Raw genomic sequence first — 44,866 nt, forward strand, 5'->3', positions numbered from 1 at the left:
AATAAACGTCCAATTCCCGAACCCGACGCGCAATCAGCTGGGTATATTGTGATCCGTAATCAATGATTAAGATTTTACTTTGTTTGATGTCCATGCTGCTCTCTTAATTTCTGGCGCCGTAGTTGGGAGATTCTTTGGTAATGTGCACATCATGCACATGTGATTCCTGCACCCCAGAACTTGTAATACGAACCATTTTAGGTTTACTTTGCATATCAGAAATATTATGACACCCCACATAGCCCATACTGGCGCGCAGACCACCCATTAACTGATGCACAACCGGCGCCAAAGGGCCTTTGAAGGGGACTCGACCTTCAATGCCTTCGGGGACTAATTTCTCAGTATCTACTTCATCTTGAAAATAGCGATCCTTAGAGCCTTTATCCATGGCGCCCAAAGAACCCATACCGCGATAAGATTTAAAGGTACGTCCCTGGTATAACTCCACCTCACCAGGCGCTTCTTCAGTACCGGCAAACATACCGCCCATCATTACCGTGGAAGCACCAGCCACAATGGCTTTAGCCAAATCGCCTGAGTACCTAACGCCACCGTCGGCAATTAATGGGATTCCGGTACCACGCAAAGCTTTGGCGACGTCATCAATGGCAGATATCTGAGGCACACCCACACCGGCAATAATACGTGTTGTGCATATAGAACCAGGACCAACACCCACTTTGACAGCGTCTGCACCGGCTTCAACCAAAGCCTTAGCTGCTTCACCGGTGGTGATGTTACCAGCGATGATGTCAACCGATGGATATTGTTGTTTTATATGTCTAACCCGATCAATCACACCTTTTGAATGACCATGGGCAGTATCTACAACGATGACATCAACCCCGGCTTCGACCAGTGCCGCGACCCGTTGCTCAGTGTCACCACCGGCTCCCACCGCAGCGGCCACACGCAGCTGCTCCTCCTTATCCTTAACAGCATAGGGAAAATCTTGTGATTTTTGAATGTCTTTAACCGTGATGAGACCTTTCAATTCAAACTGATCATTAACCACCAGTACCTTTTCAATGCGGTATTGGTGCAACAACCCAAGAATTTCATCTTCTTTGGCATTTTCTCCCACTGTAATTAAACGATCTTTTCGGGTCATAATATTACGCACAGGATCATCCAATTCTGTCTCAAATCGCATATCTCGGCTGGTAACAATACCCACCAGCTCATCCTTATCAACAACTGGCACACCGGAAATACGGTGTTTTTTGGTTAACGCCAAAACTTCTCGAATGGTGGTGTAAGGATCAACAGTAATCGGGTTTTTAATCACACCGGATTCAAATTTTTTCACTAATGCCACATGAGCGGCTTGTTGTTCTACACTCATATTTTTATGAATAACGCCGATACCGCCCAGTTGCGCCATAGCAATGGCTAAACGAGACTCAGTAACAGTATCCATAGCCGCAGAAACAATGGGTAAGTTAAGCCGTATATTACGGGTCAATTGAGTGGACAAATTAACGTCCTTTGGTAAGATATCAGAATAGTCGGGAATCAACAGGACATCATCAAAGGTTAAGGCATCGTAAGCAATTCTCATGGCGGTCACCTGGATTAGAAAATTAGCGGCGTATTCTACCATAAAACAATAAATAGACCTCTGCATAAGTCTGGGTTATTGAAAAAAATGATTTGAAAATCTGAAGTTCAAGGCAGGAAACGCGATTAATAGACCCAATTATTTCGCAGACGATTTACCGATGGCAAGAAGCCTGCGAATAAAAAGCGAATAGGTCCTTGGTGTAAGCGAACCGAAGCAAGTTTTATGCAACGCATCCCTGCGCTTCACCCCTTTGGGGCTACGTGAAAATTCGTTCCAGACGAGTTTTTCTAACACAGAAGTTTAGTTTTTCTAACATTTTTACTTAATTCATGACTTATCAAGAGGTCTTTTGAACATATGTATATAAACTCCACCAACAACGCGCAAAACCCGTTGTCACCATCACAATTAAACCAAGCCCTTGCCAAACTTTTAAAATCAGAATTAAATAGTTTTTGGCTAACCGGTGAAGTGAGTGATCTCTTTTGTTCAAATGCTGGACACAGTTATTTTAGTGTAAAAGACAATGATGCCAGTATTCGTTGTGTTTTATTTAAACAACAAGCAACGATGACTGTTGAAAATGGACAACAAATCATCTTATTTGGTTACTTATCCATGTACGCCCCTCGCGGCACTGTACAAATTAATGTGCTTAAAGCACTGGATGCCGGTAGTGGTCTTCTGCAACAACAATTTCTACAATTAAAGCAAAAATTAGAACTGTCAGGTTTATTTGACCAGACCAACAAGAAACCGTTACCAAAGCTAATCGATGATATTGGAATCATTACCTCACCCAATGGAGCGGCGATTAAAGATATTCTAGAAGTTATTAAACGAAAAAACCCACTTATCAATATCACCATTTACCCAACAGCCGTACAAGGCCATACCGCTGTTGATGACATGGTGCATGCGCTCAATCGAGCAGATCAGGCGAATCATCAGACATTACTATTAACCCGTGGTGGTGGTTCGCAAGAAGATTTATGGTGTTTTAATGATGAACGTTTAGCACGATTAATGGCTGCCTTAAAAACACCTGTTTTAACAGCCATTGGCCATGAACGCGACATCAGTATTGCTGATTTAACAGCTGATGAGGTTGCCATCACACCAACTGCCGCCGGGGAGCGCCTCAGTGGACAGTTTTTAGAAAACAATCAGTTGTTAAGAAATCAAGCAGAATACCTCAATTTGCTCATGCAAAATACCCTAAGAAACAATCAGCAGAAAATTGATGTTTTTTCATATCGCTTACAAAAGCGTCACCCCAGCACACATATTTCACAACAACACCACCAGCTTAATCATTTAACTCATCTATTAAACCGAGCTGCGATGCAACACCGCGACAAAGCCAAATCACAATTAAACCAATACAAAATAAACTTGCAGAGTCAACGCCCCGATTTAGAGCGTTTACAAAGCAAGGTTAAACAAAACTTACAATTCATGCAGCATTTATTAAAAAGCAAGCAACAAAAAAGTCAGTACGCTTTACACAATCAAATAAGTCAATTAGCTTCATTGAGCCCGCTGTCTGTATTAACTCGCGGTTACAGTTACACCACAAAGCTTAACGGAGAAGTTATTGTTGACCAACAACAAGTGAAAGCCAATGAATTGATTGAAACCAAGCTGAAATCAGGTAAAATTCTCAGCAAAATTGTGGAACGTTTAGATAAATAGACGCTCTAACCCAGCATTTAAATTAAGAGGATTTTTAAATTATGGCCAACCAATCTAAATCTATGGTCTTTGGTTTTGTTATTATCGCTGCCATTATCTTTGCAGTGGCCTTGGGCTATAAAATGACCCAAAGTGATGAGCCGGTCAACACACCTGAACCAGTGGTTCAAGAAGAAAAAGAGCCAGAAATTAAAGTGGTCTCTTATGACAAGAAAAGACTAGATATGACAGAAAATATGCATACAGAAGAACACGAAAAAATTAGAAAACGCTCACCTTATTTTATGCAATTTGCAATGAAATTTAAGACAGGAGAAGAAGCCGTCAATCGTTTGCCTGAATTAATTGATAAAAACAAATTTGATGAGGCAAAATACTTAGTCCAATTTATTGAAACACAATTCCCCGACACGAAAATTCCTGACGAGTTTGCAGACCTTTAAAAACCTGACAAAAGCCCACCGATTTGAGGAAGATATAAAAAAATCAACCTTTATCGGTATATGCTTTCCAATTGACAGTATAGCGACTTTTGAACAACGCTTAAGTCGCTATTGTGACCCCCAAGCTACTCACAACTGTTGGGCTTACCGTTTGGGTCAACTATATCGTTTTAATGATGACGGTGAGCCGTCCGGCACGGCCGGTAAACCCATGTTGGCAGCCATTGATGGCGCCGGGTTTGACGCTGTCGGCGCTCTGGTCATCCGCCATTATGGCGGTATAAAGTTAGGTACAGGTGGATTAGCCCGCGCTTATGGTGGTGTGATTGCTAAAAGCTTACAATCAGCGTCTTTTAAATGGCACGTTCCCAAATCAACTATTAATCTTCAGGTTCCATTTGCCTACACACAAAGCGTCCACGCTTTTTGCGAACAGTTTAATGGTCATGTCAAACAAGAATCATTTAACACACAAGGTGCTGATATGCGAGTCACTCTTCCCGATCAGCACATCCAAGAATTTAAAGAAAGTATGCAAAATACCAGTAAAGGACAAATTAATTTTCCGCAAAGTTCTGACTCTTAGCCTGTACAGATTTTTGCTGTAGTATCCACAAAAACAACATATGTACCGCCGCCAGAGGCACCAAATACCAAGCCTGCCAATAGCAAGCAAAGCCCAACCACAAAATGTGACTAACCATAAGTATTGGCACAGTAAGTTTGGCCGGACGACGTTTTACAGCTAAAAATAACAATGGATTGGTCAATAACACATTAAAATTACCATCGGCAATGGGATGTGGCAACACCCACCATAACAGCAATATGACGACACCGATTAAACTGGCCAGATAAAACCAAACAATTATAACTTTACCACGCAGTGGCTTAATGCAGAAACCGATGAGCAATCCAGTGAGAAGCATCAGAAAAAATGCATGATCCCTAATAATTCGCCATGACTCTTCCGGCGGTTGGTAAATAATGGACTCATTAGTTACCAAATCAGCCATTTGTTGACTGATAAATTGATCCATAGCCATAGGAAACGCCATGGTCTGCCAATAACTTATATTTTGATAGGCTTGATAACCGTATCCAAGCGCCAAACCAAAGCGCATGGTGGATTGATGATAAGCCGGTAAGGTCAAGTCTGCATAACTATATGGACTCAAGGTCTGAGAACGTTGATATAATTTACCGTCAGTGACCTGATTGATTAAATCACGAATTTTTGTGGCGCAGTTATTATAAAAATAGTCATACTGATAGTGTCGATTCTCAGGTAAATAATGTTGCTTCAGTTGCTGTTTGAGTTGGGATGTTGCTAACGGTGAAATATCTAAAATTTGTTCACTAAATTGCCGATGCTCATATTCAGCTTGATACAGTTCATCTGATAGATTACTGACACCCATGGCATAACGCATGTCATTTAAAATAAACGCCTTAACCAAATTATCTTCTGCAAAATCGAAGTAACCAAATGCATATACCTGATTATCGATGGCTAAGGCCGTGTGTCCGTAAACAGACCAAAAAGCATCACCCGGACCAACGGTGATTAAACGCACCGTCTGGCTGTGAACCTGTGCCGAAAAAAATAAAAACACAAACAGACTATATGTGCCAATTGACCGAATTAAGCCCATTCCACATCTAAGAATAAGATACGCCTTTTATCAGACTGAGTAACGGTAAAAATCATGTGATCAATAACAATAGTTTCGCCCTCATCAAGTAAGCGCCCGGCTTTATTAGCCACCATACCCCCGACAGTATCGAATTCGCTGTCATCAATATCTAATTCAAAATATTCATTGAATTCAGTGATGGTTGTTAAGGCATTGATTCGGTATTTTTTGTCGGATAACTTGAGAATAAACGGATCATTTTGGCTATCATACTCATCATCAATTTCTCCGACGATTTCCTCCAAAATATCTTCAATGGTCACCAACCCAGCGACACCGCCATATTCATCAATAACCAGCGCCATGTGATTTCGAGATGTCCTGAATTCTTGCAAGAGGATATTGATGGGTTTTGATTCGGGAATAACGACGGCAGGTCGCGTCAATTCCTTCAGGTTAAAATCTTTTTCCTCTTTGACAAATGTCCGCAAAACATCTTTGGCCAATAAAATGCCTTCTAATTCATCTTTATCCTCCCCCACCACCGGAAACCGTGAATGACCTGATTCCACAATAATGGGTAAGACCTGCTCAATGGTGGCGTCAATCGGAACCACCACCATCTGTGAGCGGGGCACCATCACTTGCCTTACTTGTAACTCAGAGACGCTTAACGCCCCTTTCATCATACTAAGCGCATACGCATCAACTAAGCCATCCTCATGAGCGATATTGAGGATTTCCAAAATATCATCATGACTTTGGGGTTGATCATTAAAAAGGTTGGTTAATTTTGATAACCACGTTCGTTGCGAACTATCTTCGTCCGTGTCTTTATTACTCTGGTCGTCAGTCATTAAAGTAAGGATAAGCCCCACGTTGTTGAACACCTGCCAAGTTTAAACTTTTTAATTAAAAAAGTATATTGTTAGCAATAACTATGTCACAAAATATTAATTCACAGGTCTCTAATTATCAAAAACCGATTTTAATTTTTCGGTGAAAGAACTGATAAAACCTGTTTTAAAGGTCGATTTTTCAATACTTTTATCCACTAATTTTAGTATGTCTAATAAGTAAGCCGTATTTAAATAGTAATCAACGACATAATCTTGATAACCGGTTACCTCGGTAAGCTCACTTCTTGAAAGCGGTTGATAAGCCAAATGAGCACTGATTAAAATAAATTCATATTGATACTCAAGGACATTGAAAGTCGGCCATTCAGAGATTGAGTATAAATAACCTCGAATACTGTGCTTTAAAGGAGCGCTTTCAATGCGCCCCCATAAGGTGCTGTTCAATGTAGTCATAATAAAGCCCTATTGTTTAGACCTGCAGATTAATCCGGTTCTCTTATTGAAGATCAAGGATTAGTTTTTACACTCATGTCTTAATGATATTAGATAATTGATCCACCCTTCGTCGGGCCAGTGCCAAATTTGAATTCTCAATATCAAGCACCAAATATAAAAAAATACCAGCAATTTGATTGGGGGGATTAATGATATGGTATTGATTGTTTAGTGTGATTAAAATATCCTTAATATCTTCTGCTAAGCCAAGGCTATCCAAGGTGATTATCTTGGCTCTCACAACCTCAGTGTTACCCGCTGCAGCCAACTCCATGTTAAAGCCCGAACATGATTCAGCCAACATCTTGCCTGATTCATAATCAACAATCGAAGCACATTTGGCACCATCAATTTCCATTAATTCATTTAATACTTTATTTATATTGGACATTAATTATTCCTATTAAAATTTAAATTTCTGATATGTGTTTCGCAACTTTCAGCGCATAATATCTGGCATGGCCGATATTTTGCTTATCCCCTGTTAACAAACATAAGACACAAGGCTTTGCTTGGTAGTGTGTGTTTACAATCAACATTTGACCTTTTGCTGTTTCTATATTGGTTATAACCAGATTGTCACCAACCAACTGATTGGAAGCCACATTACTGAGTGATGCCAAGGAACTGACTGTCGCCGCCAATTTGTCAGAAGCCGTTTGTTCAGCTTTCAGATTGTGGGTTAAGATTTCAAACCCATCGGCTGTACTTAAATTAATCAGCTTAAGATATTCTATTTTTTCAGCGGTTTTTTTAAATATTCTTTCTAACATGAGTTCCCTCAATAACCTCACTTATTGCCAGCAAGGTGTCCATAATTAATTGTGCGTTATTTTTTTCTCTGGGATCTATTTTGTAAATGGGCGGATTTAATCCATAATCCAGTAAAATATGTTTTATTTTTTCGCTGGTCTTCTGACCTGCTCGCCCATCTAAATGGGTAATGGCAACAATAAACGGAATTTCAGAATTTATTTCAAAATATTCCAACAAATACCGTAGCTCATCAATGGATTGTTGGTCTCTATTTTTAACCAAAATAACCACTGACCATAAACCATCCTTAACAAAATCCCATATCAATGAAAAACGACGTTGACCAGGCACCCCATAAAGACCTAGAGAGTTATCAGTATCCAAAGGAATATGACCATAATCAATCCCTACCGTGGTTTGAACTTTACCAATATCCTGGGAAGAATCTACATCTGTATCCAAAACAGGGATGGTACTTAAATTTTTTATAATTGTTGATTTACCAGATCCAACCGATCCAATAAATGCCAGTTTTTTATGCACTACTGATACCCTATAAATGAAGCTAAAGCAATATCTGGAATTTCTAAATTAAGTCGGGCATTATATTGATGGGTCCGTTAAAAACAAGTGAATTTTCAACGAATGTTTAATTTTATTAATAAAACAATTAAAAAATCAAAACCAGTGATTTCATGCAATTACTGTGACGAGCCTCACAATTTTTTTGACAATTTACGTCAGTTTACTGATTATAGCCAATAACCAGCGCGATAATTAATGCCAAAAATAGCACTGCACTGGCAATCTTTAACCAACTCCATGGCCGTTCACCATAAGTCTGACCTGATTGGCCATGAACCACATAGCGATAAACTTTCTTTTTATAGCTAAAAGCGGCCATATAAATCGGTACCAAAATTAAGCGAAATTTAACCTTGTCATAGTACGAGTTAAGCTGCTGGATTTGTTGTTGATCACCACCAATATCTCGGCGCACAGACGCTCTAATGATTATCGCCATAATTGATTTTGCCTGATCATAACCGACATCGATGCCAACTTGATAAAGCTGTGACTGAAAACCACTGATATACGCCGGATTATAATCTTGAGCTTGCTGCAAATCCCAGGTGCTGAGAAAGTTTAAAAACTTATCAGGTAATGCTTTTGACGCGAATGTATACACATATTTAAAAACATTAAAGACATGACCACTCACCGAACGCCATCGAATTTCCTGTACAGGCTGTTGTGTTGTTTGGGTTCGACCGTTTATCCGTCGGGTGACCGTTCGATAGGTGGTGTAATAGTCACCTCGCCGGCCTCTATAATCACTATTCACCTCTGCATCAAAACTCCACATTGGAATATAAACAGCCGTAACCGGTTGTGATTTAAATGCTTTTAACTTTAACTTAGAAGGTGCAAACCATAACTTTCTAAGCCATTTTTTAAATGACTGATTCGCCGTTTTATCATCCACAGCAAAGGGTAAAATAGCATCAGGTGCCAATTGACGGTGGTTAACAGCCGGCACCACGATGTTCAGATCACAATAAGGACAATCTCCGGCATGCTGATCAACTGCCATTAAAAAAGTGGCACCACAATTACTGCAATGTAATTCCAATTGACTGGATTGCGGCTTGAGCAAGCTGATTTGCTGCTTGGTCAGTTCATAATCATGCGGACTATCTTCATAATCACGAACAGATTCTATTGGGTTTACGGCACCGCAGCTGACACATTGCAGCGAATGTTGACCAATGGCATAATCCATGTCTGATCCACACTGCTGACATTTAAAGTGTGCATATTGAATCATTAAATTGCCGTTATTTGGGCATTGGTGGCGGCTGTTGCTGTAACAGTGCTTTTATTTCTTTGACTTGATCCGCCCCAGTCCAGTCATCCAAACCGGCTGTCCACACTAACGTGTCTGCATTCAGTTGATCTTTATCGACGAGCTCTTTGATGGCCATTAAATTAAAAGGCCCAATACGATCGCCATCTATAATCACATAGTAGTGCTTCACTTCCTTAACATTATCTGGCATGGGAGGTGGCTGCAAAGGATCAGTGTCATCACCCTTAGCCAATGCTTGGCCGAAAGATTGCGCCATACCAAACCCCATGCCCATGCCCATGGCGCCACCGGCGGCACCCGGCTGGTTAGCGGCATCACGCATGGCTTGAGCTTGTTGGTAACGGGTAAAGCGGTTAAGATCTCCCACGGCAATGGATCCGGCACGTTCGTCCAAAGCTTTTTCCACAGCCGGTGGTACCGACACATTTTCAACCAATAATTGCTCTAATGACAAACCATAGGCAGAAAATTGCGGTAATAACTCTTGGGTAAGGAAACGACCTAAATCATCATAATTAGCAGCCAAATCCAATACCGGCACACCAGACTGGCTAATGACTTGAGCAAAACCACTGACCACCAGGTTTTTTAATTGCCCAATGATTTCTTCCAATACAAAGTGACCATCGGTACCAACAATTTCACGCAACAATACCGCCGGATCACTAATCTTAAAAGTATAACTGCCAAAAGCCCTGACTCGGATCACTCCAAATTCTTGATCTCGCAAGATCAAAGGATTGCGTAGCCCCCACTTCATATCAGTAAATGTACGGGTATTAAAAAAGTAAACCTCTGCCTTAAAGGGACTTTCAAAGCCATGCTTCCAGCCTTGTAAAGTGGACAAAATTGGCATATTGGCAGTTTCTAGTTGGTAAAGTCCTGGGGTGAAAATATCCGCTAATTCGCCTTCATTGACTAAGGCCGCTATTTGCCCTTCTCTAACCGTTAACATGGCACCATTTTTAATTTCATTACCATGCCGCGGAAAACGGTAAACCAATGTATGGCGACTGTCGTCAGTCCAATCAATAACGTCAATCAATTCACCAAATAATTTATCCCATATACTCATTTTATGTGTGCTCCTGTTGGTTTTATTTAATCCATTTGCTGCTGACTGTCATCGTGATAATCTTGCAAATCATTTTCTAAAATTTTAGTGGCTAATTTAATAAAATCATATTCAGTCACTACCCCAACCAAGGTATTGTCCTCATCGACAATCGGCAAACAACTAATGCGTTCAGTGCGCATTGTTTGCAAAGCTTCTACGGTGCTGGTTTGTGGGTAAGCATAAATCGGGTTCGGATTCATAATGTCTCGAATGGCAACACTTTCCTCTCGTTCGCCGGCAACAATTTTTTTGATAATCGAGCGATGAGAAATCAAACCCACCAACTCACCCTTATCATTTTCCACAGGTACATGACGAACCCGTTTCCAATCCATGATGCTGGCTGCCAAATCCATGGAATCATCAGGCCTGACGGTGATTAATTTGGTGGTCATAAACTGTCCCAATCGATGATAGGATGCCCGCCAATCAATGTCTTTTTCCAATTCAGCCAAAGGCCATTCGTGGACGGGCTTTTGTGCTGACTCATTGCGATCCATGGCTGCTACTATGGCACGCACTTTTTCGTCTGAATGCACCTCTTTGTCCATTTCAGTGATGGATTTAATGGCCCATTTAGCACCGGTTTGCTTTGTTTCTGCCCGCTTTTCAATAATACCTAAATAACGGTTAATGTCTTCATCATCAATACCTGAACTTTTTAGCCCCTCTGCAGCAATGGGTAGCAGTTCTTTCAGAATTAATTCTGCGGCAGGCATGGTATCCCCGCCAAACCAATTAAAATGACACTCCAAACCACTGCGGCAGGCTTGTAAGAAATTGTTTTTAGCATCTGAAAAACGCAACTTACCGGGGATTTTATCTGCGTCATTCATTAATCCTGACATCATGCCAAAATAAAAAGCGGCATTGGCAATTTCATCAGCAGTGGTGGGGCCGGAAGGTAAAACTCGGTTTTCTATGCGCAGATGCGGTATGTTATCTTTGACACCATAACAAGGCCGATTCCAACGGTAAACACTGCCATTATGCAGCATCAAAGCCTTTAATTTTGGTATCACACCGGCTTTTACCATGGCCACCGGATCTTTTTCAAAATCAGTAGTCAGCACCACCGGAAAGCGCGAAATATCATCCCGAAAAACATCTACGATGCTTTCTATCCATTCGTTACCGAAATGCACCCGCGCTTGGGTACCACGTTTCTGGTGAGCGGTTGAACGGGTGTCAATGGAATTCTGAAACACAGCAATCCGTGACTCATGCCACAATCGATAATGATGTATCAAGCCGGAATTGACGGACACAGCCATCAAAGGCCCGGTCACGGCTTGCGATAAGTTATACATATCGACAAATTCATGACCACTGACTTGAAAGTGAATTTGGAAACTGGTATTCATCGCTTCCAATAAAAAGTTATCGTGTGTCACAGACAACTCATCGATGCCTCTGATTTCCATGCGAAAATCATCACCACGAATTTCTTTTAAGCGATCATTGAGCTCATAATAACGGTCAACCGGTGTGATGCTCTCCATGGTCAAGTCCAACTGCCGTAATGTGGGCAAAATACCGGCTAAAATAATTTTTGAATCATGTTTGGCCGCCACTTGCTTAGCTAACGCCATGACTTCATTCATCTCAGCTTCCATTTCACGCAGACAGCTTCCCTTAAATCGACGGGGTGTTAAGTTGGCTTCTAAGTTAAATAGCGCAATTTCATTGGTAAAACGCGGGTCATCAATGTCGTTTAGAATTTTTAACGCCGTTAATTTCGGGCTGTAATTTTGATCTGTAATAAACATTTCCTGTTCGGCACCAATGCGGCGTGCGCCTGACTCAATTAACCCCTGATCAATCATTAATTCCAAAGCACGCAAATCATTTAGAACCGCTCGCGTAAATAAGCGTTTGGCCTCATGGTTATCACCCCGCGTTATATTTTGTTCACCCATCTATTTTCCAATCAATAAAGTTGATAAATCCACGTTAATAATCCTGTTAATGACAACCACATGATTAACGCCAAGGGGATACCCACTCGCACAAAATCATTGAACTTATAACCACCCGCATTCATGACCAGCAGATTGGTTTTATAGGCCATTGGTGTGGCATAACTTAAATTGGCACCAAACAGCACCGCCAACACGAATGGCTCCACCGGCATGCCCATACGTTGTGCAATACTGACTGCAATTGGTGTACCAATCACAGCGGTGGCATTATTAGAAACCACATTGGTTAAAATGGCCATCACTAACATCAAAATACCCAAAACCATACCCGGCGCCAAAGCATGGGTGGTAACCACAAACACATTGGCTAAGAAATCTGCACCACCGGTGGCCATTAAGGCTGACCCTAATGCCAAAGAAGCAACAATAATTAACACCACTTGGGTACTTAATGCACGGGTGGCGTCATGCCAACGAAGACAACCGGTGGCAATAAGCACAAAACAACCAACTGTGGCGCTCACTGCAATCGGCATGATGTTAAAAGCCGCTAAAGCCACGACCGCTGCCATTACTGCCAATGCAATCGGTGCTTTTTCAGTATGTGGCAACTCTTCTCCACCATCTAAAAGTAACAAAGAACCGGACTTTTTAACTGCTTTGATGGCCTCATTGCTGCCTTGTACCAACAACACATCACCTTGATGAATAACCCGGTCATTCACCCCTTTTGACATTGCTGAGGTTTCTTTTCCATGGGAATGAATGGCGAGTAAAGTTAATCCGAACTTGGTTTCTAAACGGGCATCTCCAACCCGCACCCGGTCTAATAAAGACCCAGAAGTAATCACCAATTCAGCAATTGATTGATCACCTGCCGATAAAGGGTTGCTTTCACCGACCTGCTTTCTTCCGGTGTACAAAGAAGCACCAAGTTCAACTTCATATTCGCGTAAATTATCAGGCGTATCTGTCACCACCAATCGATCACCGGCATGAATAACCACATCCGGCAACGTCGCAATAGATAAGTTATCACCACGCACTATCCGTGATATGGAAATTTTGCCATCCAACTTATCACGAATATCTGCTAATGTTTTATTGTCTGCAAAACTACCTTCATTAATTTTTAACTCAGCGGTAAACACCCGCGGCGAGGTATCACGCAAAGGTGGTAACCGTTCAGGAATAATTCGTGGCACCACCAACCACAAATAAAGGATGGCTAAAACACTGGCCATGATCACCGGCAAAGCAAAATCAAACATACCAAACTCAGGAACCCCCAAACCTTCTGCCACTTTAACAACCAGCAAGTTTGTTGAAGTACCGATGGTGGTTGACATACCACCTAAAAGAGTAGCCAAACCCATAGGCATCAGGGTACCAGAAGGGGATTGTCCGGTTTTAAGAGATACATTAATCAGAACCGGCAATAACAACACCACGATTGGCGTGTTATTTATAAAAGAACTCAGCACAGCACCGACAATTAATGTGATTAAAAGTGATAAAGATGGACTTATTCCCCACATTTTAGCCAGAAACCTTCCCACCGGCTCAGTGGCACCGGTACGTACCAAAGCCTGCCCAGCTATCATTAAAGCACAAACTGCCACCAGCGCTTCGTTACCAAACCCCAAAAAGAAAGAACTGACCGGAAAGAAGCCGCCATCACTTTGTTGATAGGGAAAAATCTGAAACCCAATAACTAACATGCATAACACGAAGAAACTGGAGGTCTCTAAGCTAATGTTTTCCCGGGTGAACAACACCAAAGCCACCAAGGTCAACACCAAAACACCAATGGTGTGGGGTTGAGGTGCGTGAATCAACAAATCTGTCGGCATATAGCAGTACGTGAAAGGTAAACTTAAAGTCTATCAAATAAGTAGAAAATTGTCATAAAAACATTTAACATTGATATGATCATTTTTTAAGATTATCTTCACTGATTCATACATAAGTATGATCTGTTGTTAAGATTTCTTATGATTAAATACTTTTGAGACCTTTAAATTAATTTTTGTCGGTGCAAACAGAAACTAAAACCCCAGCAATCCTGACAAGAAACACAAGTCAAACAACTTGTTAATGGTGCCACTGAGGTCAGTTTCTTAACCCAATGTGGTTGGCGTTAAACCATGATATTGATTAACAGTTAATGTAAGGATCTCTATTAAAAGCGGTTCAATTTACTGATTCTTTAAACAGTCAAGAACCTTTTATTCATAAACCATTCGCAGAAATGGTATTAGATAACTCATTGGGACAATATGAAAATAGATAAACCTTGGCTGGATCATTATAAACCAGGCATACCTGCAGAAATTGGTGAATACCTCTATCAAAACGTTGCTGAAATGATGGTCTCTTCATGTCAAAAATATGCTCAACAAACTTCTTTTGTTAATTTTGGTCAAGGCATAACTTACGCCGAATTAGACCGATATTCGCAACAATATGCGGCTTATCTGCAACAACATTTTAAAACCGGCGACGTGATAGCCATTATGATGCCCAACGTGTTGCAATACCCGATTGCTGTCTTAGGGATACTGAGAGCGGGTATGATTGTCACCAATATTAATCCACTATATACCCCCCGTGAACTCAAACACCAACTTAATGACTCTGAAGCCAAAGGTATTCTGGTCATTGAAAACACCGCTGCTTGTTTAGCAGAAATTGTTGAAGACACTCAGGTCCAACAGATTATCACCACCAGTATCGGCGAAATGGTTGGTGGTTTAAAAGGCAAAATCATGGATTTTGTTATCAAATACGTCAAAAAAATGGTGCCTAAATTTAATTTACCTGAGGCCAAACAATTTAAAGAGGTTTTACAAGCCGGGAACAAGCTTAAATTAAAAAAAGTTAAACGGAATTTAGATGACATCGCTTTTTTACAATACACCGGTGGCACCACGGGTGTTTCAAAAGGTGCAATTCTAACCAACCGAAACATGGTGGCTAATGTTATGCAGGTTAAATTGTGGATAGGCAGCGAACTGGATGAAAACAATCAAGAAGTGGCCATTACCGCTCTACCGCTCTACCATATTTTTGCATTAACTGCGAATATGCTGACATTTTCTTATTATGGTGCAAAAAATATTCTCATTACTAATCCGCGAGATATGAAGGGCTTTGTGAAAGAGCTTGGCCAACATAAATTCACCGTAATGACCGGTGTGAATACTTTGTTTAACGGCCTACTAAACACGCCCGGATTTGAGGATTTAGATTTTTCAAAGTTTAAATTTGCTTTAGGCGGCGGTATGGCTGTGCAAAGAGGCACCGCGGAACAATGGAAAAAGGTGACCGGGATTACCTTAGCTGAAGCCTATGGCTTAACGGAAACATCGCCGGCCGCATGTATCAACCCGATTCCACTGGATGCTTATAACGGCACCATTGGTTTACCTATTCCATCAACACTCTGTCAAATTCGAGATGACGATAACCAGCCTTTACCGGTTGGAGAGCCGGGCGAACTATGCATTAAAGGCCCTCAGGTTTCACAAGGCTATTTAAATAGGCCCAAAGAAACAGCCGAGACATTTATTGATGGCTGGTTAAAAACCGGTGATATTGCGATTATGACTGAACAGGGTTATTTTAAAATTGTTGACCGTAAGAAAGACATGATACTGGTCTCTGGCTTTAATGTTTACCCAAATGAGATTGAAGATGCTGCCACTTTGCACCCTAATATTGTCGAAGCCGCAGCCATTGGCATTCCCGACAAACGTTCCGGTGAAAAAATAAAACTATTTGTCGTTAGCAATAATAAAGCCCTCACCGCAGAGGATGTTATTGCCCATTGTCGTGAGAACTTAACCGGCTATAAAATACCAAAAATAATTGAATTTAGGGATGAATTACCAAAAACCAATGTCGGTAAAATCTTACGTAAAGATTTACGTCAAGCTGAACTCTCTGCACAAGAAAACAGTTAATTCAAACCCATCAAAACGACCTTCATAAGGTCGTTTTGATGTTGGTTACATTCAAAAATTATTCTCAATTTAGTTTATAATAGAGCCGCCTTAATTCAAGGCATTATTTAAACTCACACATTTTCACGCACGGTGACATTTATGAAAGCATTGGTTAAAAAATCTCCCGAAAAAGGTATTTGGATGCAGGATGTGGCTAAACCAGAAATCGGTCATAATGACGTACTCATTAAAGTTGAAAAAACTGCGATTTGTGGTACCGATTTACATATTTATAATTGGGACAAATGGTCCGCAAAAAACATTAAAACACCCTTAGTCATTGGTCACGAATTTGTTGGGCATATTGTCGAGATGGGGGTTGAGGTAAATGGTTATGAAATCGGCCAACGTGTCAGTGCCGAAGGCCATATTGTATGTGGCGTGTGTCGAAACTGTCGAGCGGGAACCCAACATTTATGCCCAAACACCCAAGGTATTGGCGTAAATCGGGATGGTGCCTTTGCTGAATATGTATCTATACCCGCACAAAACTTGTGGCCGGTACCCGATGCCATTCCTTCCAATTTAGCCGCTTTTTTTGATCCATTTGGTAATGCTGCTCATTGTGCCTTGGAATATGATATGGTGGGCGAAGATGTGCTCATCACTGGTGCAGGTCCCATCGGTATTATCGCCACCGGCATTTGCAACCATGTCGGTGCCCGCAATGTTATTGTTACTGACGTCAATGATTACCGACTTGATTTAGCTAAAAAAATGGGCGCCACCAGAACTGTTAATGTCAGTCGCGAAAAATTAAGCGACGTGATGCGTGAAGCAAGAATTACCGGTTTTGATTTAGGTATGGAAATGTCCGGCAACCCCAATGCTTTTAATGACATGCTTGAAAACATGTATAACGGCGGTAAAGTCACCCTGCTCGGCATGTTACCGGATGAAACGCAAATTAATTGGGATAACATTATTTTTAAAGGTTTATCTGTGAAAGGTGTAACCGGTCGAAAAATGTACGAAACCTGGTACAAAATGACACAAATGCTTCTCTCTGGATTTCCCTTAAAGAACGTTCTCACTCATGAAATATCAATTGACGACTTTCAACATGGTTTTGATTTAATGGCCTCGGGTCAATGTGGCAAAGTCGTCTGCAGCTGGAGTTAATATGAAAGAATATCAAAAAGTTATCGATCAAATTAAGGCTGACGGTCTTTATAAAAAAGAACGCGTTATTGTCAGCCCACAATCAGCACACATTGAATTACCGGACGGTCAAAAAGTCCTCAATTTTTGTGCTAATAATTACTTAGGTTTAGCCGACCATCCGGCAGTTATTCAAGCCGCTAAAAGAGCTTTGGACACCCATGGTTTTGGCTTAGCATCAGTACGATTTATCTGCGGAACCCAAGACTTACACAAAGAATTAGAACACAAAATAAGTGAATTTTTTGGCACTGAAGACACCATTCTTTACTCATCATGCTTTGCTGCCAATGGTGGTTTATTTGAAACCATTTTAGATGCCAATGATGCCGTTATCAGTGACCAGCTTAATCATGCTTCAATTATAGATGGCATCCGTCTATGCAAAGCGCAACGTCACCGTTATCCAAATCGCGACTTGGTCGCTTTAGAAGATATTCTTAAACAGACCCAGGATTGTGAACGTCGCATGATTGTCACAGACGGTGTATTTTCCATGGATGGTACCATTGCACCTTTAAAAGCCATCACAGATTTAGCTGAAAAATATAACGCCATGCTGGTGGTGGATGATTCCCATGCCACCGGTTTTGTTGGTAAAACCGGCCGTGGCTCAGCAGAGTTAGAAGGTGTCATGGATAAAGTCGATATATTTACGTCAACTTTGGGTAAAGCCTTAGGTGGTGCCGCCGGTGGTTTTACCACCGGTAAAAAAGAAGTGGTTGAACTACTCAGACAACGCTCGCGACCTTATTTATTTTCAAACTCTTTGCCGCCAACCCTGGTAGCTGCAAGTATTGAGGTACTTGATTTAATTAACAATTCCCGCGAATTGATTGACAAGTTAAAAACAAATACCGAGTATTTCCGTAACAAGGTAGCCGAACTGGGCTTTACAGTGGCCGGAGACAACCACCCCATAGTACCCATCATGCTCGGTGATGCCCGCTTAGCTTCTGAGATGGCTGATCGGTTATTAGAGCTTGGTGTTTACTGCATTGGCTTTAGTTTTCCAGTGGTGCCCAAAGGTGAGGCGCGTATTCGATTACAAATCTCAGCAGACCACTCACAAAATGATTTGGATTTAGCCTTAAACGCGTTTGCGACGGTTAAAAAAGAATTTCTGGATTAAGTCTTTATTTTAATAAGCCGGGATCAACTTAACATCTCGGCTTATTTATTCACCGTTTTTTATGTGTCAAAGCCATTAGCAAAAATAAGGTCACTGGACACAAAATTCATCGATTGATGACCTGAATACCCCGGAAAAACCTGGTCTAAATGCGGATTCCCCAAAACTTCTTTAACAATTGTACCCAACACCTGTCGATAGTCCACTTCCGGCGAAACATCCTCACCCTGAAATAATTCCGACTGTTCTAAGCCTACAAATTGGCCATACATTTGACCGCCGTTCACGCGACCTCCAATGACTATCATCACATTACCCGAACCATGGTCTGTGCCACTGTTAGAACCACCATTTTGCTTGGCACGACGACCAAATTCGCTGTGGATAACAATGGTGACCTGTTGACCCAGACCGGAGCCTTTTAAATCTTGCCATAAGGCGGTCACGGCATTGGATAAATAACCGACCCGATCAGCAAACGTACCGACACCACCATCACCTTGACGGTCATGGGTGTCCCAACCACCCAATTCAGCGGTGGCGACATTGACATTAAGATCTTCTTTGATCAACTGGGCAATCAGCTGTAACTGATCGCCAAAACTGTTATCCGGATAAATGACACCACCACCAGGTTGGTAATTATTTAAATCCAGCTGATGTAATATTTGTAACGTATCCATGGCACCGTTCACCGCCTGATCCATGGCTGATGTGCCTGCGTACATACCGCTGATGGCCGCTACATGCTGATCTTCATAACTGCCTGGATTCGGATGGTAGCCACTGACTTGATCGACCGTTAAGGCATTAAAATAATCTTGCAAGCTCAAAGGTTTAGAACCACTGGAGACCAACACCGGAATAACTTCAGCACCGGTGATTTGCGGCGAACTTTGTAAATGCCGAGTCAACCAGCCATCCGCTGTGAAGGTGTTCCCCGGAGTGCCGAGCTCTGTGGCTTTTGTGGCATCAAAATGACTGCGGGTAACCAATGGTTTTGGTAAACCAGTGCCGTGAATAATGGCCAAATCACCATCCAGATACATATCCCGAAAACCGGTGGCCGCCGGATGAAAGCCAAAAGCCTCGCCCAAATCCAACATTTTATTGCTGCCTGTTTTAGGTACTTGTAAATCAGGCCGCAGAATGTCATATTCAATCCAATTATTACCGGAATATGGCGGCACCAAATTAAGACCATCCAGTCCACCACGCATAAATAAATCTATCACGATGGGTTGGCTTGATGACCTTAAGCCATTGGCTCGGCTAATTTTGACGCCTGATAAGCCGGCCAGCAAAGCAGAAGATTGTAAAAATTTTCGTCGATTCATAGAACTCATGGTCAATCTCCTATCGTTGCATAAAATAAGGTGAGGCAATCATTAACTTCACCGCACCACGTAGCCTGGTGCCCCAATAATAGGGCCATTTATTCTCAAATAACTGATCCTTTTCAATAAAATTACTACGCGGCCATTGCGGATAGGCCAGATCTGACGGTCGACTTAAAAAGAACGTCATAATGGATTCAAACACCGGGTCACCGGTCCAGCCACCTGTGGGTGTCTGATCGAATATCCGCGACATCCAAAAAGACAAGATATTATCAGGTAATAATTGAGTTTGAGGTAGATTTTGAAAATGTTGAATAACATAAGGCAATATGGGCAACAAAGGATCCGGTGTGTTGCCGGAACTGTCATGATCAATCAACCAGTCCACGGTCTTCCAGGTTTGCACCAAAGCCGTCGAGTTCATCCAAAAAGCTGAATCCGTCGGGTATCCATCCGGTGGCCGCCAATCATAAGGAAAATGTCCCGTATCATCCATACGATAACCAAAGCTGTTGCTGTCGCCATCATCCGGTTGAATGGTGAAATCAGCATCACAAGCCCGCATCGCCGAGACCACAACATCAAAAGGCCGCTTCACTTTGCTTTGCCAATACTGCGGATCACTAAACGCAGCATGATTAAACAAGGCTTTAAACACCAGTTCCAATTGATTGGCTGCGGCGCGATTGTCATGAAACACGGCTGCCACATCATCGATGACCTGCTGTGGCGGGTTATCACTGATAAATGCACGCGCCAATTTGCCGGCAATGTGTTTACCAGTGCCGGGATGATAAGCCAACATTTCCATAACTTTAAGGCCATCATCTTCTCCTTTATTGGCTGGAAAATTCTGATAGCCTCCACTTAATACAGCTTTGGCAAAATTGTCATGTCGGCCATTGTCATAGTAAAACTCACCGGTGTCACCAAGAGAGCTGGAATCATTGACCCGCCAACCGGTTAAACACCGAGCCGTTTCATAGACATCATTATCAACATAAAATTTTTGAATCATGCCATCACCCGGCCAGGCACCACCAGATTCATCGACAAATATCTTTGGCACATCGCCGGGCTGTGCCAACCCATAATAATTCTCTACACCAAGGGTATGCAGTTCAATCATTTCCCGACCATAATTCTCATTCGAATCACCATCGAAATTATTATGATTATCTAAGTAATACAACATCGCCGGATGCCGCGCAGTGGCAATGAGAAAATCCTTAAAATTACCGAGCATATGGGTCCTAATCACATCTCGGTCCCAACTGCTCCATACCGAACGGGCATAATAATCATAGCCATAAATATTAAAATGATCATGCCAAAATTCTGCAATCCGCTCACGCAAAGGAAATAATGAATAAGTTGAGCGTAAAAACTTTAACCGCATATGCTCATAAATAGGTCGGCTGGAACTGGTCTGATCATTGATATCAATATGATAATCAACCCACAACTGGTTCAATGTTTTATTTAAGGTTTCATAGGTACCGGCTTGATTGATTCGTTGATTAACTTCGACATCATTACCACCGGCTAATTGTTGATTCACGAACTGACTTAAGCGATTGGCATCATTGCTACCCAATCCTTGAAAGAAGTTTTCATCCATAAATCCCGGAGTAATGCCATAACCTAAACGATTTAACACCATACCGGCAAAAGTCTGTGCCGGTAAAGGCGCTGCTTTTAAGGTGGCTGATGGTTTTTTTGGGGGCTTTAAAGGAGTATAAGTCTTAGCCGCTGTCAGTGGTGTAAATGGCAGGGCTGTTAATAAACCGGCTGTTGACAATCCTGTCACTAAACGACGACGACTTGAACGATGGTCTTTCATGGTTATTTTCTCTCATGGCATCGTTATAGTTTAGCCCGGGATCGTTTAAGAAATGTGACCAAGCACCCAAATGATGAGGTATATTTAGTTATTTTGAGGTTCCACAGCAAAATATTTAATGATTACTCTGGTTTAAACAACTGTCTAAAGCCATGAATAACCACGTTTAGCCAGCCAAGAATCAGTAAACTGCCACCAAACGGTGTTATCCAGGAAAACCAAGTCTTACCGACAAAAATCAGCAGATATAATCCGCCACAAAATAAAAGGATGCCCAAACTAATGGCCAGTGCAGCTGCACGGAGCCAGAAACCATGGTGAAGTTGAGTCGCCACCCAAATTAATAATAAAGCATGAATTAGCTGATAAATGAAAGCATGCTGAAATAAAGCATAAGAATTGCTGCCGCTATTAAGTCCTAACGCATGTTGACCCAAAGCACCGAATACCACGGCAGTCAGCCCATAAAATGCCGCCAAAATAATATATCTTGAAGTGATTTTAGTCATGCCGCCGGTTTCGTCTCCATGGACTTCACGACACCATCTGGTGGTGTTGGCGTGATTGATTCAGCGTCATCAGTCTGTGTCTTTAACAATGCGGCTCTATTCATTTGCAATGTTGCTAATTTATAATTTGGCACAGTAAATTGCCAATCATCATAGGCACCCGGTTGTTGGGTATCACTCAATTTAATAAAAGTATTGCCGGCTTCCTGATAAACTGTAATCGTAACCTGGCGGCCTTGTTCTAAACCAAATACCAACTTTTGCATGGGCTGTTCTGTCAAATTTTTGTTTTTAATCGCCTGTTCAATTCTGAAACCCGACAACGCAGCTGCTAACTTTTGTATGTTGTCTTGATTAAGTTCTTCATTATTATTTAAGTCATTTTCTGCACGCTGCCACTGACCGGTTTCGGCGTTTTTAATGAGGCGCAAGCCATCATCAGCGATTAATTCTATGGCTTGAACCTGATTTTCGGGAATATCAAAAACCAACGTTAATAGCCAAACATCTTCGCTTGACTGTAAATCAACAAGACCAGAAGCCAACCAGGATTGGTTGTTATCAAAATAACGTACAAATCGCGTGCCGACCATGGCGCCGTTTTGGCCTAAAATCACATCTGATAAAAGTTGATTATTTTGAAAGAGCCTAACTCGCAAGTCATCTTCTGTTAAAGATAAATCACTAAAATTTGCGGGATTGGCGGTTTTAGATTCTATGAGCCTGGCAGCTTTTAATGCCTGTACCCATTTAAACAAAGAATCCATACGGGCATAAAATCCACCATTTAGATACCAGCTCTCTTCAACTTTCCGCATATCAAATTGTTTTTCACCCTGACTAACCAAAACCCGAGTCAGATGACTCAAGTCAGATTCACTGGTATTTAAAGACTGAATAAACACATTATTTTCAGTGCCATTGCCTTCATTATGATAAAGATAATAAACCAAACCAGCCACCACAATCAATAAACCCAACAATGTTTTACTTGCTGCCATTATTTATACTCCTTTCGGTGACGGCGAAAAACAGAAAACAATACCACCACAAATGTAATGAGCATTGGAATTAAGGCAATATTTATGAATTTTATGCGATTACCCAACGCTTCGATGTCTTTATTTAAGTTTCTTTTAACCTCTCGTAAACTTTTACGCACTTCAAGTTTTCGTTGTTTAAAACGGTCTATCTCTTGTTGTTGCGCATCGCTTATGATGAGCTGGCTTTCTGTGCCTTTGGCCTGTTGCAATTCATTAAGTTTAGCTTCAGTTTCCCTTAACTGTTGGCGAAGCTTATTCTCGGTTTCACGGTATTTTTTCTCACTGGCCCGTTGTATAGACAAGACTTTATCGAAGGGTCGGTGCGAGGTACCGCGGGAACGCACCTTAATTAAATCTTCACTACCGGATAAATTATCCGCTAAATTATTCACAAAATAGCCGTTATCGGCAAAAGGCGAAAACACACTTCGTCCAAAAAAATTCTGGGATTGTACCCATAATCGATCATACAACATATCCACATCTGCCACCAATATGATACGCGGCTCTGCTTGTTGCTTAATGATCTCATCAGTTGACGTGTTTTCATATCCATCAGTAAAAGCACTCTCAACGATGCCGTTTATCCGTGCGGCAATCACATAGGTTTGCTCATCGGCTTTAAACTGCTGGAACAAGGCCGCAGGATTAAACAACATATTAATTGCGTCTACTTGGGTGATTGTAGAATCAGGATTACTGGTAATCAAAGGTAATAAGCGGCCTTCTTCAGCCGTAAAATAGCCTGCTAAAGCCGTATGAATCTTAGACAAATCAAAATTAACAATGTCATCACTTAAATTACTGTCATTCCAGGCATTAATGCCTAAGTGACGTATGGTTTGTCCTTGCGAAGACTGTATACTTAGTGCAGACTTGTTATCCAAAACCACTTTTGTCGGATCGTATTCAACCGCCCACGCATTAAACAGTTTCTCCATATTTGATGAACGATCTGCTTGAAACTGCGCCATCGGATTTTGAGGGTCTGAAGCGACCTCTTGTGTTTGATTCATGGGGTCAACAAAAACCAATAACCGTCCACCCTTCATCACATGCTGATCAATCGCAAACAAAGCACTGTCCGACAAATTTTGTGGATGTATGACCACCAACAAATCAATGTCGGTTAACAGCGGTTGTTCGATGGCAACGGCTTTCACAGTGTACATGTCTTTTAGTTGTGTAAAGATAATTTGTTCCTGAGTCGGGGCTGCTGCATTTTCAGCAACGCCAGCAATCATCAGCTCATTTGTCATCACCCCAATCACCGGCTTTTTCGGATTATTGAGATTATAAATCAGTTCTGCTAAATCATATTCTAAATAGGGTTCTCGCTCAGGTTGTAGGAATGGAATCACCTCAACATCATCCAGAGCATTGGTGGCAGCAATACCAAAAAACACATTTTCACCACCCTCTCCGACCGGCAATGCCTGTAAACCAAATTGTGAAGCCAGATCTTCTTCCTCTGAAAAAGAGACCGGGTCAATAATGGTTAACTTCAATTTTTGACCACCAAATCGTGCCAGCTCCTCCAGAAAATCTTTAACCCGTTGAAAATAAGTGCGCAACATCGGTAAGTCCTGTGTTGCCTGATCTGAAAAGAATAATCTCACATGGACTTGTTCGTCGATATTGTTCAAAATATTTTTACTGCCTTGATTTATGGTAAAAACATTGTTCTCTGTCAAATCAAGGCGTAACCTAGAAAACCAACCGCTTTCGCTGATAATAACTGAAGACAGCAAAAAAATAACGGCTAAGATAAATAGTTGTAAACGATGACCGGCTTTTTTCATGCTTAATCTCCTTTTTTCATTTCTAGTACCACAGCAGTGGCGTATAACCAAACACCAATGGTCAAGGCAAAATAACTGAAATCACCCAAATCAAGCACACCTTTTGTAATGGAAGCATAATGGGTTAGAAAACTGGTTGAAGCAATAACATCCACCATAAATTGCGGTAAGAACAAATTGAAGAATGCCAGAACCATAGGAAATCCAGACAATAAAAACAAGAAACAGATAACAACCGTTAAGATAAAAGCAATCACTTGATTTTTTGTGGCCGCTGACAAACAACTACCAATGGCCAAAAAACCACCTGCCAATAAGAATGAACCTAAATAACTGGCGACGATGACACCATTATCAGGGTCACCTAAATAGTTAATGGATACCACCACAGGAAAAGTCAACACAAGCGCTATACCAACAAATAACCAAGCCGCTAAAAACTTACCTATTACCCACGCTAAACGCTTAACCGGTAAAGTCATTAACAACTCAATGTTACCCTGATTGCGCTCTTCTGACCAAAGCCGCATCGCCACTGCCGGCACCAAGAATAAATAAAGCCAGGGATGATAATTAAAAAAAGGCAAAAGATCTGCTTGGCCGCGTTCATATAAGTGACCAAAATAGAAAGCAAACACCCCACTCATGACTAAGAAAATAACGATAAAAACATACGCAATCGGGGTGGCAAAGTAACTGTGTAATTCTCTTCTGACAATGGCACTGATGTGATTCATCGATGAACCTCCTTGTTTTGTACCGGCTTGGTAATGTTTCTAAACACTTCATCCAAGCGACCTGCTTCCATTTTTAAACTGGTAACCTGTATGCCTTCTTGCTTTAACAAGCTGCTAATTTCATCAAATATAAATAAACCCTGGGTTGGAAACACTGTGGTCTCTTTTAATCTGGCACTATAAGTAACATCACGAACACAATCCATATTCTTGATTTTATTCAGTAAAATAGTATCCAAATCAGCCACAAAGCTGACTGCATGGTGATAACGGGACATGACTTCCATTTCATTGGGTGTACTGTCAGCAACAATTACACCATTGGCAATTATGATGGCACGATCACAGACGGCATGCACTTCTTCCAGAATATGGGTTGATAACACAATGGTTTTATTTTTCGACATGGTGGTGATGAGTTCTCGTACCTGGTGTTTCTGATTAGGGTCTAATCCATCTGTGGGTTCATCCATAATTAACACCTCAGGATCGTGAATAATGGCCTGAGCCAATCCCACACGACGTTTGAAACCTTTTGATAAGGTATCAATTTTTTGATAATAAACATGATTTAAATTTAATCGGGCAACCACAGAATCAACAGCACTTTGTTGACTAGACGCTGGAATATTACGCATTCGGGCAATGAATTGTAAAAATGAACCCACATTCATTTCCTGGTAGCTGGGAGCACCTTCAGGTAAATAGCCTATTTTATTTTTGACGGCTAAGGGGTCTTCTGCTAAATCGATACCACACACTTTGATTTGACCACTAGTGGCAGGTAAATAACCGGTGATCATTTTCATGGTTGTCGATTTTCCGGCGCCATTAGGCCCCAAAAATCCCAACACTTGGCCTTGCTGTGCTGTGAAGCTTAAATCATCAACAGCTTTAACCGGACCAAAGTGTTTACTTAAATGAGAACATTCAATCATGATTATGCTTTATCGTCACAAAGGGTTTAGATTTTCAACGCCCCGATAAAATAAATCAAGACGGGGGTTCCATTTTTTTCATTGAAGTTGTACCTTATCCGCTTTATTTTATTTTAGACGAGGGTTCATGCCACCGATGTTGTCACAATTACCCGCTGGGATTTTGGACGTTGAGGCCGATCAGTTATATCAATTTGTCGATGATCTGACACTGGTACAATTAGAAGGTCGAATTAAACGGCCCATTTTTATTTCAATTTTACAACACGGCAATGAAATTACCGGCTGGCAAGCCTTGCGCACTTATCTAAAGCAACACCTGTCTAAATTACCCAGAACCCTCATTATTTTGTTCGGCAATATACAAGCGGCTAAACACAACCTACGTCAATTAGCAGAAGGTGTCGATTTCAACCGATGTTGGCCAGGTGTTCGGCCCAATCATCATCCGGTGGCCAAAAAAATGGCGGACATAACCCATTTTATTCGACAACAACAGCCTTTGGCCTGTGTCGACATACATAATAACACCGGACGGAACCCGCATTACGCCGGTATTAATGCCGTAAAAAAAGAACACATTAATCTGGCATCTTTGTTTTCACAAACCATTATTCATATCACCAGTCCGGACGGCATCCAGTCAGCTGCGTTGGCGGAATTTAGTCCCGCCATCACCATTGAGTGTGGTATGAGCGGAACCGCTGACGGTATTGAACAAACCCTCACTTTTTTACAGAACTTATGCCAGCTGTCTGACTTAAACCAAATGCCCGGTATCAGCGAACAACAACAGGTCATGAATATCTTTGCCGTTGTCAAAGTGCGCCCAGAAGTCAGCATCGCCATCGTCGGCGAACAACAAGACGCAGACTTTGAAATTCTTGATGATTTGGATTATCATAATTTCCATCAACTGGATGTGGGCACTGTATTTGGACATTTAAAAGAAACCTCTACTGTCTTACCAGTACAAGTAACAGATCCCATGGGACATGACATCACTGATCAATATTTCAGCATAGAGTCACAAAAGTTGGTGCTGCGCAAATCTGTGGTGCCGGCGATGATTACCTTAAGCATTCAAGCCATTCGTCTTGATTGCTTGTGTTATCTGATGCGTCCTTTAAAACAAACTTTAAACAAATAACAGCAATTATGAAATTAAACCAAGTTAAAGCATTGATAACCGGTGGCGCTTCTGGTCTCGGACTGGCCTGCGCTCAACATATTATTAACGCCGGTGGTCAAGCCACCTTAATTGATATCAACGAAGATATCGGCCAATCACAGCAACAACAACTTCATGCAGAACGCGCCTTTTTTGTGGCTGCTGATGTCAGTAACGAAAGTGCCATTGAACAAGCCTGCCAACAAGCCCATGATTATATGGATGGCTTAAACGTGGTGATTAATTGTGCCGGTGTTCTGGCTGCAGGTCGGGTATTGGGACGTGAAGCACCCATGGCGCTCGATTATTTTAATAAAGCCATTCAAATTAACTTAGTCGGGAGTTTTAACGTCACTAAAGCCGCTGCCCAACTAATGCAAAATAACAAAGGTGATGACGATAACCAACGTGGCGTCATTATTAATACCGCATCTGTGGCTGCCTATGAAGGCCAAATTGGTCAAGCCGCTTACTCTGCATCAAAAGGCGGCATTGTTGGTATGACATTGCCTTTAGCAAGAGAATTTACCCGTTTTGGCATTCGCGTCATGACCATTGCACCAGGCGTGTTTTTAACCCCGATGGTGGCCGGTATGCCTGATGAGATTAAGAAAGCCTTAGGCGAGTCGGTACCCTTCCCTAAGCGTTTAGGAACACCGGCAGAGTTTGCACATACCGCCGCACATATCATTGAAAACACGTATCTGAACGGTTCAGTCATTCGTTTAGACGGTGCCATTCGCTTAGAGCCGAAGTAACCCGTCTTCAGCAATGACTATTTTGATGGCTTACTAAGAATGTAAGCCATCAAGCTGATAATTACCATAAATACAATCACTAATACTGTGGTAGAAGCCCCTCGATACCAAACAACCCCAAAACTCAATGACATCATCACACAGGCCAACACCTTTGCTGTTGTCGGAATCGCCCGGTGATCACGCCAATTTCGTAAAACAGGCCCTAAACGCGGATGGTTTTCTAACCAATTTGCCAACCGCGGAGAACATCGGCTGGCTGCCCATAACGCCACAATTAAAAACGGCGTTGTGGGTAATAATGGCAACACCACACCAATCAATCCCAACACCAATGCAAGCACTGCAATCAGCCAATAAAACCATTTTGCCTGAGGTAAAAGTTTCATACTTTTTTAGAAGAATTCCGAGTTAACCATTTGATGGGTATCAAGTTTTTGAGTTATATTCATAATTCAGGTCTGACAACAATGGAAAATGATTGATGAGCGGACTATTATACGAAATTAATGTCACACTGCCCATGAACCCATGCCGAAAAAGCCGCTCGCCATGAAAACCACCATCAAATCCCAGGATGTATTTTTCCCGACCGCCTGTCTGGCTGCCATCGGCTTATCATTGTTGTCACAAACAGCACGCATGGGACTAACCCCTTGGGCAGAAGGCTTAATTGGACTCGGCCACGCCCATGAACTGCTATTTGGTTTTGTGCTGGCACTTATTTGTGGATATACCTTAGGCAAAATACCGTTTATTAAAATGTGGCTGATGGTACTTGTTTGGCTGGCTGCCAGAATTGCTTTTCTAATTTGGCCTGGCTCTGTCATTGCTGAAGGTTTCAATATTGTATTCGCATTGTGGGTGGTGCGTCACATTGCACCCCGATATTTGGTGGCTAAAAAGTGGCGTAATAAGATAATTGCACCCTTGTTGGTGGCGTTATTTTGTTTTCCTTTGGGGTGGTTTTTATTAAGTTTATTAAACTGGCCTCTTACGCCGCAAGCGTTTATGCAAAGCTTACTGATTTTATTGATAATGTTAATGTCATTTATTTCTGGACGTATGTTAGCACCCGCTTTTGCTGGAGATTTACAGCAACAAAATTATATCCTCAAAGCCCGGGTGCAACCACGGATTGAAGCCGGGATACTTATAATTCCACCACTGGCATCGATGCTGTTATTTCAGTCAATGACTCAGACTGTATCTGCACTGTTGTTGGTGATGTTAGCCGGCCTATTAATGGTTCGTGTGTTGCGCTGGCAGTTTTGGCGTTGTTGGCGACGCAGTGATTTAATGGGTTTAACTTTGGGTTATTTTTGGTTAATGAGCGGAAGTTTACTATTGGCCTATTCTTTGGCTTTTGGGGGTTACCATCCAGGATTTATTCATGTCATAACAGTGGGTGCCATTGGCACCCTGTCTGCCATGGTCATACTCAAATACCTGATGCCAAAACGCCACTTTCCGGCACTTGTTTTTTACCCGCCGATGATATTGATTTTAACAGCCGTAATCACGCGTCTACTCGCTGATTACAGCACGGCCAGAACCCATTGGTTGGTTTTATCAGTCAGTGCATGGTCTCTGGCGTATTCGTGGATTTTAATACAATGGATTAGAACCAGGATCACAGCTATTCAACCAACTTAATCATGTCATCAGTAATAACAATTTTTCTTTGTTTATACAGTTTACCCAAAGCTTTTTTGTAACTGCCTTTACTGACATGCCACTTGGCTTTAATGGCTTCCGGGCTACTTTTATCAGTTAACGTGGATTTCCCGCCCTGTGTTTTTAAATCCGCATAAACCTGCTCTGCCAAATCCCCCAACTGTTCCTTATTGGGCAAATGAAGGGCCAGATTGATTTTACCTTCTGGACTAATTGATTTAACAAAACCTTTGCGTCGCTCACCAACACGCACTGTTTCATAGGCATCTTCCTGATGCAATAAACCTAAATACTGATTATTAATAACTGCTTTAAAACCCAAATCACTTTTTCCCCAAAAAAATAATTCAACCTGCTCACCACCCTTAAACGGACTGTTAATCTCCGGCAAAAACTTATTTAGCCGACTGCTGGCTGTGATGCGTTTTGACGCTTTATCTATATAAACATAAACACATTGTTTGTGACCCGGTTGTAATCGTCGTTTTTGTTCGCCAAAGGGTAATAACAAATCCTTGGGCAAGCCCCAATCTAAGAAAGCACCCATTTTATTGACATCGACAACCGTTAAAAAAGCACAATCACCTACTTGAACCAATGGTTTTTCAGTGGTCGCAATCGGCTGGTCATCGGTGTCCAGGTAAATAAACACCGAAATTGCGTCACCTTGCTGCATCGCATCGGTGACAAATTTTGCCGGTAAAAAAACCGTTTTACCTTGTTCACTCACCAGTTGCGCACCATTGGTGAGTTTGTCTTGAATGGTTAAACGATTGGTTTGGCCTATTTTAAGCATGTTGTTTCTCAAAGGTTTCCATAAATTCAATCAAGGCATCGATGGCTGCCATGGGAACCGCATTATAAATACTGGCACGCATACCGCCGACTGCTTTATGTCCTTTTAAAGCTTTTAAGCCTGCATCATTGCTATCAGCTAAAAACTGTTCATTCAGCTTATCATCGGCCAACCAAAACGGTACATTAACTTCCGAACGAATGGCGGAATCAACACGATTGCTATAAAAATCACTGTTATCAATAAAATCATACAGTTTATTGGCTTTAGCTTGATTTAACTGCTGCATCGTTTTAACACCCCCCTGCTGTTGATACCATTGCAACACCAAATACATCATATACCAAACAAAAGTGGGTGGTGTGTTATAAGCCGAGCCGTGTTGCTCAAAAGTGGCATAATCCATTAATGTCGGTATATTGTTTTGATGCTTGCCAAGCATATCTTTACGAATAATCACCAAGGTTAAACCGGCAATCCCTAAATTTTTCTGAGCACTGGCATAAATCATGGCAAAATCATCCACTTTTATTTCGCGAGTCATAATATCTGATGTCATATCACAACACAGTGGCAAACCGTTACTGTCCGGCAAGTGGTGCCATTGAATCCCTTCCAAAGTTTCATTGCTGGTGTAGTGAAAATAATCAGCTGAGGAATCAATGTCCTTAACACGGTAATCACCTAAGCTATGCTGTGGTTGATAAGGTGCAGTTGGTGGTTTATTGGTGGTTTTAACCTGCGAAAACTTTTGGGCTTCTTGATAGGCTAAAAAGCCCCAGTAACCATTCACATGATAAACCGTAGAACGATTAGGCGCCGACAAATTCATCGGCAGCATGGCATATTGTAATCGAGCGCCACCGGGAACCAATAAAATCGCATAATCATCGCTGATATTTAACAATGAACGTAACAATGACTCATTATCAGCCATTAAGGCTTTAAACTCAGGACTGCGGTGCGACACTTCCATCACAGAAGTACCTGTACCCCGCCAATCATCCAATTCATTTTTCAGTTGTTTTTTGACACCGGGAGGCAAAGCAGCCGGACCGGCTGAAAAGTTGTAAATTGACATACACCGCTAGATTATATTAAAGCTTGGATTGTAGCGGTTTTTAAGCAAAATCCAAGTAATAACCGCAATCTTTAAAACAGTGTTATTGGTGTTGTCACATTTCTGCGATAATATAACCCTTTAATTTATATCGTCTGTCATGGTTTCAGAAAAAAGGAAAATTCGCCAAAAACAAGCCACCATGCTATTGGATATCAGCAAGGCCATTGCCGAAGCAGGCACCCCGTCACATCGTTTAGAAACTTATATGCAAGTGATGCTTGAAAAATTCAATTTCAGTGGACAATTTGTGGCATTCCCAACAGCCATTATTGCCAGTATCGGTGAAAGTGAAGGCGGCCACCAACGCACTTACATGGTTAAAACTAAATTAGGCGACATTAACTTAGGCACTTTGCAAAGAATTAACAGCGTCATTAATGATTTGGAAAACAATGTCATTAATATAGACACAGCTTTAGAAACAATTCGCCACATCAAACATCAAGAGTCTGAATTTTCAGGCTGGCTTTATATTCTCGCTTACGGCATTGTTGGAGCCGGCTTTTCAACCCTATTCGCTGGTGGCTGGTTGGATGTGTTAGCGGCTTTTTGCTTGGGGCTGGTCACCGGTGGGATTGCCAGAACCGGCGATAAATTTTTCCACTTATCCCATGTGGTGGTGCCTTTTGCAGCCATGGTGGTCGGATTTCTGGCCATTATGATTCATCACTACACCAGTGGCATTAATTATGTCTTAGTCGCGCTCTCAGGATTAATCGTATTGATTCCGGGGTTAGGCATCACCATTGCCATGCGGGAATTATCCACTGACCACCTGGTTTCTGGCAGTGGTCGATTAGCAGGCGCCATTACGGTTTTGTTTTTATTATCTTTTGGCCTGGCTTTGGGTTATATGATTGGTCATAAACTCTTCGGCGATGAAGCCTTTACCCTATCTCCACCAACCCCTGACTGGTTTCGCTATTTAGCTATTGTCATCACTTCTTTGGCTTTTTCAGTAATTTTTAAAGCGCGATTAACTGATGTGTTTTGGATTTTCTTATCCATTGCTTTAGCCTATACTGGCTCTCAGCTGTTTAAACTATGGCTCGATCAACCTTTTATATCATTAGCCACAGCGGTCTTAATTGCCACTGCCGGCAACATTTATTCACGTATTACTGATAATCCAGCCTCATTGATGCAAATTCCCGGCATTATTCTATTGGTTCCTGGCAGCATGGGTTTTAATTCCTTAACCGCCATGTACACCCAAGACACCATCACCGGCGTTCAAGCCGCCTTCAGCGCCGCCCTGGTTGCCGTCGCCATCTCTGTTGGTCTACTCGCCGGCAATCTGTTTGTTCCACCGAAAAAGGATTTGTAATGGTTAGAATCGATAAATGGTTATGGGCAGCGCGGTTTTTCAAGACCCGTTCCCTGGCAAAAAAAAATGTTGAGCAAGGCAAAATAAAAGTCAATGGCCAACGCTGTAAACCAGCGAGAACCGTTGACATAGGTGATCAAATTAGTATTAAGAAGAGTCAAGCCAAGTGGGTGGTTGATGTGCTTGAATTATCTGAACAGCGCGGTCCTGCTAAAGTGGCACAAACACTTTACCAAGAGACCGCCGCAAGCCAAAAGGAACGCGAAGACCAGCAATTGCTTAACAAACTGGAATACCACTCAACACCCAAACCTGACGGCCGTCCTTCTAAAAAAGACCGGCGTGAAATTCAAAAATTTAAGAAAAAATTTTAAAAAGCCCTTTGCAAGCTTATCCAGCTTAACATAGCAGCAAGACATGCCTTGTCGTTATTAAGGTATTTAGATGAAAATTCTCAATCGGGAAGCCACTTTAATCACTATTCAATACATTGACCACGGCCGGCTGACCTGTTGCTTCTGGAATCACCACCACCTGATAAATCAAATGATAGGTGGCCTCATCCATATCCGGCACGACCTGTTGAGACATTAACCGCACCAAGTCAGGGGTGGTGTTACTGTGACCGACAATCACGGCATTTTTATTTTCTTTAAGCAGTTGCTGCGCAAAATTCTCTAAATCGCCGGCGTCATAGGTAATAATCGGTAAATTTTTAATTTCAGCAATGGGCTTGGCGGTTGCTTTAGTTCGCAGATAGTTTGTTGAATATATCACTTCAATTTCAGCTGTGGATAACAAATGAGCGATGCGTTGGGCTCTTTGCTCGCCCTGCTGTGTTAATGAAGGATCATCACCCAATTGTTTTTCGGCATGTCGTATCAGATAAATGGTGGCTGCTAACGAATGACCTGCACACATAACAATCAATAACAACACCATAACAACCCGTTGATTTAATAAACTGTAGTTCTTCATCGATGAGCTCGCCACAAATAAACACAGTATAAATTTATTATTGATTGTCTTCATTATATTTTTGAATTCAAGATTGACCGACCGGTCAGTCAGCTATATAATCCGTTGTTATGAATCCAACAACCACTAAAAAAGAAGCCATCCTGGCGACCGCCCTCACCTTATTTGCCGAGCATGGCTTTGCCCATGTGTCGATTGCCATGATTGCGGATCAATCAAAAGTCACCAAGAGCTTAATATTTCATCATTTTGGGAACAAAGAACAATTATGGGATGAAGTTAAACAGCACTACTTTACGCAATACGCCAAAACCCAGGAAGTTCTCTTTGAACAAGAAAAAAATCCCTTGGCACTGATTGAGAAGTCTGTGCGTAATTATTTTGACTTTATTCAACAAAACCCTCTGGTGGCGAGGTTTTTTAGTTATGCGCATTTAGACAATGATGACAGCTGCGGTGATCTTGATCGTCCCTTAATTGATCAGGCGAATTTATTGATAAGAAGTGCGCAAAATCAAGGTCTAATCCGTTCCAGCATAAACCCAACTGTGTTAATTATGACTTTTATCACCGGTATTAATCAATACTTTGTGGCCCGCTGTCGTTTTCAGCAGTGGGATGCCGATTTATACCAGGATAATGACACATTTATTAATGGCTTTATTGAATTACTGATGGCAGGAATTACACCATGAACACACAAAAAACTATCGGCTATCTCATCATCATTGTGGTTTTGTTAACCGGCTGCAAAGATAACCTCAACCACTCAGAAGACCCATCGGACAGTCAAATTATTTATGCGGCGTTTTCACCACAAACCCAACAAAAGCAGCATCAAATTAGTGCCTTCGTTCAGGCACTTGATCAGGCTCAGTTGGGTTTCCAAGTGCCTGGCAGATTATCTGATCAATGGGTTGAGATAGGACAAGCGGTGAACCAAGGTGATGATTTACTCAGTTTATACAACCCCGCTTTGGCGCCTCAAATTGACCGGTTAAATGCACAAATTAAAGCCAATCAAGCTGAATTGACACAAACCCAGGCAGAGTTAGAAAGAAATCAATCCTTATCCAGTATTCAAGCCATCAGTCAAAATCAACTGGATCGCTTAGCCAGTCAAGTTAAGCAGTTACAGGCACAACATGCCACGTTATCGGCACAATTACAGGAAGCGCAAAATAACTTTCAAGAAACCACTTTAAAAGCCCCGTTCTCTGGCGAAGTGGCAGATATACTGGTAAAACCCGGCACCATGGTGCAAGCCGGACAACCGGTGATAACCCTGAGTGGTTCCGAGGTATTTGAAGCCCCGCTTTATATCAGTCATGATTTATTAAAGCACCTAACCGTTAAACAGCAACTCAATGCGTTTATCGGTCAACAAACATTTACCGTGACAGTGAAAGAAATCAGCCGCGCAGCCAATCCCGCTTCTCAACTGTTTAAAGTTCTGGTAAGCATAGACCCAAAAATCAGACTTCTTGCGGGAGAAAAAATTGAACTTATCATCAAAGAACCGATAGATCATATCTATCAATTGCCGGTCAATGCCGTGATTGATGACGGCATTAATGAGCCTTATATTTATAGCCTTGAAAACAATGTGGTTAAAAAATTAACGGTTGGCGTTGTGGACTTTTATCAAAACCAAGTTTGGGTAACCATTGATCAGCACAAAGGTGATGTCACCATTGTCACTGATGGACAAAGCACCCTGACACCACAACAAACTGTACCAAGCGTATGAGCATAGTTCGTCTACTGGTTAATCAAAAAAGGCTGATTTTTACCACGTCCATTTTATTGGCCTTATTCGGCATCATGTCTTGGTCAAATATGAACCGGCAAGAAGATCCGTTTTTTCCCTATCGTCATGGTTTTGTTTTGGTGCAATACCCTGGCGCTGATGTTCACAAAGTTGAGCAACAGGTGCTTAAACCTTTAGAAGAAGAACTGGCTCAAATCGAAGAACTGGAAGAAATCCGATCAACAGTCAGAGATGGTTTTGCTCAAGTTGTGGTACAAATGCTGGAGCACATTGATGACACTTATCTGGTCTGGGATAAGGTTCGCCGTGCCGTCAACCGCGCTGAAAGAAAATTCCCTGAAGGTGTCTTAGAAGCCACCGTGGAAGACCGCTTATTGGATACGGCTCTGGCAGTGTATGCCATTGCCGGCAATCCTGACGTCATGCAACTGCGCAAAGCCGCCAAAGACATCAAAAACCGTATGTTTGGCTTAAAAGGTGTCGGTAAAGTCAGACTTTACGGTATGCCCGAAGAACAGGTTACCATCACCATAAATGAAGCTTTTGTCACCAGCCAAGCCATAAATCACGAATCCATTGCCGACCAAATTGCTGCCAGAACCACAGCGAGGCCGATAAAACCATTACATGTGGGTCGGCAACGGGTGAGTTTAGATGCCCACACAGAATTTAAGTCATTGGCAGAAATAAAAGACACCGCAATCCAACTGTTTAATGGTGAACAACTGCCCTTATCGGCACTGGCCGATGTTCGCATTGAGTCTGAAACTGTTGGTCAAACCGGCTTTTGGCACCATGGTGAACGGGCGGTGGCTTTGGCACTTTATGTGCCCAATAACCGCCTCAATGTGGTCGATTTTGGTGAGCAACTTCGAGACTATGTGGCCGAATTGGCCGAAGAGTACCCTGACATGACCATCGAAGAGGTGTTTTTCCAACCGGACCGAGTCACCGACCGTTTACGTGAATTGGGTTACTCTTTACTAACAGGCATGGCTTTTGTCACCATTATTTTAGCACTATTCCTTGGATTCAGGCCCGGTTTGGTGGTGGCGACCATTATACCTTTGGTGACGTTTTCTGCTTTGGCGATATTTAATTTAGGTGGTGGTGTCTTACATCAAATTGCCATTGCCGGTATGGTTATCGCGCTTGGTATGCTGGTGGATAATGCCATCGTGATGGTAGAAAATATTCAATATTATATTGACCAGGGAAAACGGGGCGGTGAAGCGTCGGTGATTTCAGTGAGACAACTGGCCATGTCTTTGGGCTCTGCCACCGGCACCACCATTGCCGCGTTTATGCCGATGCTACTGTCACAGGGCAATGCGTCAGACTTTACCCGTGCCATCCCGGTAATGATTATTCTCTCGATTTCTGTCAGTTACATTTATGCCATTATGGTGACACCGGCTTTTAGCCATCTATTTTTAAAACCCAATAAAGAACGTCAACAATCATCACTTGAAAAGCTTGGACAACAATTAGGCGGTATCGCGGTCAGTAAAGGCACTTACATCATACTGGCTGCAGTTCTATTTATTGCGGTTTCCGGCTATTTATTCACACATGTGCAAAAGGACTTTTTTCCCGACACGGATCGCAACCAGTTGATCATTGATATTAAATACCCGGAAAATTATCACATTCGAGAGAACACGGAGATTAGTCGAGACATTGCACAACGCATTGCGGCCCGTGAGCACGTCCAAAAAACAGTCACTTTTGTGGGTAACTCAGGCCCGGTGTTTTACTATAATTTGGTGGAAAAACCACAATCTCCGCATGTTGCCAGAATTGTGGCTATTTTAGATGATGTCAACAACAGCCATGAGCTCATCAAATGGATTGGCGAATCCATTAATCCGCTGTATCCGCAAGCTGAAGTGGTGGCGCATCGTTTGGGTCAAGGACCGCCGGCGGAAGCGCCAATTGAGTTAAAGGTGATTGCTCATAATCGTTTGCAATTGCGTGACGCAGTACAAACCATCCAAACACAATTACAACAAACCGAAGGTGCACGCATGGTACGCAACACCATCGGGCTCGGCATGGCTAAACTTACACTCAGTCCGGATGATGTTTTACTCAACATCAATAACATCACCCGACAGCAACTGGCATCGGGTCTGGCCTTACGCACATCCGGGCAAGTCATCGGTCAGTATCGTGGTGATCAAGATCCGATGAATATTGTCATGCAATCCTCTCAACACGTTAATTTTCCGATTGAGCAATTATCGAATATTGCCATTTATCACGGCCAAGATAAACTGTCCTTAAGCACCATTAGTGAGGAAAGTATTTCTTATTTACCGGCCGCCATCCATCATTTAGATTTACAACGAACCGCCAGTATTTATGCCGAAACCAAAGATGGTTATACCTATAATGACGTTTTAACAAAACTAATGCCAACATTAAAGGACATGGACTTCCCACGTGGCGTCACCTATCAGATTGCCGGCGCAGCCAAAGAATCGAGTGAAGCCAATAAATCACTGGGAAATGCCCTGCCGATTGGTGTTATTTTATTGCTGGTGTTTTTGTTGATTGAATTTAATTCTTTTAAAAAGGTACTGATTATCTTAATCACGGTACCTTTGGCTTTTTCCGGTGTACCTATTGGTTTATTATTGACCGGCACACCTTTTGGATTCACCGCCACTTTGGGGGTGTTGGCTTTGGTCGGCATAGTTGTCAATAATGCCATCGTCTTGTTGGATTTAATTCAGCGCAATCAAAATGAAGGTATGCCCTTGGCTGAAGCCATTGAGCAAGCGGTGGCACGCCGCACCCGACCGATTATCTTAACCACCTTAACAACCATTGCCGGCCTGTTACCTCTGGTTATGACAAAATCAACCTTGTGGCCGCCGCTGGCCTGGTCCATTATTTCCGGGTTAACGGTATCCACGGCCTTGTCTTTATTGGTCATACCCGCCATGTATCAATTATTAATTAAAGACAACAGACAATCCATTATCCATGAAACTAACTAACCAGTACGCTGAATTAGACCCACAGTTGTGTCAGACATCACAACCTTATATGGTGAGCGAACCTACTTTATTACTGTGGAACAGTGATTTAGCGGAACAACTGCATTTGAATCAATTGCCCAAAGACAAACGCGCCGATTACTTTAGTGGTCAAATAACTTTACCCGGTTCACAACCTGTGGCTTGTGCCTATGCCGGTCACCAATTTGGTCACTTTAACCCCCAATTGGGAGACGGTCGGGCTCATTTATTGGGTGAAATCAGTGATGGCAACAGTGTATTTGAATTACAACTGAAAGGTTCAGGACAGACACCTTTTTCACGCAATGGTGATGGCTTATGCACTTTAGCCCCGGCATTACGCGAGTATTTAATGAGTGAAGCCATGTTTTATCTGGGTGTACCAACCACCCGATGTTTGGCGGTGGTCAGCACTGGTGATGATGTGTTTCGGGAAAAATCACTACCCGGTGCCATTGCTACACGGGTGGCCACATCCCATGTCCGAGTCGGTACTTTTGAGTACTTTGCCGCGCGCGGTCAAATGGATGTGGTTAAAAAATTGGCAGACTTTGTGATTGCTCGTCATTATCCTAACTTAACAAACAGTTACAATAAATACTTTGATTTGCTTAAGGCCATTATCCAAAAACAAATACGGTTGATTAACCATTGGCTGCGGGTTGGCTTTATTCACGGCGTCATGAACACCGACAATACTTTACTCAGTGGCGAGACCATTGATTATGGTCCCTGTGCCATGCTGGGTGTTTATCATCTTGCCACCGTTTATAGCTCTATAGATCGTCGAGGACGATATGCCTATGGCCAACAGGCCGCAATTATGCAATGGAATATGGCGCGCTTGGCTGAATGCCTGATTCCGCTGTTTAATGGTGATGAAAATCAAGCGCTGCAACAGGCTGAAGCCATTATTATGGCCATCCCCAAACAACAGTCAGCTGATTTTGTGACCATGATGAACAGAAAACTGGGGTTCCTGGAACATGTATTCTCGCAACAATGGATTGATGGTTTATTACAACGCCTGCAAAATCAACAATTGGATTACACACAAACCTTCACGGCTTTACGCAATGACCTCAACGATGAAAGCCCAAATCCTGAGTTAGGCAAACAATTGGGTGATTATTATCAGCAGTGGCGTCAGCAGGTTACAGATTCAAATTTTAAAAACGTGCAACAAACCATGACGCAAACTAACCCGCTGGTTATTGCCCGAAATCATGATGTGGAAAATGTATTGTCAGCTGCTATTGAGGACCACGATTTACAACCTTTCAAAACACTGCTTCAGGTTTTACAATCGCCTTATGAGATGACTCAGAACACCACTCAGTTTCAACAACCGGCACCGGATTTTGATGCCGGTTATCGAACCTTCTGCGGCACGTAAACCTTTAAAGCAACCCGAGCCGGTTGGGCCGGAATCACACCTTTTTTTACACGCGACCGGCTATTTCAGCGATAAAGTCAGTGATAAGCTGTTCACTGCGACGGTGCGCATCAGCATCATAAACCGTACCAAAATCAAGGTCATTGGCACCGGGCGTGGTAAAGGCATGATAAGCCAAACCAAAATCATGCTTTTGCCAATCACAGTCAGCCTGCATCAGTTCTTCTCGTAATTGTAACCAATCTTCATCACTGACCATGGGATCTTTGACACCATGTAACAATAACACCTTAGCTTGCCAATGCTCCGGCGTGCTGACATCGGGTTTATTGAATAATCCATGGACAGAAATAATGCCGGCCACGTCTTTGTTAATTCGCGCCAAATCCTGCACCACCAAACCACCAAAGCAATAGCCAATGGCCACCACCTTATCAGCGACAACATCGGGACAATTACACAAGGCCTCAAAACCGGCATTGATGCGTTTATGCAACTCAGCACGGTCATCCATCAGGGGTTGCATCAAAGCCGCTGCTTCGTCATTATCTGCGGCAATTTTGCCCTTGCCATATAAGTCCACAGCCAAAGCCGTCATGCCACGACCCGCCATTTCTTCGGCTTTTTGATCGATAAATTCCACCCGACCTTTCCACATCGGCACCAATAGTATTGCCGGTGCATGTTTATCCGGATTCTCAGGCTGTGCCAATAAGCTGTGCGCCTCAACCTCGCCTGATGAATAGTTTAAAATTTTGGTTTTTACTCTAGTATTCATTTTTAACGATTTGACCTCCTTTAATAACCACCGGAATATCGGTAAGTATCTGAATATCATCTAAGGGATTATTTTTGACCACCACCATATCGGCATAACTTCCTCTTTTGATGACACCGATTTTATCATCACCAATTAACTCAGCTGCTGTTCGGGTGGCCGCCATAATGGCTTCAGTCGGTGACATCCCTTGCGCCACCATTAAGGCAAATTCATCGGCATTGCGACCGTGCTCAGAAACCCCGCTATCGGTACCAAAAGCAATCTTCACGCCGCCGTCATAAGCGCGCTTAAACGCTGCGCCCATAATCGGTCCAATGGTGGCGGCTTTTTGAGCGACCATCGGTGGAAAATAACCATCTTCTTTGGCTTTTTCGGTAACAAATGCACCGGCCATTAAAGTCGGAACCAAATAGGTATCGTGCTTCTTCATGAGTTTAACAATCTCATCATCCAGATAGCTGCCATGTTCAATACTATCGACACCGGCTTCAATGGCCCGCTTCATGCCGGCTTGACCATGGGCATGAGCCGCCACTTTAAAACCATAATCCTGAGCAATGTCAATAATGGCCTCAAGTTCATCCTCTGCAAACTGACTGTTGTCACCGCTGGATGCCTGACTCAAAACACCACCGGTGGCGGTGATTTTGATTAAATCCGCACCGTCTTGATAATGCAGTCTAACTGCCCGGCGGGCCTCATCAACACCGTTAATCACACCATCTCCGGGCGTGGTTGGGGGATGCAAGCCATCACGGTAACCATTACTGGGATCAGCATGACCGCCGGTGGTGGCCAAGGATTTACCGGAAGTGAAGATTCTTGGACCACTGACCTTTCCTGCTTTTATGGCGTCACGTAAAGCCACGGTCACACCAAATGAATCACCCAAATCACGCACCGTGGTAAAACCGGCTTGCAAGGTGCGATCAGCATACCGCACCGCATTTAAAGTAACATCAGCGGCATTCAGCGTAAATTTTTTGATATAACTATCGGGTCCCATCTGTGAAGATAAATGGGTATGGGTATCAATTAAGCCTGGCAAACAATAACCATCACTCATGTTTAAATCTATAGTTTGATCATTTATATCAGCTACGCTAACCACCTCGCCTTGATCTATTTCAATAACTTGATTTTCCACAAACTGACCTTGCTCGCTGTCAAATAAATGTCCACAAGAAACCGTTAAAGTAAAACCGGAGCTGCTGATGGCCAATAAAACAACCACTATTAAGTTTTTCATCATTTATCTCTCATTGAGACCTTTACATTAATCTGGGTCGATGGAAAAAAGAGCTAAAATTCCACCAATCAAGGCAGGAAACGTAGTTAATAGTGGTTCTATTGACAAGTTTTCTAACGCAGAGTGGTGGAATTTTAGACTTTTTAACTCGATTCATGATTAATGTAAAGGTCTCATTATGTGTTCAATGTCATCAATTTCTTTGACGATACCTGATGACAATACCTGATGACCTTTGGCAGTCACCAGAATATCATCTTCAATACGGATGCCCATGCCACGCCATACTTCAGGTGCATCACTGTCCGGTCCAATATAGAGCGCCGGTTCAATGGTTAATACCATATCTTTTTCAAGCTCAATCCACAAGTCATCCACCTGATAATCACCACAATCATGAACATCCAGTCCCAGCCAATGGCCAGTCATATGCATGTAGTACTGACGATATAGCTTTTCCTCTAAGACCTGTTGCAACGTGCCTCTTAATATCCCTAAATCCAATAGACCTTGGCTTAAGGTCTTCACAGCGGCTTCATGGGGTTGGTTCCAAGGGTTGCCTGGTTTAACAGTGGCGATGGCATCTTTCTGAGCCTGAAGCACCACTTCATATAAATCCCTTTGCCGAGCACTAAAGCGACCATTCACCGGAAAGGTACGGGTAATGTCCGAAGCATAATAATCATATTCCGCACCTGCATCTATAAGTACCAAATCACCGTCTTTAAGCTGTTGATTATTGTTAATATAGTGCAATATACAGGCATTGGCGCCACCACCGATAATCGGCAAATAACTGGGTTCTGATTGTTGCCGTGTTAACTCATGCATGTACTCAGCCTGTAAATCATATTCACAAAGACCCGGTTGGCAAAACCGCATCATCCGCTCATGTGCTTTGACCGCAATATCCACAGATTTTTTTAGACATTGTATTTCCGCGGGGCTTTTATACACCCGCATGTCATGCAGCATTGGGTTTATTGAAACAAACTCCTCAGGTGCCCGAGATTTCTGGCCTTTACGCTGCTCTATATTTCGCACCCAACCACTGATTTTATGGTCAAATTGCTCATGCTCACCCAGCTTAAACACCAAGCGTTCACGATCCTGCATAAGCAAAGGTATGCGCTGATCCGCTTCTTTAACATCAAAAGCCTGATCAAAACCAAACGCACTCATGGCATCTTCAGTACCCACCATGGGTCCATCCCAAATCATTTTATCCGGGTCTTTTTCACGACAAAATAGTATTTCCGAATGACTTTTGTCACCAGTCAACAGAACCAACAATGCGTCCGGCTCATTAAATCCGGTTAAATAATAAAAATCACTGTCTTGACGATATCGATACTGAGCATCTCCATTCCTAAGCATATCGTCACGGCTTTTGAGTATTATAACGGCGTCTTCACCAACCCTTTTCATCAATTGTTGGCGTCTTTTTTTAAATTCTTCGGTTTTAATCATCCCAATCGGGCTTCCATTGATAAAGAGTTAAGTCTATTCTATCACTTGGAGAGATTTCAATGCCTTCGATGCGTAATTTTTGTCGCTGCTTGTCGGCCGCCAATCCGGTCAGTGAAATGCACCCGCGCGCATTAATAATTCGATGCCAGGGCAAGTTGTATTTTTCACTGCTGCTGTGTAATAGACGCGCCACCTGACGGGCAGCTCGTGGCCGACCGGCCATGGCCGCAATTTGCCCATAGGTGGCCACTTTGCCGGCAGGAATGGCCGCAATAATTGAGATAATGCGTTGACTTAGAGACTGCATAAAAAAGCCCGGTTATACCGGCCTCAGACTGCTGACAAAGTCCCCACTTTTGCGTGGGGATTTTTTATAATAGCAATATGCTAAAAAATCATCCCCCCATCCAAACAAGCTATGAGTTTGTCAGCCTTGAGGATTTAGTGCCTCAAGACCACTTAGTCAGAA

The 44,866-nt window shown here is 42.4% G+C and carries 42 protein-coding genes (1 of these 42 only partly in view); 15 read left to right on the plus strand and 27 right to left on the minus strand.

Annotated features, from left to right (window positions below; all coding sequences use genetic code 11):
• Positions 1 to 94: the 5' portion of a glutamine-hydrolyzing GMP synthase gene (gene guaA, locus OS173_RS05660; RefSeq protein WP_267183294.1), read on the minus strand. The gene continues 1,457 nt to the left of window position 1, outside the view; 94 of the gene's 1,551 nt are visible here — the first part of the coding sequence; its start codon is at positions 92 to 94; its stop codon lies off the left edge, out of view.
• 9 nt (positions 95 to 103) lie between these two features.
• The gene (gene guaB / locus OS173_RS05665) at positions 104 to 1,564 is read right to left on the minus strand and encodes an IMP dehydrogenase (protein ID WP_267183295.1); all 1,461 of its coding nucleotides are present in this window, start codon (positions 1,562 to 1,564) and stop codon (positions 104 to 106) included.
• A 360-nt stretch (positions 1,565 to 1,924) separates the two neighbouring features.
• On the opposite strand from guaB, the gene xseA reads away from it, so the two are divergent.
• The 3 genes from xseA to OS173_RS05680 are packed head-to-tail and all read left to right on the plus strand — an operon-like array spanning position 1,925 to position 4,291.
• Positions 1,925 to 3,262 (plus strand): exodeoxyribonuclease VII large subunit, encoded by a 1,338-nt coding sequence (gene xseA, locus OS173_RS05670; RefSeq protein ID WP_267183296.1) that lies wholly within the window; start codon positions 1,925 to 1,927, stop codon positions 3,260 to 3,262.
• A gap of 41 nt (positions 3,263 to 3,303) precedes the next feature.
• The gene (locus OS173_RS05675; protein ID WP_267183297.1) at positions 3,304 to 3,705 is read left to right on the plus strand and encodes a hypothetical protein; all 402 of its coding nucleotides are present in this window, start codon (positions 3,304 to 3,306) and stop codon (positions 3,703 to 3,705) included.
• Positions 3,692 to 4,291 (plus strand): IMPACT family protein, encoded by a 600-nt coding sequence (locus tag OS173_RS05680; protein WP_267183298.1) that lies wholly within the window; start codon positions 3,692 to 3,694, stop codon positions 4,289 to 4,291. Before OS173_RS05675 ends, OS173_RS05680 begins: the two co-directional genes overlap by 14 nt.
• On the opposite strand, the gene OS173_RS05685 is transcribed toward OS173_RS05680, so the two are convergent.
• The 10 genes from OS173_RS05685 to OS173_RS05730 form a co-directional block, all read right to left on the minus strand.
• Entirely contained in the window at positions 4,263 to 5,321 is a 1,059-nt protein-coding gene (locus OS173_RS05685) for a lipoprotein N-acyltransferase Lnb domain-containing protein (protein WP_267183299.1), read from the minus strand. The two genes, OS173_RS05680 and OS173_RS05685, sit on opposite strands and share 29 nt — an antisense overlap.
• 29 nt (positions 5,322 to 5,350) lie before the next feature.
• Positions 5,351 to 6,199, minus strand: a complete 849-nt coding sequence (locus tag OS173_RS05690; protein ID WP_267183300.1) for an HlyC/CorC family transporter — start codon at positions 6,197 to 6,199, stop codon at positions 5,351 to 5,353.
• A gap of 111 nt (positions 6,200 to 6,310) precedes the next feature.
• Positions 6,311 to 6,655, minus strand: coding sequence for a hypothetical protein (locus OS173_RS05695; protein WP_267183301.1), 345 nt, complete (start codon positions 6,653 to 6,655; stop codon positions 6,311 to 6,313).
• A gap of 73 nt (positions 6,656 to 6,728) precedes the next feature.
• On the minus strand, positions 6,729 to 7,088 hold the full coding sequence (locus tag OS173_RS05700; protein ID WP_267183302.1) for a hypothetical protein: 360 nt from the start codon (positions 7,086 to 7,088) through the stop codon (positions 6,729 to 6,731).
• Positions 7,089 to 7,107: 19 nt separating this feature from the next.
• A complete protein-coding gene (locus OS173_RS05705; protein WP_267183303.1) occupies positions 7,108 to 7,470 on the minus strand; it encodes a roadblock/LC7 domain-containing protein in 363 nt (120 codons plus the stop codon).
• The gene (locus OS173_RS05710) at positions 7,451 to 7,996 is read right to left on the minus strand and encodes a GTP-binding protein (protein ID WP_267183304.1); all 546 of its coding nucleotides are present in this window, start codon (positions 7,994 to 7,996) and stop codon (positions 7,451 to 7,453) included. The genes OS173_RS05705 and OS173_RS05710 overlap by 20 nt, the downstream gene beginning before the upstream one ends.
• 202 nt (positions 7,997 to 8,198) lie before the next feature.
• Positions 8,199 to 9,236: a hypothetical protein gene (locus OS173_RS05715; RefSeq protein WP_267183305.1), complete on the minus strand. Its 1,038-nt coding sequence runs from the start codon at positions 9,234 to 9,236 to the stop codon at positions 8,199 to 8,201.
• 55 nt (positions 9,237 to 9,291) lie between these two features.
• Entirely contained in the window at positions 9,292 to 10,398 is a 1,107-nt protein-coding gene (locus OS173_RS05720) for an SPFH domain-containing protein (protein WP_267183306.1), read from the minus strand.
• A gap of 26 nt (positions 10,399 to 10,424) precedes the next feature.
• On the minus strand, positions 10,425 to 12,359 hold the full coding sequence (locus OS173_RS05725; protein ID WP_267183307.1) for a CBS domain-containing protein: 1,935 nt from the start codon (positions 12,357 to 12,359) through the stop codon (positions 10,425 to 10,427).
• Positions 12,360 to 12,370: 11 nt separating this feature from the next.
• Positions 12,371 to 14,215: an SLC13 family permease gene (locus tag OS173_RS05730; protein ID WP_267183308.1), complete on the minus strand. Its 1,845-nt coding sequence runs from the start codon at positions 14,213 to 14,215 to the stop codon at positions 12,371 to 12,373.
• 426 nt (positions 14,216 to 14,641) lie between these two features.
• Between OS173_RS05730 and OS173_RS05735 the strand changes: the two genes are divergently transcribed.
• The 3 genes from OS173_RS05735 to kbl all read left to right on the plus strand — a co-directional run bounded on the left by OS173_RS05735 (position 14,642) and on the right by kbl (position 18,662).
• Positions 14,642 to 16,327 carry an AMP-binding protein gene (locus OS173_RS05735; protein WP_267183309.1) on the plus strand — a complete coding sequence of 562 codons (1,686 nt, stop codon included), beginning with the start codon at positions 14,642 to 14,644 and terminating at the stop codon, positions 16,325 to 16,327.
• A gap of 141 nt (positions 16,328 to 16,468) precedes the next feature.
• Positions 16,469 to 17,491 (plus strand): L-threonine 3-dehydrogenase, encoded by a 1,023-nt coding sequence (gene tdh, locus OS173_RS05740; protein ID WP_267183310.1) that lies wholly within the window; start codon positions 16,469 to 16,471, stop codon positions 17,489 to 17,491.
• Position 17,492: 1 nt separating this feature from the next.
• Positions 17,493 to 18,662, plus strand: coding sequence for a glycine C-acetyltransferase (gene kbl / locus OS173_RS05745; RefSeq protein ID WP_267183311.1), 1,170 nt, complete (start codon positions 17,493 to 17,495; stop codon positions 18,660 to 18,662).
• 59 nt (positions 18,663 to 18,721) lie between these two features.
• Here the strand turns inward: kbl and OS173_RS05750 are convergent, their stop codons facing one another.
• From OS173_RS05750 to OS173_RS05780, 7 genes are all read right to left on the minus strand, one after another.
• Positions 18,722 to 20,008 carry a DUF1501 domain-containing protein gene (locus OS173_RS05750; protein WP_267183312.1) on the minus strand — a complete coding sequence of 429 codons (1,287 nt, stop codon included), beginning with the start codon at positions 20,006 to 20,008 and terminating at the stop codon, positions 18,722 to 18,724.
• A 10-nt stretch (positions 20,009 to 20,018) separates the two neighbouring features.
• Positions 20,019 to 21,845, minus strand: coding sequence for a DUF1800 domain-containing protein (locus OS173_RS05755; protein ID WP_267183313.1), 1,827 nt, complete (start codon positions 21,843 to 21,845; stop codon positions 20,019 to 20,021).
• Between the two features lie 122 nt (positions 21,846 to 21,967).
• Positions 21,968 to 22,354, minus strand: coding sequence for a DUF423 domain-containing protein (locus OS173_RS05760; protein WP_267183314.1), 387 nt, complete (start codon positions 22,352 to 22,354; stop codon positions 21,968 to 21,970).
• Positions 22,351 to 23,355, minus strand: a complete 1,005-nt coding sequence (locus OS173_RS05765; RefSeq protein WP_267183315.1) for a DUF4340 domain-containing protein — start codon at positions 23,353 to 23,355, stop codon at positions 22,351 to 22,353. The genes OS173_RS05760 and OS173_RS05765 overlap by 4 nt, the downstream gene beginning before the upstream one ends.
• Positions 23,355 to 25,199: a GldG family protein gene (locus OS173_RS05770; protein ID WP_267183316.1), complete on the minus strand. Its 1,845-nt coding sequence runs from the start codon at positions 25,197 to 25,199 to the stop codon at positions 23,355 to 23,357. The genes OS173_RS05765 and OS173_RS05770 overlap by 1 nt, the downstream gene beginning before the upstream one ends.
• Positions 25,200 to 25,201: 2 nt before the next feature.
• Positions 25,202 to 25,936, minus strand: coding sequence for an ABC transporter permease (locus OS173_RS05775; protein ID WP_267183317.1), 735 nt, complete (start codon positions 25,934 to 25,936; stop codon positions 25,202 to 25,204).
• On the minus strand, positions 25,933 to 26,874 hold the full coding sequence (locus OS173_RS05780) for an ABC transporter ATP-binding protein (protein ID WP_267183318.1): 942 nt from the start codon (positions 26,872 to 26,874) through the stop codon (positions 25,933 to 25,935). Before OS173_RS05780 ends, OS173_RS05775 begins: the two co-directional genes overlap by 4 nt.
• Positions 26,875 to 27,001: 127 nt before the next feature.
• Here OS173_RS05780 and OS173_RS05785 point away from each other — a divergent pair, with 127 nt between their 5' ends.
• Positions 27,002 to 28,024, plus strand: coding sequence for a M14 family metallopeptidase (locus OS173_RS05785; protein ID WP_267183319.1), 1,023 nt, complete (start codon positions 27,002 to 27,004; stop codon positions 28,022 to 28,024).
• Between the two features lie 8 nt (positions 28,025 to 28,032).
• Positions 28,033 to 28,803: an SDR family NAD(P)-dependent oxidoreductase gene (locus tag OS173_RS05790; RefSeq protein ID WP_267183320.1), complete on the plus strand. Its 771-nt coding sequence runs from the start codon at positions 28,033 to 28,035 to the stop codon at positions 28,801 to 28,803.
• 17 nt (positions 28,804 to 28,820) lie between these two features.
• On the opposite strand, the gene OS173_RS05795 is transcribed toward OS173_RS05790, so the two are convergent.
• Positions 28,821 to 29,192 (minus strand): YbaN family protein, encoded by a 372-nt coding sequence (locus tag OS173_RS05795; protein WP_267183321.1) that lies wholly within the window; start codon positions 29,190 to 29,192, stop codon positions 28,821 to 28,823.
• A gap of 142 nt (positions 29,193 to 29,334) precedes the next feature.
• Between OS173_RS05795 and OS173_RS05800 the strand changes: the two genes are divergently transcribed.
• A complete protein-coding gene (locus OS173_RS05800; RefSeq protein WP_267183322.1) occupies positions 29,335 to 30,459 on the plus strand; it encodes an NnrS family protein in 1,125 nt (374 codons plus the stop codon).
• On the opposite strand, the gene OS173_RS05805 is transcribed toward OS173_RS05800, so the two are convergent.
• Positions 30,443 to 31,276 (minus strand): CvfB family protein, encoded by an 834-nt coding sequence (locus tag OS173_RS05805; RefSeq protein WP_267183323.1) that lies wholly within the window; start codon positions 31,274 to 31,276, stop codon positions 30,443 to 30,445. The genes OS173_RS05800 and OS173_RS05805 overlap by 17 nt on opposite strands.
• On the minus strand, positions 31,269 to 32,357 hold the full coding sequence (serC, locus tag OS173_RS05810; RefSeq protein ID WP_267183324.1) for a 3-phosphoserine/phosphohydroxythreonine transaminase: 1,089 nt from the start codon (positions 32,355 to 32,357) through the stop codon (positions 31,269 to 31,271). Before serC ends, OS173_RS05805 begins: the two co-directional genes overlap by 8 nt.
• 139 nt (positions 32,358 to 32,496) lie before the next feature.
• On the opposite strand from serC, the gene OS173_RS05815 reads away from it, so the two are divergent.
• Together OS173_RS05815 and OS173_RS05820 are read left to right on the plus strand one after the other, a co-directional pair.
• A complete protein-coding gene (locus OS173_RS05815; protein WP_267183325.1) occupies positions 32,497 to 33,726 on the plus strand; it encodes a threonine/serine exporter family protein in 1,230 nt (409 codons plus the stop codon).
• Entirely contained in the window at positions 33,726 to 34,100 is a 375-nt protein-coding gene (locus OS173_RS05820) for an RNA-binding S4 domain-containing protein (RefSeq protein ID WP_267183326.1), read from the plus strand. The genes OS173_RS05815 and OS173_RS05820 overlap by 1 nt, the downstream gene beginning before the upstream one ends.
• Positions 34,101 to 34,197: 97 nt before the next feature.
• Here the strand turns inward: OS173_RS05820 and OS173_RS05825 are convergent, their stop codons facing one another.
• Positions 34,198 to 34,704 carry a SixA phosphatase family protein gene (locus tag OS173_RS05825; RefSeq protein WP_267183327.1) on the minus strand — a complete coding sequence of 169 codons (507 nt, stop codon included), beginning with the start codon at positions 34,702 to 34,704 and terminating at the stop codon, positions 34,198 to 34,200.
• Between the two features lie 110 nt (positions 34,705 to 34,814).
• Here OS173_RS05825 and OS173_RS05830 point away from each other — a divergent pair, with 110 nt between their 5' ends.
• Genes OS173_RS05830 through OS173_RS05845 form a run of 4 tightly spaced genes read left to right on the plus strand, consistent with a single transcriptional unit; the run spans position 34,815 to position 40,897 of the window.
• Positions 34,815 to 35,399: a TetR/AcrR family transcriptional regulator gene (locus OS173_RS05830; RefSeq protein WP_267183328.1), complete on the plus strand. Its 585-nt coding sequence runs from the start codon at positions 34,815 to 34,817 to the stop codon at positions 35,397 to 35,399.
• Positions 35,396 to 36,454 carry an efflux RND transporter periplasmic adaptor subunit gene (locus tag OS173_RS05835; RefSeq protein WP_267183329.1) on the plus strand — a complete coding sequence of 353 codons (1,059 nt, stop codon included), beginning with the start codon at positions 35,396 to 35,398 and terminating at the stop codon, positions 36,452 to 36,454. The genes OS173_RS05830 and OS173_RS05835 overlap by 4 nt, the downstream gene beginning before the upstream one ends.
• Positions 36,451 to 39,480, plus strand: coding sequence for an efflux RND transporter permease subunit (locus OS173_RS05840; protein ID WP_267183330.1), 3,030 nt, complete (start codon positions 36,451 to 36,453; stop codon positions 39,478 to 39,480). The genes OS173_RS05835 and OS173_RS05840 overlap by 4 nt, the downstream gene beginning before the upstream one ends.
• Entirely contained in the window at positions 39,467 to 40,897 is a 1,431-nt protein-coding gene (locus OS173_RS05845; RefSeq protein ID WP_267183331.1) for a protein adenylyltransferase SelO, read from the plus strand. Before OS173_RS05840 ends, OS173_RS05845 begins: the two co-directional genes overlap by 14 nt.
• Before the next feature lie 46 nt (positions 40,898 to 40,943).
• On the opposite strand, the gene OS173_RS05850 is transcribed toward OS173_RS05845, so the two are convergent.
• The 4 genes from OS173_RS05850 to OS173_RS05865 form a co-directional block, all read right to left on the minus strand.
• Positions 40,944 to 41,675, minus strand: a complete 732-nt coding sequence (locus OS173_RS05850) for a dienelactone hydrolase family protein (protein ID WP_267183332.1) — start codon at positions 41,673 to 41,675, stop codon at positions 40,944 to 40,946.
• Positions 41,665 to 42,930 carry a metal-dependent hydrolase family protein gene (locus tag OS173_RS05855; RefSeq protein ID WP_267183333.1) on the minus strand — a complete coding sequence of 422 codons (1,266 nt, stop codon included), beginning with the start codon at positions 42,928 to 42,930 and terminating at the stop codon, positions 41,665 to 41,667. Before OS173_RS05855 ends, OS173_RS05850 begins: the two co-directional genes overlap by 11 nt.
• 156 nt (positions 42,931 to 43,086) lie before the next feature.
• On the minus strand, positions 43,087 to 44,397 hold the full coding sequence (locus OS173_RS05860) for an aminopeptidase P N-terminal domain-containing protein (protein WP_267183334.1): 1,311 nt from the start codon (positions 44,395 to 44,397) through the stop codon (positions 43,087 to 43,089).
• A complete protein-coding gene (locus tag OS173_RS05865; RefSeq protein WP_267183335.1) occupies positions 44,390 to 44,704 on the minus strand; it encodes an MGMT family protein in 315 nt (104 codons plus the stop codon). Before OS173_RS05865 ends, OS173_RS05860 begins: the two co-directional genes overlap by 8 nt.
• Positions 44,705 to 44,866: the final 162 nt, after the last annotated feature.

It is taken from the genome of Marinicella gelatinilytica, from assembly GCF_026410405.1.
Taxonomy (GTDB): Bacteria; Pseudomonadota; Gammaproteobacteria; order Xanthomonadales; family Marinicellaceae; genus Marinicella; species Marinicella gelatinilytica.

Coding starts and splice junctions, on each gene's coding strand:
- OS173_RS05755 (WP_267183313.1), bottom strand. CDS start 21,845: ATGAAAGACCATCGTTCAAGTCGTCGTCGTTTAGTGACAGGATTGTCA.
- guaB (WP_267183295.1), bottom strand. CDS start 1,564: ATGAGAATTGCTTACGATGCCTTAACCTTTGATGATGTCCTGTTGATT.
- OS173_RS05815 (WP_267183325.1), top strand. CDS start 32,497: ATGGTTTCAGAAAAAAGGAAAATTCGCCAAAAACAAGCCACCATGCTA.
- OS173_RS05825 (WP_267183327.1), bottom strand. CDS start 34,704: ATGAAGAACTACAGTTTATTAAATCAACGGGTTGTTATGGTGTTGTTA.
- kbl (WP_267183311.1), top strand. CDS start 17,493: ATGAAAGAATATCAAAAAGTTATCGATCAAATTAAGGCTGACGGTCTT.
- OS173_RS05865 (WP_267183335.1), bottom strand. CDS start 44,704: ATGCAGTCTCTAAGTCAACGCATTATCTCAATTATTGCGGCCATTCCT.
- OS173_RS05795 (WP_267183321.1), bottom strand. CDS start 29,192: ATGAAACTTTTACCTCAGGCAAAATGGTTTTATTGGCTGATTGCAGTG.
- OS173_RS05840 (WP_267183330.1), top strand. CDS start 36,451: ATGAGCATAGTTCGTCTACTGGTTAATCAAAAAAGGCTGATTTTTACC.
- OS173_RS05780 (WP_267183318.1), bottom strand. CDS start 26,874: ATGATTGAATGTTCTCATTTAAGTAAACACTTTGGTCCGGTTAAAGCT.
- OS173_RS05805 (WP_267183323.1), bottom strand. CDS start 31,276: ATGCTTAAAATAGGCCAAACCAATCGTTTAACCATTCAAGACAAACTC.
- OS173_RS05800 (WP_267183322.1), top strand. CDS start 29,335: ATGCCGAAAAAGCCGCTCGCCATGAAAACCACCATCAAATCCCAGGAT.
- OS173_RS05850 (WP_267183332.1), bottom strand. CDS start 41,675: ATGAATACTAGAGTAAAAACCAAAATTTTAAACTATTCATCAGGCGAG.
- OS173_RS05855 (WP_267183333.1), bottom strand. CDS start 42,930: ATGATGAAAAACTTAATAGTGGTTGTTTTATTGGCCATCAGCAGCTCC.
- OS173_RS05765 (WP_267183315.1), bottom strand. CDS start 23,355: ATGGCAGCAAGTAAAACATTGTTGGGTTTATTGATTGTGGTGGCTGGT.
- OS173_RS05775 (WP_267183317.1), bottom strand. CDS start 25,936: ATGAATCACATCAGTGCCATTGTCAGAAGAGAATTACACAGTTACTTT.
- OS173_RS05715 (WP_267183305.1), bottom strand. CDS start 9,236: ATGGATTATGCCATTGGTCAACATTCGCTGCAATGTGTCAGCTGCGGT.
- OS173_RS05830 (WP_267183328.1), top strand. CDS start 34,815: ATGAATCCAACAACCACTAAAAAAGAAGCCATCCTGGCGACCGCCCTC.
- OS173_RS05705 (WP_267183303.1), bottom strand. CDS start 7,470: ATGTTAGAAAGAATATTTAAAAAAACCGCTGAAAAAATAGAATATCTT.
- OS173_RS05730 (WP_267183308.1), bottom strand. CDS start 14,215: ATGCCGACAGATTTGTTGATTCACGCACCTCAACCCCACACCATTGGT.
- OS173_RS05785 (WP_267183319.1), top strand. CDS start 27,002: ATGCCACCGATGTTGTCACAATTACCCGCTGGGATTTTGGACGTTGAG.
- OS173_RS05720 (WP_267183306.1), bottom strand. CDS start 10,398: ATGAGTATATGGGATAAATTATTTGGTGAATTGATTGACGTTATTGAT.
- xseA (WP_267183296.1), top strand. CDS start 1,925: ATGTATATAAACTCCACCAACAACGCGCAAAACCCGTTGTCACCATCA.
- OS173_RS05675 (WP_267183297.1), top strand. CDS start 3,304: ATGGCCAACCAATCTAAATCTATGGTCTTTGGTTTTGTTATTATCGCT.
- OS173_RS05845 (WP_267183331.1), top strand. CDS start 39,467: ATGAAACTAACTAACCAGTACGCTGAATTAGACCCACAGTTGTGTCAG.
- OS173_RS05735 (WP_267183309.1), top strand. CDS start 14,642: ATGAAAATAGATAAACCTTGGCTGGATCATTATAAACCAGGCATACCT.
- OS173_RS05725 (WP_267183307.1), bottom strand. CDS start 12,359: ATGGGTGAACAAAATATAACGCGGGGTGATAACCATGAGGCCAAACGC.
- serC (WP_267183324.1), bottom strand. CDS start 32,357: ATGTCAATTTACAACTTTTCAGCCGGTCCGGCTGCTTTGCCTCCCGGT.
- OS173_RS05700 (WP_267183302.1), bottom strand. CDS start 7,088: ATGTCCAATATAAATAAAGTATTAAATGAATTAATGGAAATTGATGGT.
- OS173_RS05790 (WP_267183320.1), top strand. CDS start 28,033: ATGAAATTAAACCAAGTTAAAGCATTGATAACCGGTGGCGCTTCTGGT.
- OS173_RS05750 (WP_267183312.1), bottom strand. CDS start 20,008: ATGAGTTCTATGAATCGACGAAAATTTTTACAATCTTCTGCTTTGCTG.
- OS173_RS05835 (WP_267183329.1), top strand. CDS start 35,396: ATGAACACACAAAAAACTATCGGCTATCTCATCATCATTGTGGTTTTG.
- OS173_RS05690 (WP_267183300.1), bottom strand. CDS start 6,199: ATGACTGACGACCAGAGTAATAAAGACACGGACGAAGATAGTTCGCAA.
- OS173_RS05760 (WP_267183314.1), bottom strand. CDS start 22,354: ATGACTAAAATCACTTCAAGATATATTATTTTGGCGGCATTTTATGGG.
- OS173_RS05860 (WP_267183334.1), bottom strand. CDS start 44,397: ATGATTAAAACCGAAGAATTTAAAAAAAGACGCCAACAATTGATGAAA.
- OS173_RS05695 (WP_267183301.1), bottom strand. CDS start 6,655: ATGACTACATTGAACAGCACCTTATGGGGGCGCATTGAAAGCGCTCCT.
- OS173_RS05820 (WP_267183326.1), top strand. CDS start 33,726: ATGGTTAGAATCGATAAATGGTTATGGGCAGCGCGGTTTTTCAAGACC.
- tdh (WP_267183310.1), top strand. CDS start 16,469: ATGAAAGCATTGGTTAAAAAATCTCCCGAAAAAGGTATTTGGATGCAG.
- OS173_RS05770 (WP_267183316.1), bottom strand. CDS start 25,199: ATGAAAAAAGCCGGTCATCGTTTACAACTATTTATCTTAGCCGTTATT.